At 66.4% G+C, this 51,894-nt stretch carries 49 protein-coding genes; 28 read left to right on the top strand and 21 right to left on the bottom strand.

Annotated elements, in window-relative coordinates; all coding sequences use genetic code 11:
- The coding region (locus ACR652_RS14740; protein ID WP_434507232.1) for a hypothetical protein at positions 1 to 257 on the bottom strand (257 nt) is incomplete at its 3' end.
- Between the two features lie 206 nt (positions 258 to 463).
- On the bottom strand, positions 464 to 949 hold the full coding sequence (locus ACR652_RS14745) for a hypothetical protein (RefSeq protein ID WP_434507233.1): 486 nt from the start codon (positions 947 to 949) through the stop codon (positions 464 to 466).
- A 138-nt stretch (positions 950 to 1,087) separates the two neighbouring features.
- On the opposite strand from ACR652_RS14745, the gene ACR652_RS14750 reads away from it, so the two are divergent.
- On the top strand, positions 1,088 to 1,384 hold the full coding sequence (locus tag ACR652_RS14750) for a SemiSWEET family sugar transporter (protein WP_434507234.1): 297 nt from the start codon (positions 1,088 to 1,090) through the stop codon (positions 1,382 to 1,384).
- Here ACR652_RS14750 and ACR652_RS14755 read toward each other — a convergent pair.
- The 6 genes from ACR652_RS14755 to ACR652_RS14780 all read right to left on the bottom strand — a co-directional run bounded on the left by ACR652_RS14755 (position 1,381) and on the right by ACR652_RS14780 (position 7,495).
- Positions 1,381 to 2,310: an NAD(P)/FAD-dependent oxidoreductase gene (locus tag ACR652_RS14755; protein ID WP_434507235.1), complete on the bottom strand. Its 930-nt coding sequence runs from the start codon at positions 2,308 to 2,310 to the stop codon at positions 1,381 to 1,383. The genes ACR652_RS14750 and ACR652_RS14755 overlap by 4 nt on opposite strands.
- Positions 2,311 to 2,406: 96 nt before the next feature.
- Positions 2,407 to 3,591 carry a hypothetical protein gene (locus ACR652_RS14760; protein ID WP_434507236.1) on the bottom strand — a complete coding sequence of 395 codons (1,185 nt, stop codon included), beginning with the start codon at positions 3,589 to 3,591 and terminating at the stop codon, positions 2,407 to 2,409.
- A gap of 71 nt (positions 3,592 to 3,662) precedes the next feature.
- Complete coding sequence (locus ACR652_RS14765; RefSeq protein ID WP_434507237.1) at positions 3,663 to 4,856, bottom strand: SGNH/GDSL hydrolase family protein; 1,194 nt, start codon at positions 4,854 to 4,856, stop codon at positions 3,663 to 3,665.
- Positions 4,857 to 5,096: 240 nt separating this feature from the next.
- Positions 5,097 to 5,741 (bottom strand): bifunctional nicotinamidase/pyrazinamidase, encoded by a 645-nt coding sequence (gene pncA, locus ACR652_RS14770; RefSeq protein ID WP_434507238.1) that lies wholly within the window; start codon positions 5,739 to 5,741, stop codon positions 5,097 to 5,099.
- Complete coding sequence (locus ACR652_RS14775; protein ID WP_434507239.1) at positions 5,741 to 7,084, bottom strand: nicotinate phosphoribosyltransferase; 1,344 nt, start codon at positions 7,082 to 7,084, stop codon at positions 5,741 to 5,743. Before ACR652_RS14775 ends, pncA begins: the two co-directional genes overlap by 1 nt.
- Positions 7,085 to 7,159: 75 nt before the next feature.
- Positions 7,160 to 7,495 carry an STAS domain-containing protein gene (locus ACR652_RS14780; protein ID WP_434507240.1) on the bottom strand — a complete coding sequence of 112 codons (336 nt, stop codon included), beginning with the start codon at positions 7,493 to 7,495 and terminating at the stop codon, positions 7,160 to 7,162.
- A gap of 118 nt (positions 7,496 to 7,613) precedes the next feature.
- Here ACR652_RS14780 and ACR652_RS14785 point away from each other — a divergent pair, with 118 nt between their 5' ends.
- From ACR652_RS14785 to ACR652_RS14795, 3 genes are read left to right on the top strand one after another with little or no spacing between them, the layout of a single operon-like run.
- The gene (locus ACR652_RS14785; RefSeq protein WP_434507241.1) at positions 7,614 to 9,533 is read left to right on the top strand and encodes an MFS transporter; all 1,920 of its coding nucleotides are present in this window, start codon (positions 7,614 to 7,616) and stop codon (positions 9,531 to 9,533) included.
- The gene (locus ACR652_RS14790; RefSeq protein WP_434507242.1) at positions 9,533 to 9,949 is read left to right on the top strand and encodes an ATP-binding protein; all 417 of its coding nucleotides are present in this window, start codon (positions 9,533 to 9,535) and stop codon (positions 9,947 to 9,949) included. Before ACR652_RS14785 ends, ACR652_RS14790 begins: the two co-directional genes overlap by 1 nt.
- An 11-nt stretch (positions 9,950 to 9,960) precedes the next feature.
- Entirely contained in the window at positions 9,961 to 11,271 is a 1,311-nt protein-coding gene (locus tag ACR652_RS14795; RefSeq protein ID WP_434507243.1) for a PP2C family protein-serine/threonine phosphatase, read from the top strand.
- Here ACR652_RS14795 and ACR652_RS14800 read toward each other — a convergent pair whose 3' ends face one another.
- Positions 11,272 to 12,360 (bottom strand): hypothetical protein, encoded by a 1,089-nt coding sequence (locus ACR652_RS14800; RefSeq protein ID WP_434507244.1) that lies wholly within the window; start codon positions 12,358 to 12,360, stop codon positions 11,272 to 11,274.
- Positions 12,361 to 12,537: 177 nt separating this feature from the next.
- On the opposite strand from ACR652_RS14800, the gene ACR652_RS14805 reads away from it, so the two are divergent.
- Both ACR652_RS14805 and ACR652_RS14810 read left to right on the top strand, forming a co-directional pair.
- A complete protein-coding gene (locus ACR652_RS14805; RefSeq protein WP_434507279.1) occupies positions 12,538 to 13,824 on the top strand; it encodes a cystathionine gamma-synthase family protein in 1,287 nt (428 codons plus the stop codon).
- Between the two features lie 57 nt (positions 13,825 to 13,881).
- Positions 13,882 to 15,213 carry an erythromycin esterase family protein gene (locus tag ACR652_RS14810; protein ID WP_434507245.1) on the top strand — a complete coding sequence of 444 codons (1,332 nt, stop codon included), beginning with the start codon at positions 13,882 to 13,884 and terminating at the stop codon, positions 15,211 to 15,213.
- 10 nt (positions 15,214 to 15,223) lie between these two features.
- Here the strand turns inward: ACR652_RS14810 and ACR652_RS14815 are convergent, their stop codons facing one another.
- From ACR652_RS14815 to ACR652_RS14825, 3 genes are all read right to left on the bottom strand, one after another.
- Positions 15,224 to 15,715, bottom strand: a complete 492-nt coding sequence (locus tag ACR652_RS14815; protein ID WP_434507246.1) for a hypothetical protein — start codon at positions 15,713 to 15,715, stop codon at positions 15,224 to 15,226.
- An 81-nt stretch (positions 15,716 to 15,796) separates the two neighbouring features.
- Positions 15,797 to 16,312, bottom strand: a complete 516-nt coding sequence (locus ACR652_RS14820) for an ABC transporter permease (protein WP_434507247.1) — start codon at positions 16,310 to 16,312, stop codon at positions 15,797 to 15,799.
- Between the two features lie 345 nt (positions 16,313 to 16,657).
- The gene (locus ACR652_RS14825) at positions 16,658 to 17,200 is read right to left on the bottom strand and encodes a hypothetical protein (RefSeq protein ID WP_434507248.1); all 543 of its coding nucleotides are present in this window, start codon (positions 17,198 to 17,200) and stop codon (positions 16,658 to 16,660) included.
- A 319-nt stretch (positions 17,201 to 17,519) separates the two neighbouring features.
- Here ACR652_RS14825 and ACR652_RS14830 point away from each other — a divergent pair, with 319 nt between their 5' ends.
- Positions 17,520 to 17,783, top strand: a complete 264-nt coding sequence (locus ACR652_RS14830) for a hypothetical protein (protein WP_434507249.1) — start codon at positions 17,520 to 17,522, stop codon at positions 17,781 to 17,783.
- 79 nt (positions 17,784 to 17,862) lie between these two features.
- Here the strand turns inward: ACR652_RS14830 and hrcA are convergent, their stop codons facing one another.
- The 4 genes from hrcA to ACR652_RS14850 form a co-directional block, all read right to left on the bottom strand.
- Complete coding sequence (hrcA, locus tag ACR652_RS14835; protein ID WP_434507250.1) at positions 17,863 to 18,942, bottom strand: heat-inducible transcriptional repressor HrcA; 1,080 nt, start codon at positions 18,940 to 18,942, stop codon at positions 17,863 to 17,865.
- A 108-nt stretch (positions 18,943 to 19,050) separates the two neighbouring features.
- Positions 19,051 to 19,860 (bottom strand): outer membrane protein, encoded by an 810-nt coding sequence (locus ACR652_RS14840; protein WP_434507251.1) that lies wholly within the window; start codon positions 19,858 to 19,860, stop codon positions 19,051 to 19,053.
- A gap of 168 nt (positions 19,861 to 20,028) precedes the next feature.
- The gene (locus ACR652_RS14845; RefSeq protein ID WP_434507252.1) at positions 20,029 to 21,270 is read right to left on the bottom strand and encodes a glycosyltransferase; all 1,242 of its coding nucleotides are present in this window, start codon (positions 21,268 to 21,270) and stop codon (positions 20,029 to 20,031) included.
- Positions 21,267 to 22,505, bottom strand: a complete 1,239-nt coding sequence (locus tag ACR652_RS14850; RefSeq protein ID WP_434507253.1) for a glycosyltransferase — start codon at positions 22,503 to 22,505, stop codon at positions 21,267 to 21,269. Before ACR652_RS14850 ends, ACR652_RS14845 begins: the two co-directional genes overlap by 4 nt.
- A 48-nt stretch (positions 22,506 to 22,553) precedes the next feature.
- On the opposite strand from ACR652_RS14850, the gene ACR652_RS14855 reads away from it, so the two are divergent.
- Positions 22,554 to 23,447, top strand: coding sequence for a hypothetical protein (locus ACR652_RS14855; RefSeq protein ID WP_434507254.1), 894 nt, complete (start codon positions 22,554 to 22,556; stop codon positions 23,445 to 23,447).
- A gap of 49 nt (positions 23,448 to 23,496) precedes the next feature.
- Positions 23,497 to 24,654 (top strand): LptF/LptG family permease, encoded by a 1,158-nt coding sequence (locus ACR652_RS14860; RefSeq protein WP_434507255.1) that lies wholly within the window; start codon positions 23,497 to 23,499, stop codon positions 24,652 to 24,654.
- Here ACR652_RS14860 and ACR652_RS14865 read toward each other — a convergent pair.
- From ACR652_RS14865 to glmU, 4 genes are all read right to left on the bottom strand, one after another.
- On the bottom strand, positions 24,633 to 25,397 hold the full coding sequence (locus ACR652_RS14865; protein ID WP_434507256.1) for an ABC transporter ATP-binding protein: 765 nt from the start codon (positions 25,395 to 25,397) through the stop codon (positions 24,633 to 24,635). The genes ACR652_RS14860 and ACR652_RS14865 overlap by 22 nt on opposite strands.
- Positions 25,387 to 26,211, bottom strand: coding sequence for an ABC transporter permease (locus ACR652_RS14870; protein WP_434507257.1), 825 nt, complete (start codon positions 26,209 to 26,211; stop codon positions 25,387 to 25,389). The genes ACR652_RS14865 and ACR652_RS14870 overlap by 11 nt, the downstream gene beginning before the upstream one ends.
- 196 nt (positions 26,212 to 26,407) lie before the next feature.
- Positions 26,408 to 28,237, bottom strand: a complete 1,830-nt coding sequence (glmS, locus tag ACR652_RS14875) for a glutamine--fructose-6-phosphate transaminase (isomerizing) (RefSeq protein ID WP_434507258.1) — start codon at positions 28,235 to 28,237, stop codon at positions 26,408 to 26,410.
- Positions 28,238 to 28,369: 132 nt separating this feature from the next.
- Positions 28,370 to 29,728: a bifunctional UDP-N-acetylglucosamine diphosphorylase/glucosamine-1-phosphate N-acetyltransferase GlmU gene (glmU, locus tag ACR652_RS14880; protein WP_434507259.1), complete on the bottom strand. Its 1,359-nt coding sequence runs from the start codon at positions 29,726 to 29,728 to the stop codon at positions 28,370 to 28,372.
- 205 nt (positions 29,729 to 29,933) lie between these two features.
- Between glmU and ACR652_RS14885 the strand changes: the two genes are divergently transcribed.
- The 5 genes from ACR652_RS14885 to fae all read left to right on the top strand — a co-directional run bounded on the left by ACR652_RS14885 (position 29,934) and on the right by fae (position 35,984).
- On the top strand, positions 29,934 to 31,472 hold the full coding sequence (locus ACR652_RS14885) for a glucan biosynthesis protein (RefSeq protein WP_434507260.1): 1,539 nt from the start codon (positions 29,934 to 29,936) through the stop codon (positions 31,470 to 31,472).
- A complete protein-coding gene (mdoH, locus tag ACR652_RS14890; protein WP_434507261.1) occupies positions 31,460 to 33,667 on the top strand; it encodes a glucans biosynthesis glucosyltransferase MdoH in 2,208 nt (735 codons plus the stop codon). The genes ACR652_RS14885 and mdoH overlap by 13 nt, the downstream gene beginning before the upstream one ends.
- Positions 33,668 to 33,821: 154 nt before the next feature.
- Positions 33,822 to 34,160 carry a DUF952 domain-containing protein gene (locus ACR652_RS14895; RefSeq protein ID WP_434507262.1) on the top strand — a complete coding sequence of 113 codons (339 nt, stop codon included), beginning with the start codon at positions 33,822 to 33,824 and terminating at the stop codon, positions 34,158 to 34,160.
- Positions 34,157 to 35,218: a quinone-dependent dihydroorotate dehydrogenase gene (locus ACR652_RS14900; RefSeq protein ID WP_434507263.1), complete on the top strand. Its 1,062-nt coding sequence runs from the start codon at positions 34,157 to 34,159 to the stop codon at positions 35,216 to 35,218. Before ACR652_RS14895 ends, ACR652_RS14900 begins: the two co-directional genes overlap by 4 nt.
- 223 nt (positions 35,219 to 35,441) lie before the next feature.
- Positions 35,442 to 35,984, top strand: a complete 543-nt coding sequence (gene fae, locus ACR652_RS14905; protein ID WP_434507264.1) for a formaldehyde-activating enzyme — start codon at positions 35,442 to 35,444, stop codon at positions 35,982 to 35,984.
- A gap of 40 nt (positions 35,985 to 36,024) precedes the next feature.
- Here fae and dinB read toward each other — a convergent pair whose 3' ends face one another.
- Positions 36,025 to 37,140, bottom strand: coding sequence for a DNA polymerase IV (gene dinB, locus ACR652_RS14910; RefSeq protein ID WP_434507265.1), 1,116 nt, complete (start codon positions 37,138 to 37,140; stop codon positions 36,025 to 36,027).
- A gap of 104 nt (positions 37,141 to 37,244) precedes the next feature.
- Between dinB and ACR652_RS14915 the strand changes: the two genes are divergently transcribed.
- The 14 genes from ACR652_RS14915 to ACR652_RS14980 form a co-directional block, all read left to right on the top strand.
- Positions 37,245 to 38,678: an MFS transporter gene (locus ACR652_RS14915; RefSeq protein WP_434507266.1), complete on the top strand. Its 1,434-nt coding sequence runs from the start codon at positions 37,245 to 37,247 to the stop codon at positions 38,676 to 38,678.
- Between the two features lie 4 nt (positions 38,679 to 38,682).
- Positions 38,683 to 39,783, top strand: a complete 1,101-nt coding sequence (locus tag ACR652_RS14920) for an AI-2E family transporter (protein ID WP_434507267.1) — start codon at positions 38,683 to 38,685, stop codon at positions 39,781 to 39,783.
- 72 nt (positions 39,784 to 39,855) lie between these two features.
- Complete coding sequence (locus ACR652_RS14925) at positions 39,856 to 40,158, top strand: hypothetical protein (RefSeq protein WP_434507268.1); 303 nt, start codon at positions 39,856 to 39,858, stop codon at positions 40,156 to 40,158.
- Between the two features lie 108 nt (positions 40,159 to 40,266).
- Positions 40,267 to 42,015 (top strand): c-type cytochrome, encoded by a 1,749-nt coding sequence (locus ACR652_RS14930; protein WP_434507269.1) that lies wholly within the window; start codon positions 40,267 to 40,269, stop codon positions 42,013 to 42,015.
- A gap of 241 nt (positions 42,016 to 42,256) precedes the next feature.
- Positions 42,257 to 43,066, top strand: coding sequence for a hypothetical protein (locus tag ACR652_RS14935; protein WP_434507270.1), 810 nt, complete (start codon positions 42,257 to 42,259; stop codon positions 43,064 to 43,066).
- A gap of 73 nt (positions 43,067 to 43,139) precedes the next feature.
- Positions 43,140 to 45,197, top strand: coding sequence for a M3 family metallopeptidase (locus ACR652_RS14940; RefSeq protein ID WP_434507271.1), 2,058 nt, complete (start codon positions 43,140 to 43,142; stop codon positions 45,195 to 45,197).
- A 90-nt stretch (positions 45,198 to 45,287) separates the two neighbouring features.
- Positions 45,288 to 46,163 carry an SDR family oxidoreductase gene (locus ACR652_RS14945; protein WP_434507272.1) on the top strand — a complete coding sequence of 292 codons (876 nt, stop codon included), beginning with the start codon at positions 45,288 to 45,290 and terminating at the stop codon, positions 46,161 to 46,163.
- Between the two features lie 78 nt (positions 46,164 to 46,241).
- Entirely contained in the window at positions 46,242 to 46,964 is a 723-nt protein-coding gene (gene flgF, locus ACR652_RS14950; RefSeq protein ID WP_434507273.1) for a flagellar basal-body rod protein FlgF, read from the top strand.
- A gap of 7 nt (positions 46,965 to 46,971) precedes the next feature.
- Positions 46,972 to 48,315 carry a FliI/YscN family ATPase gene (locus ACR652_RS14955; protein ID WP_434507280.1) on the top strand — a complete coding sequence of 448 codons (1,344 nt, stop codon included), beginning with the start codon at positions 46,972 to 46,974 and terminating at the stop codon, positions 48,313 to 48,315.
- Between the two features lie 24 nt (positions 48,316 to 48,339).
- Positions 48,340 to 48,867, top strand: a complete 528-nt coding sequence (locus ACR652_RS14960) for a MotE family protein (RefSeq protein WP_434507274.1) — start codon at positions 48,340 to 48,342, stop codon at positions 48,865 to 48,867.
- Positions 48,864 to 49,592, top strand: coding sequence for a flagellar basal body L-ring protein FlgH (locus tag ACR652_RS14965; RefSeq protein ID WP_434507275.1), 729 nt, complete (start codon positions 48,864 to 48,866; stop codon positions 49,590 to 49,592). Before ACR652_RS14960 ends, ACR652_RS14965 begins: the two co-directional genes overlap by 4 nt.
- Before the next feature lie 48 nt (positions 49,593 to 49,640).
- Positions 49,641 to 50,312, top strand: a complete 672-nt coding sequence (locus ACR652_RS14970; RefSeq protein WP_434507276.1) for a flagellar basal body-associated FliL family protein — start codon at positions 49,641 to 49,643, stop codon at positions 50,310 to 50,312.
- Complete coding sequence (gene fliP, locus ACR652_RS14975; RefSeq protein ID WP_434507277.1) at positions 50,309 to 51,064, top strand: flagellar type III secretion system pore protein FliP; 756 nt, start codon at positions 50,309 to 50,311, stop codon at positions 51,062 to 51,064. The genes ACR652_RS14970 and fliP overlap by 4 nt, the downstream gene beginning before the upstream one ends.
- Positions 51,065 to 51,620: 556 nt before the next feature.
- The coding region (locus tag ACR652_RS14980; RefSeq protein ID WP_434507278.1) for a hypothetical protein at positions 51,621 to 51,894 on the top strand (274 nt) is incomplete at its 3' end.

Raw genomic sequence — 51,894 nt, forward strand, 5'->3', positions numbered from 1 at the left:
TGATTATAATAGTCGCCGGTCGGCGAGACCCACTGCTTGGGGTCCTTCGACAGCGTCAGCAGCTCGTCGTTCGAAGCCGCCGCGACCGGCGCAGCCGCAGGGGCCGTCGCCGCGGGAGCCGACGGCGCAGCGGGAGCGGCGCCGGAGCCCCATTTCTGGGCCTGCTCAGGCGAGAGCTGCCACGTTTGGGCATTGGACGCACCCGAGGTCACCAGAGCAAGGATACCCACTGAAGCCGACAGCAACAGCTTTCGCATAAGCTTTCCCTCCCGAAGATGGGGTTTTTGTTTTGTGGCCGCTTGACGGAACCGCGGCTTTCTTAAGGTACTTTCCATCAAAAAACCAGAGCGTGCAGACACCCATCCGCTCGGGATGTCAACACGCAACCACCCCCCTCAACGAAAATAGCCTCCGGAGGCGACTCCGAAGGCTCTTCAACTGATGTTTATCAAGGACTGCGAAGCTAGGCCGAAGCGCGGAGATGGAGCCGCGTCGCCGCCGTGTCGACCCAGTCCTGGATGAGATGGCGCCACTCAGTCATGCAGCGCTTGGCTGCGAGCTTGCGCGCGCGCTGCGCGACCAGCCGCGACAGCGGCGTGCGAAACAGCGCGAGCCCGCCATAGCCGCAGTCGCACAGCAGGGAATGCGCCTCCCGCATCGACAGATTAAAGAAGGCCATCCCCTCCCCGACGCTGTCCCCGCGCAAGCCGTCACGGCGAAACTGGGCGTCGTGGTAGGCGTGGGCGAGCGGCGAGCGCTCGAGCCGAAGCGCGAGGCGTTCTTTCCTGGAGTAGCATTCCATCGTCGAAAACAGCCTGACCGGCTCGTCCCTCGACTCCAGAAGGTCCGCCAGCCGCTCCAGTCGACGCCGGCGCACCGCCCATTCTGCGTATTCGGGTCCATAAACGCGTGCCGTACGGGCAAGCTCCTGAATGGCTCGACGTTCCATATGCCACCTGCCTTCCCGAGGTCATCCCCTGACCAGAACTGACGTGACCCTTCGTGGTTCCGGGGTTGGCTCACAACGCGCTGCGGAACAGCGCGGCCACTTCGCCGTTCAGGTCGACGGACGCCGAGAGAAAGCGACATGACTGTGGCGGATTATATCGGCGCCGCGGCCGCGGCCTGCTCCACCGCAAGCTTTGCGCCGCAGGCCTGGAAGATCATCCGCACGCGCGACACCTCGGCGATTTCCGCGAAAATGTACGTGCTGACGGTCGCCGCCTTTCTGCTCTGGACGTCTTATGGCTGGCTGCGCCGCGACTGGGCCTTGATCCTGCCGAACGCGATCTGTCTGGTTCTGGCCGCCTTCATTCTGACCATGAAACATCTTCCCCAACAGAAGAAGGACGCCGTCGCCGACACGCTCGATCCGGAGCGCTAGTGTCCTTTCAGCGTCTGGCCATCCCTGTCGCGCAGCCAATTATGCGCGCGCGTCGCCGCGATGGCGCCATGGCCCATGGCGACGCTGATCTGGTCGAGCCCAGCGACGACGTCGCCCGCGGCGTAAAGTCCGGGAACCGCGGTTCCGAAGATCGCCTCCGCGGCTAGATTGCCGTCGCCGTCTGGAGACAGACCCAGATCCACGGCAAGTTTCGCGCGCGGGCGCAGCCCCAGCGCGGGATAGACGACATCGAAGCGCAAAGTCTCCGCGCAGCCCTTGAGGCGCAGCCGCACGCAGGCTCTGCCCTGAACGAGCTGCTCGACAGGCGCGTCGATCACAGTCACGCCCGCCTGCAAGAGCTGTTGCAGAGTGTCTGGGGAGAGGTCCGCGTAACGTCTCGGGATCAGCGTGACGCTCTCGGAATATTGGCGCAGGAACAGGGCCTCCCCCGCCCCCTGCGCGTCGCAGCCGATCACCGCGATGCGCTCGCCGATATGCTCGTATCCATCGCAAATCGGGCAGTAGCGCACGACGCCCTCGGCGATCGCGCAGTCATGATCGCCGGCGTCCAGCTCGATTTCGTTCATCTCGACGCCCGTCGCGAGGAGCAGCGTGCGGGACAGCCAGCGCCGCCCGTCATCCGCGACACTCGCGAAGCTGCGGTCGCAGATGGACGCGCTTTCGACATGCGCCTTCACCAGAGCGGCGCCATATGTGGCGGCGTGGCGAGTCATCGTCGCCAGCAGCCGTTCGCCTGAGACGCCCTCTGGATAGCCCGGCACATTGTGGGAGAGCGGTATGTGCGCGGCGCGACTGGCGCCATCGTGAAGAACGAGCGTCGATCGCTGGAAGCGCGCGAGATATAGCGCCGCGCTGAGCCCGGCGGGGCCTGCTCCGATGATGACTGCGTCCCATACCTCGGCCACTGGCGTCGCTCGCCTCCGGGACGCGTCCAACGACGGTCCCCGCCGCCACAACGGCCCGACGCAGCCGGATGTTTCTCCCTGGCCCGAAAATCCCCCTCACCGCCAGGAGGCGGCGCCGAACTCCGTCATCACAATATCCCTGATCTGCTCGGCCCAGATGCGGTCCATCAGCCCCGTGGGATGGCCGTCGCCGGGGATGAACAGCGGCCGTCCGGGGTAAGCGGCGGGATCGACGAGCCTCGCCTCCGCCACATGCAGCCCCGCGTTGCGCAGCTTCTGCATGATCTGCTCATTGCCATAGGCGGGACCGAGGCGATAACGGTCGGTGGAGACATTGTCCGGCAGATACATGATCAGCGTCGGGACGCCATATTTCTGACGCGCCACCTCGCCGGCCCTGCCCAGCACCGCGACATAGAGATCCACATCCGCCTCGTCGATCGGCGGCTCGCGCGATTCGAAGAAATAGTGGAACATCTCTGTCGAGCGCAGCAGGGCGCGGGCGGCGCCGAAGAGGCCGGACGCCGCCTCGGAACAGGCGCCGCGATAGACCAGGGCGCCGTCCTGCATCACATAGCGCGGCGCATACCACTGATTGCGCTCCTTGCAGGCGCTGCGGCCCGCGTGCCAGGGCGCGCTCAGCATGATGAACAGGCGCGGGTCCTTTTTCAGCAGCGCGTCATGTTCGCCGATCTCGAGCGCGCGCAGGAACTGCTGCGGTCCATAGGCTGTGACCGCGAGATTGAGCACCCGGAATTGGCGGTCCGTGAGGTCGGCGAAGGCCTGCGGCAAGGTCTCATTGTCATTGAGACCCGCGCCGAATGTGATGGAGTCGCCGAAGAACGCCACCATCGGCCCATCGGACGCCGAGTCGACCTTGCGCGTGAGATGCTCGTCGATGGTGTTGACGACGTCATAAACAACTTCGCCATTGGCCGCGATCTTCTTCTCGTGAATGGGGCCGGGACGCGCCGGCCGCCAGCCGAGCTCGCCGACCCGCGCCCAGCTTCCACGGTCCTTGTAGGTCGTCGCAAAGCCGCCGAGATGCAGCGAGACAACCTCGATGATCCCGAAACCGAAGGTGAGCGTGGCGCAGAGCAGCGCGATGTCCCGCCAGCGGCCGCGAAAGATCGCGATGAAGTAGACCCAGGTCGCGAAGATGATCGCCACAATGAGCAGCACCACGTAGCGGGACGGCTGCACGAAATTGAGGACGCCATAGATGGCGAGGCCGGCAAGGAGGATGGCCGCCGCTGTTTTGAGAAGGAGTGCCCGTGTCATGCTCGAACCTGCTGTGAAAAGCGGCGCAAGGATAAAAATGCCGCGAGACGTCCGGCGGCGTCAGAGATCGCTCATCTTGTCTCGGCGGCCGCGTTGGACGCGCCGAACTTTGCGGCCACGAAATCGCGCAGGCGTTCGCCCCAGATGCGGTTGAGAAGCCCGGTCGGATGGCCGTCGCCGGGAATGATGAGCTGTTTGCCGGCGTAGGCGTTGAGATCGATGGTGAGATCCATCACCTCGAGCCCGTTGTCCCGCAGGCGGCTCATCATGCTGGTGTTGGTCACGCCCGGTCCGAGCTGGTAGCGCGGAGTCGACAGATCGTCCGGGAGATACAGAACGAGGGTCGAAACGCCGTATTTCTGGCGGGCGAGTTCCGCCGATTTGGCGAGGATCGCAATATAGAGATCCATGTCCGTCGGTTCGACGGGCTTTTCCCGGCGGCCGATGAAATGGTCATAGGCCTCGGTCCAGCGCAGAAGCGTCGTCAAGCCCTGACGGAAGGTGGACTGCCGCGACGCGCAGGAGCCCTTGTAAACCGGAACGCCATTCTCCAGCGCATAGCTCGGACCAAACCAGGCGTTGTCGGCCTTGCAGGACGTGCGGAAAGCGTGCCAGGGCGCCGACAGGATGACGAACAACCGCGGATTTTGCGACAGAACCGGATAGAGATCGGTTTCCAGCGCCCGCAACATCTGCTGCGGTCCATAGCCGGACACGCCGAGATTCACGATGTGATAGACGCCCTTCGTGAAATCCGCGAAGATCTGCGGCAGCGTGTCGGAATCATTGACGCCGGCGCCATAGGTGAAGGAATCGCCGAAAAAGGCGATCAGCGGCGCCGTCTGCGGCGAAACGACCTTGCGCGAGAGATCCGGCTCGATCGTATAGGCGACGTCGAAGATGACGTCGCCGTTGGCCGCGACCTTCTTTTCATGGATGACGCCCGGGCGAATGGGGCTCAGACCGAGTTCGCCCTTGATTCCCCACATCCCCTTTTCGCGAAACGTCGTCGGCGAGTTATTGAGACGCCACAGCACAATCTCGACGCCGACGAGGCCGAAGGCCAGAGAGGCGCCAACAAGCGCGACATCGCGCCAGGCGCCGCGCAGCACGACGACGAAATAAGACAGCAAGAGAAAGACAAGCGTGATTTCGTATAAAACGAGATGACGGTTCGCCTGAATGAACTCTGCACCCAACCATGCAAGAACAGCGGCGACGAAGACCGCGCCTGTTACTTTGAGGTGGCGTTTAAAATCGAGCATGGAGCGTCAAACCCGGATCGCGGCCTGCCCCCACCGGGCCTCGCCGCCTGCGTAAACCAGCCGCGACTGCTAATTCATTGGCGCCCAAATTGCAATTCTACTGAGTTCAAGACCCCTGCGCGAGCCGGGCCGTCGGGGCCGCGCCCGCAAGCGGCGGGCGGCGCCCGCGCCCTCCACAGAGGCTCCCTGAAAGTGAAACGATGGGTCCACGGCATGGGCCCACATGGCCAGGGCGCGTCCCTAGCAGCCAGGAATGGCGTCGCTGGCGATCCAGGCGACCTGACGGGCGCCGAGGCTTGCGCGCGTCTCGGCCAGAGAATTGTCGCGGTCGATCGCGCGGCAGGCGTCTTCAACGACGACCGCCTCGAAGCCGAGCCGAACGGCGTCCTCGGCCGAGAAGCGCACGCAGAAATCCAGCGCCAGCCCGGCCAGGAACAGACGGCTCAGGCCGCGATCGCGCAGATAGCCTGCAAGACCCGTGGGCGTCTCGCGATCATTCTCGAAAAACGCCGAGTAGGAGTCGATCTCCCGCCGGAACCCCTTGCGCAGGATGAGCTCCGCGTTCGGAGCGGACAGGCGCGGATGAAAATCGGCGCCGTCGCTCCCCTGAACGCAATGATCCGGCCAGAGCGTCTGCCGGCCATAGGCGACGTCGATCGTCTCGAACGGCCTGCTCCCGGCATGCGACGACGCAAAGGAAACATGCCCCTGCGGGTGCCAGTCCTGAGTGAGGATGACATGACGGAACGCCCGCGCGAGCCTGTTGATGGCCGGGATCACCGCATCCCCGCCCGCAACGGCAAGGGCGCCGCCGGGGCAAAAATCATTCTGCACGTCGACGATGAGGAGCGCGTCACGCTCATATGTCTGGGCCTGCGCGCCCATCAACCCGCTCCCATGCGCCGGTCCGCCTCCGCGGCCAGAGCGCGCAGAGCGTCTGAAATCTCGACGCCATAGCTCGCCCCCGGATCGAGCCTTCGCAGAGGCTCGGGAAGCCGCGCGAGGGTTTCCCGGGCGCGCGCGCGGCACTCCTGCATCGTGGGCGGCGGGCTCACTCTTTTTCCCGCGCGCATGACAGGCTGCAACAGCGGCTCGCCCGCGATGGTCTCATGCGCGAGCGCAATGAGGTCGCCGCTCATGCGGCCGTCGGGGCCATAGCGGCGCCAGACCTGTTTGCGCCCCGGCAGCGTCTCTTTGCCGGGGGAGCGCTTTCGGCGTGGGGCGCCCTGATAGTCCTGGAGCTTGTAGGCGCAATCGAGCGCGGGCGCGTCGAAGGAGGTCGTCAGACTCGTGCCGACGCCGAAGCCGTCCACCGGCGCGCCGGAACGCACGATCGCGCTCATGTCGTCGTCGTCGAGGCCGCCGCTCACAAGGATGCGAACGTCCCGCATGCCGCCCGCGTCGAAAATCGCGCGCACCGCCCGCGACAGGGCGATGAGATCGCCGCTGTCGAGCCGCACAGCCTTTATCCTGACGCCGCGCGCCAGCAGGCGGGGCGCCAGCGTCACGAGCTTCCGCGCGGCCGCCTCCGTGTCATAGGTGTCGAGAAGCAGGACGAGATTCTCGGGATTGGCGTCGGCGAAAGCCTCGAAGGCCCGTGTTTCGTCGTCGAACGCCTGGATGAAGGAATGCGCCATCGTTCCAAACAGCGGCGCGCCGAACAGCTTCCCCGCCAGCACGGTCGCCGTGCCGTCATAGCCGGCGAGATAACTTGCCCGCGCCGCCAGCAGACCTGCTCCGGCGCCATGGGCGCGGCGCAGACCGAAATCGACAAGCTGCCTGCCCTGCGCCAGCAGCACGTGCCGCGCCGCCTTGGAGGCGATCAGAGTCTGAAAGTGTAAAAGATTGATCAGCCGCGTCTCGACGAGTTGCGCTTCGATGATGGGCGCCGTCACCCGCAAGATCGGCTCGTCGGGAAAAAACGCCGTGCCTTCGGGCATGGCGTGCGCGTCGCCCGTAAACCGCAGCGACGCGAGCCGTTCGAGAAGCGCCGGGCTGCATTCGCCCGCGCTCTCCAGCCAGTCGAGATCACCCTGCGAGAAGGCGAAGGATTCCAGAAAAGCGAGCGCCTGCTCGAGACCCGCCGCCAACAGAAAGCCGCGCGTGGGCGGAAGGCGGCGCACGAAGAATTCGAAGACCGCCGTTCCGGCCATCCCCTGCGCCAGATAAGCTTCGGCCATCTTGAGCTGATAGAGATCCGTCAGCAGCGGGCTGTCGGGGCGGTCCATCCTGGTCTCCTCCGATCCTTCCGGGACGATAACGCGTCACCGGCGCCGGCGGGCCGAATTTGCAGGGACCGTTGCTTACCCGAGCGCGGCGGCCGCGTCCGGAACGCTCGCATGCGCGCCGAGGATCGTATCGAAGCCGCTCACCGCCATCACCTCCCGAACGCTGCCGGACAGACCGCAAAGGGTCAGCGCGCCGCCCAGCGACTTGGCTTTCTTCGCGGCGATCAGCAAGGCGCGCAGACCTGCGGAGCTGATGTAATCGACATTCGAGAAATCAACGATCACCTTCGCGGGCCCCTCGCTGATGAGCGCCGTACAGCGCGTCTCGAAGGCGCCGGCCGTGCCGCTGTCGATCCGGCTCCCCGGCCTGATGACCAGCAAGCCGTTCGAAACTTCATGCGTCAGGTCCATTGTCTCATTTCCTCAGTGACGGTTGCCTGGCCGCCTTTTATGATCGCACAGCCACGCAAGCTTTAGCCCCAGTCCCCGCCAGCCGTCCAGCGGGGATGCATATCTTCGAGGAACAGGCATGAGCCTAGCTTTAGACCGCTCCAGGAGCGGCGAGACCCTGCCGCAGATCAGCCTGATCGAGGAGTTTCTGCTCCTGACGCTCGAGGACAGCGGCGGCGAGTTCGACAGCGTGCCGGAGATCTATCTCAGTTGCGGGATTGCCGGCGCGGCGCTGATGGACCTGGCGCTCAGGAACCGCATCGACTCCGATCTCGACGGCGTGTTCGCTGTGGATGCGACGCCCACGGGCGACGCGTCGCTGGATCGCGCCCTGGCCGAGATCGCCGCCGAACCGCGGCGCCTGAGCGCGCAGGACTGGATTTCGCGCCTGTCGCGGCTGGCGCCCGCCATGCGGAAAGCGGCGCTCTCCACGCTCTGTGCGCGCGGCGTTTTGCGTCAGAGCGATCATGCGTTTCTCTGGGTGCTCAAGGAGCGGCGCTACCCGGTCATCGAAGGGCAGGAACGGCCGGAGGCGAAGAAGCGCATCCTCGCGCTGCTCTACAATGACGACATCCCCTCCCCCGTCGATGTCGCGCTGACCTCGCTCGCGGACGCCTCCTTCGTCTTCGAACGCATTCTTGCGCCGAAGGAGCTGCGACGCGTCAAGCCGCGCATCGAGCAGATCGCGCGCATGGATCTCATCGGCGGAGAGATCGCGCGCACCGCCCATCGCGTGAACGTCGAAACGCGCGCCGCGGAGAGGCGCACCGTGATCGCGGGCCTCGCGGGCAATGTGATGGAATGGTACGATTTCGGGGTCTATGGCTTCTTCGCCGCGGCTATCGGCTCGCAGTTCTTCCCGGCGCATGATCCCTCCACCTCGCTGCTCGCGTCCTTCGGCGTCTTCGCGGTGGGTTTCATCGCGCGTCCGCTCGGCGGTCTGCTCTTCGGTCATATCGGCGATCGCCTCGGCCGGCGCGCGGCCGTCGTCGCCTCGGTCGTGTTGATGATCATTCCGACGCTGCTGATGGCGATCCTGCCCACCTATCAGCAGATCGGCGTCGCCGCGCCCATTCTGCTCGTGCTTCTGCGTCTCGCTCAGGGCCTCGCCGTTGGCGGCGAGTATACGACCTCCATGGTTCTGCTCGTGGAGGAGGCCCAGCCGAGCCGGCGCGGCTTCGTCGGCAGCTTCGCGCCATTTGGCGCGCTTGGCGGCCTGCTGCTGGGGTCCGCCGTGGGCGCGACGCTGCTTGCGTTCCTGCCTGAACAGGCGGCGTCGACATGGGGCTGGCGCCTCGCGTTTTTCAGCGGCCTCATGATCGGCCTCGTCGTCTTCCTGATCCGTCGCCGTTTGCCGCCCGACGAGAAGATCGTGCAAACCGAGGACGCGCGCAAATCGCCGTTGGGGGAAGCCTTCCGCACGCAATGGCGCACGATCCTCAAGGTCGTCGGCTTCACCCTCGGCAATGGCGTCGGCTTCTATCTCTGCTTCGTCTATATTTCGACATGGCTGAAGGAGCAGCAGCATGTGTCTTCCTCGGCTGCGCTCACCGTCAACAGCCTCGCCATCTTCTGCATGCTGATTCTGACGCCTCTCGCCGGCGCGCTGTCCGACCGCATCGGCCGCAAGCCCGTCCTGATCATCGGCGCGGCGGGCCTGGCGCTCTCGGCCTGGCCGCTGTTCTGGTTCATCAATACGCCGCATCTGCCCGCGGTGCTCGCCGGCCAGTGCGTCTTTGCGCTGTTCATGTCCTGCTATGGCGCGAGCCCCGCGTTTCTCGTCGAGGCCTTTCCCAAACATGTCAGATGTTCGGGTCTGTCCGTCGGCTATAATCTTGCGCAATCTGTGTTTGGCGGCACGGTGCCGATGGTCGCCGTGTTTCTCATCAAGATCACCGGAAACCCGCTCGCGCCCTCGTACTATCTGATGGTCGCGGGCGCCGTCTCCCTGCTGATGGCGCTGCTCATCGGCGACGACGCCGAGGCCGGAGACGCCTGATGATCGAGGCGCAGACGATCAGGCGCCCCGCATTCGCGCTGACCCGCGCGACCGTGCAGGAGGCGGTCGCCTGGATCGCCGCGCAAATGACGGAGATTGGCGCGACCGAGCGCCAGTCATTCCGCGCGCAACTCTGCGCGGAGGAATTGCTTCTCAACGCCCTCACCCATGGCGGGCGCGAGCCGCTCGCGGCCGTCGTGGCGCTCGAAGCCCTCCCGGAACGCCTTCGCCTGAAGATCAGCGACGACGGCGCCGCCTTCAACGTGGTGGACGCGCCGCACCGGACCCTCGATGAAACGGTCGACTCCGCGGCGCCGGGCGGCTGGGGGCTCGAACTCGTGCGGCGCTTCGCCGAGGCCGCCAGCTATCAGCGCGTCGACGACCGCAATGTCGTCACGCTCGATTTCACACCGTGACGACGACTTCCATGACAGACGAACAAAGCCACGCGGCGCCTGCCGCCCAAGTCGAAACCGGACTCGACGAGGCCATCCGCGCGCTCCTGCCCTCGGCCCGAATGATCGAGCTCGCGCCCGACGCGCTGCTCGTTCGGCAGGGCGAAACAGCCGATAGCGCCTTTTTTCTCGACGAGGGCTCCGTGCAGGTTTACGCCGAGACCGCCTATGGCGCGACGCCGCTCGCGACCTTGCAGGCGCCCCGTCTGATCGGCGAGATCGGCGCGTTCGCGGGGCTTCCCCGCACGGCCAGCATCAGGGCGGCGACCCCCGCGCGGCTCTTCGAGATTCGCCGCGCGCAGCTTCTGGAGCTTGGCGTCGCGTCGCCGAAGATTCTTCTGGCGGCGCTCGAGCAGCTCGGTCGTCAGATCGCTTCCGTGAATGAAGCGCTCGCCCTGTATTCGGACGCCCTCGCCGCTCTCGAAAAGCGCGAATTCGACAGCCGCATCCTCGCGGATCTCGACAATCCGCCGCCCGCGCTGGCGGCCTTCGCGAGCGCCTTCCGCCGTTTCGCCAATGAGATCGTCGTCAAGCGCCGCCAGCAGGATGAAATGGCGAGCGCCGCCCTTATTCAGCAATCCTTCCTTCCGAAAGAAACCGCCCTCAACAAGACGCGACGCGACATCGAAATCGCCGGCAAAATTCGCCCGACGCGGGAGGTCGGCGGGGATTTCTATGATTTCTTCAGAATCGACGACAACCGTCTGGCGCTCGCCATTGGCGACGTCTGCGGAAAGGGGCCACCCGCGAGTCTCTTCGCCGCGATTGTCGTCACCTTGCTGCGCACGATCGGGCGCGATCAGCAGGATGTGGGGGACGCGGTCAACCGCGCCAACCGGCTGCTGTGCGAGGACAATGACGCCGCCATGTTCGCCACTGTCTTTTTCGGCGTGCTGGATTTGCGCAGCGGCGAGCTGCGCTACGTCAATTGCGGCCATGTCGCGCCCGTGCATCTGTCGGCGCAGGGCGCGCCGCGCCGCCTCGCGTCAACGGGCCTGCCGCTCGGGATCGACGCCGACTGCGTCTCGCGCGCGGCCGCCTGCCGGCTCGATCCCGGCGACAAGCTCATTCTCATCACCGACGGCGTGACCGAAGCGATGAACGCCGCCATGGAGGAATTTGGCGACGCCCGTTTCGTCGAAGCCGTGGAAAGGGCTGCGCACATGCCGCCGTCTCAACTGCTCACGGCGCTGGTGGCGACCGTGGACGACTTCGTCGGGGGCGTCGAGCAGGCGGATGACATCGGCTGTCTCGTCATGGAGCGAAAGCCAAGCGATTCATGATCACGGGAGAAGGCCGAGCGCCTTGACCTGCTCTGCGAGAATGCCGCCCATGAGTTCATTGCCCGTGTCCGAGAGATGCGCCCCATCCGTGGCGAACAGGTCGAACTCTTGGCGGTTCTTCGCCTCGAGGAGCGCGTCCGAGGGCGCGGTGATCGGAATGAAGCCAGCGTCTTTCGCGACATCGACCCAGATCCTGTTGAGGGACGACGGTTCGATGGGACAGTCGAAGAGAACGGCGGGAACGGAAGGGAATGTGTTTCTGATCTTCCCCAGCAGGAAGCGGGTCAGATCGATGGCGTCAGGGTCATAGGTCACCGCCCGCACGGTCTTCAGATAGGTGTCCATATCGTTTTTCGGAATCATCAGGAAGCCGCCGTAAGAGTTGGACAGCGAGACCTGAAGCGCCCGGTCGAACACGCCGAAAAGCGCCGACCGATACAGCATCGCGCGATATAGCCGCGCCAGCGCGCCCTCGCGCCAGACAATCGTTTCGCGATCCTTGGCGAGATAGGGCCGCAGCATCCACTGGTTCAGGACCACGGATTTCTGCTCCATCTCGAAACTGTTGTTGCCGAAGTCATTGTCGCAGAACTGATGAACGAGCAGGGTCGGCGTGTAGGCCTCCTTTACCTCCTGCGACAGAAGCAGGCTCTGCAAGGTGCCGTACCCGCCCGACGCCGCCGCAACCACGTAGATGTCGTCAAGAGGCCGGCCGGTCAGCGCGGCGAGCCGCCTGGCGAAGGCGGCGAACCACATCTGATCATTCGAGGCATAGGGCTCGCCCGTATAGGAATCGCCGAGAACGAGGATTCGCACCGGCGCATTGCGGTTCGTCCCGAAGGTCCGCGTTCCATATTCGTCCGTGGTCAGGGTGACGTCGAACTTGCGGCCCGAGAAGGTCGTCTTGCCGCGATGGTAGGTCACGTTCCGTTTCAGTCGCCAGCCGAGCTTCGGATCGGTTTCGTTGACGCCCGTCGGCGCGAGCGCCGAAATCGCCATGTCGAGCCCGACGAGCGCCGCGCCAAACAGCGCCGCGCTGAAAGCAAATGCCGCGATTTTCACGCGGCGCGATGCGTTGGTCTTCTGCATTCAGACTCTCTTGAAAGGCGGCGTTCCCCGAAACCCGCCGATTCCGGCGGGAAACTGCCCCAATTCCGCTCCGTGGACAAGTCTACGCCTACAAGGCCCCGCGCCGGCGAATGGTCCCGGCGGATGCGGCGCTATTTATCCCAGAAAAGGCGGCATCGAGCCTGAAAGGATTGGATGATGACGACCATCCGCTACCACAAGTCGAAAATCGGCGCGCGCGAGCTTGCGCCCGAGACGCTGATGTTGAGCTACGGCTATGATCCGTCCCTTTCCGAGGGCTCGGTCAAGCCGCCGGTTTTCCTGACCTCGACCTTCGTCTTCAAGACGGCGGAACAGGGGCGCGACTTTTTCGATTACATGGCGGGTCGTCAACCGACCCCGGCCGACGCGCCGCCGGGTCTTGTCTATTCGCGCTTCAATCACCCAAATCTCGAAATCGTCGAGGACCGGCTCGCCATTCACGAGAAGGCTGAGGCGGGTCTGGTGTTCGCCTCGGGCATGGCGGCCATCGCGACGACGATGCTGACATCTGTCCGTCCCGGCGAGACGGTTCTCCACAGCAGGCCGCTTTACGGCGGCACCGAGGTTCTCATCGCGCGCACGCTGGCGCCGCTCGGCGTCAAGGGCGTGGGTTTCACCGACGGTCTCGACGGGGCCAACATCCGCGCTGCGGCGGCGCGCGCGCAGGAGGCGGGACGCGTCGCGATGATCTTCATCGAGACGCCCTCCAATCCGATGAACAGTCTCGTGGACATCGCCCTTGTGCGAAAGATCGCGGAAGAGATTGGCGCGCGGCAGGGCGAGCGTCCGCTCGTCTGCTGCGACAACACGCTGCTTGGCCCCGTCTTTCAGTCGCCGCTCGCGCATGGCGCGGACCTGTCGCTCTACTCGCTCACCAAATATGTCGGCGGCCACAGCGATCTCATCGGCGGCGCCGTCGTCGGCTCGGCGGCGCGCCTCAAGCCCATACGCGCCATGCGCAGCGCCATCGGCACGCAGCTCGATCCGCATTCCTGCTGGATGCTCACCCGCTCTCTCGAAACCCTGTCGCTGCGCATGGCGCGCGCGGCGAGCAACGCCGATGTCGTCGCGCGCTTCCTCTCGCAGCATCCGAACGTCAGCCGCGTGCATTACCCGCCCCTGCTTCCGCAGGATCATCCCGCGCGTGCGCTCATGGCGCGGCAGTCCATGTCGGCGGGCTCGACGTTCTCTTTCGAGGTCAAGGGCGGCGAGGCGGAAGCCTTCGCCTTTCTCAACCGTCTCCAGATCTTCAAGCTGGCGGTCAGTCTCGGCGGCACCGAGTCTCTCATCTGCCATCCCGCCACGACGGTGCATTCCGGATTGACCGAGGACGCGCGCCGGGAAATCGGCATCACGCCAGCTCTCATCCGCATGTCGATCGGAATCGAGCACCCGGATGATCTCATCGCCGATATTGGGCAGGCGTTCGAACCATCCCCGTGAGGCTTCGCTGTCGCGGCCGCCCTAAATGATCCGTGCACGTCGCAACAGGAGCCGTCCATGGTCGTCGCACTGGATCGTGAGCATGTCCGCGCCGCCATCACTCATGCGCTCGGCGCGGAGAGCGAGTCCCTGCCGCCGCCCGAGCAGGCCGAGGCGTTCGGACGCTTCTTCGAGCGCTTCGCGAATGCGCGCGTCGTCCTGCTCGGCGAGGCGACGCATGGCACGTCCGAATTCTATCGGGCGCGCGCCGCCATCACGCAGACGCTGATCGCCAGGCATGGCTTCACCATCGTCGCGGTGGAGGCGGATTGGCCGGACGCCGCGCGCATAGATGGTTACGTCCGCCATCACGCGGCCAGCCCGCGCGGCGGCGACGCGTTCTCGCGCTTTCCCACCTGGATGTGGCGCAATGTCGAAGTGATGGACTGTCTCGATTGGCTGCGCGGCCACAACGCCAAACTGCCCGCCGAGCGCCGCGCCTCCTTTCACGGACTCGACGTCTACAGCCTCGGCGCGTCCATCGCCGCCGTCGTCGGCTATCTCGAGCGCGTCGATCCGCAGATGGCGCATGTCGCGCGCTCACGCTACGCCTGCCTCACGCCATGGCAGGAGGAGCCTGCGGAGTATGGGCGCGCCGTGCTTCGCGGACGCCAGGACTCCTGCGAGGAGAAAGCCATCGAGCAACTCGTCGGGCTGCTTGCGAAGCGGCTCGAATACATGCGTGACGATGGCGAGGCGTTTTTCGACGCAGCCCAGAACGCGCGCGTCGTTCAGGCCGCCGAGCAGTATTATCGCCTGATGTATCGCGGCGCGCGCGAGTCCTGGAACCTGCGCGACCGTCACATGTTCGCGACGCTCAAGGCGGTGATGGCGCATCGCGGCCCGGACGCGAAGGCGGTCGTCTGGGCGCATAATTCGCATATTGGCGACGCCGCCGCGACGGCGATGGGCTGGTCGGGCGAATTCAATATCGGCGAACTCTGCCGAACGGCCTTCGGCCATGATGCTGTTGCGATCGGCTTCGGCACGGACCGCGGCGCTGTCGCGGCGGCGTCCGACTGGGGCGGTCCGATGGAGGTCAAGACGGTCACGCCAGCGCGGGAGGACAGCTACGAATACGCTTTCCGTAAAACCGGAGTGGCGCGCTCGCTGACCGACTGGCGCGACCGGCGTAGCCGCGCCCTGGTCGAGGCGCTGAGCGAGCCGATGCTGGAGCGCGCCATTGGCGTGGTCTACCGGCCGGAGACCGAACTGCTCAGCCATTATTTCGAGGCCGTCCTGGCGGAACAGTTCGACGCTTATGTCTGGTTTGAGGAAACGAAGCCGGTCACGCCACTGCCGGTGGGTCGCCCGCATGGCGCCCCCGACACTTACCCCTTCGGATTATGACCGGGCGCCATCAGAGGATGAGGCGCCCGCTCCGCGCGAGCAGCACCCAGAGGAGAATGAACAGCGCGAGAAGCGTGAACGTGACTTCGGTGATGCGCAGCGCCAGGCGGTAATTGTCGCGGCGGCGCGAAATCTCGGTCAGCATCTCGTTTTCAAAGTCCGCGGACGACGGCGCCTGCGAGGCGCGGGACGGCCCGAGCGAGCGCAGGCATCGCAGATCGATCCAGGCGGCGACGCCGAAGACGCTCATGAAGCAGAAAATACCGGCGCGAACGAGATGCGCGAAGGGCGCCTGCTCATCGACGAGGCCAAGGGCGAAGGTCAGCGCGGCGAGAACCACCGAGATGAATTGCAGCAAGGCCGCGCTCTTGGAATCGAGCACGGCCATGTCATGCAGGACGCTGTCGACGATGGTCTGAACGCTCTGGCTTGCGGCGATCCGGACCTGATGGAAGGCGCGTTCATGCTCCCGGCTGTCGCGAAAGAACCCGTGGAGAGACATGCGCTACCCTGTCTGGCCATCACGGCGACGCGCGGGAGCCGTCATGGCCCGCGCGCGTCGCTGCAAGGAAGGCGGACCGGCCTATTCCGCCGCCATATCGCCCGAGACGGGGAGCTGCGTGCGAATGGCGCCGACGATCCGCTGAATGGCGGCGTTCGATTCCTCGGAGCGCTTTTCCGCGGCCATCGCGCGCTGCTCCATCGCAGCCAGATCGGTTTCGCGGGCGGCCAGGACGGACCTCAGCATTTCGAGATCCTTGTGCGCCTGCATGGCGTTCGCGGTGAGCTCGTTGATCTCGGCCTCGGCCGCGCGCAAAGCCGACTCGGCGCGCTCCGCGCGCTCAACGGTACGCTCCAGCTTCTCCATCACGGCGTTCGCGGCGTTGTGCGCGCGGGCGACGGCCTGGGCGGATTGTTCTTCAAGCTTACGAATTGCTTCAGCAGCCTCCGAGACAAGCGCGAGCGCGGCATTGGCGTCATCCGCTCCGTTTCCAAGGGTGGGACGCAGGGCGAGGTCTACAGGCCGCAGCGCTTTTGAATTCTGTTCTCCCCTCGGAATGATCTCATCGACGACTTGATCGAGATCGAGCGAGTCCATTTTTGCCTCCCGCAATCACATCAACCGGGCTGGTCGAGCGTCTGTCAACGAAACCTTATTGGGGACGATTGCGGCAAAATCTCAACAGGGATAACGGTTTAGGTTACGCTATCTACGCGCCCGGGCGAGCGTGTTCACGCCTGCTTTCAACACGTTGCGAAAAGGTGTGGATCGTCACAGCCTCGCCGGATGGCGCGCGATTTTGTGGCTGATTCTCGTGTCGGGAGCGCGTCAGCCGCCCCTGGCGGCCGGAATCGGGTCAAAAGCACAGGCAAAGACGCTTTCCGGCAGACGTAAAAAAGCCCGCGCGGGAACCGCGCGGGCCTGTCCATGGCGTGCGGCGAATTACCACCAGACGCCGCCCCACAACGGAGCGGTCGCGGCTCCGGCGAGCGACCCGGCGGCCCAAAGCGGGGCGGCGGCCAGCCCGAGCGCGCCGCCAACCGGGTTGTAGCCCCAGGTCGAGGCGCCGTAGCCGCAATAAGGCGCGGCGGCGGCGCTATAGCCCCAAGCCGGCGCTGCATAGCCCCAGCGGGAGGCATAGCCCCAGCGCGGCGCATAGCCCCAACGCGAATAGCCCCAGCGCGGCGCATAGCCCCAGTGGCGCGCGTAGCCCCAGCGAGGCGCATAGCCCCAGTGGCGCGCGTAGCCCCAGCGTGAATATCTCCAGCGCGGCGCGTAACCCCACCGGGGGGCCGCGTAGCCCCAGCGCCATCCGTGATGCCAGTGGCGATAGGGAAGCCAGTGCACCTGATCGGTCTGGGACGCAAGCGAGATCGACTCCTTGCCGGTGATGCTCATGACGCCGGCGGCGCCAACAGAGGGCGTGGCCAAGACGGCCAGCGCGCCCAGAGAGGCCGCAAGCGTTGCGAATGCAATTTGCCGCATCGAGACACTCCTTTTCGGATCCAGCGGAGGCGCCGGCGGCGAGGCCGTCGCCTCTCTGCAAAGGATTAAGAAAGGCCAAATAGACGACTCGCCCGGCCTGTCGACGTCGCCCCCCTGATTGCGCCGCATATTTTTCAAGCGCCGGCCGAGGCGGCGGCTCCCGGCGCGCGCGCATCACCCGAAGCGCCGCGCCAGAAGCAGGCGGCGACTGACCGCTTGAAGCCAGTCGTCGCGTTGAAAGCCGAAGAGGCGACGACAGATAGGGGGGACCGCGAAGCGCGAATGCGCTTCGCTTTCAACATCGGAAGGACGAGAGCCGATGAAACCACTCTTTATCGCCCTGATGTTCTCGACCGCTCTTGGCGCGAGCGCGTCATTGGCGGCGGCGTCGCCCGCTTCGTCGCAGGCGGCCCCCGTCCTCGGCGCGCAACAGGCGCATGCGGTGCGCATCTGCGAAAACGGCGCCTGCTGGTGGTCGAGAGATCACTGGGGCTACGGAGAAGGCTGGCGGCGTCACGATCACTTCTATCGCGATCGCGACTGGCGCCGCGACCGGGACGATTACGACGACTGGGATCGCTGATCGAACCGCATGAAACGAGGCCCGCAGCCACCGCTGCGGGCCTTTTGCCTTTCGCGCCCCGCGCGCATGCACGAGGTCATCAGGCGCCGAGGACGCGCGCGACGATTTTGGCCGTGTAATCCACCATCGGCACGATGCGCGCGTAATTGATGCGTGTCGGGCCGATGACGCCGAGCGCGCCAATTATGCGGCGCTCGCTGTCGCGCAGGGGCGCGGCGATCAGCGAGGAGCCCGACAGGGAGAACAGCTTGTTCTCCGAGCCGATGAAGATGCGCACGCCTTCGCCCTGCTCGGCCCGTTCGAGAAGATCGATGACGCCGGTCTTGGTTTCGAGATCGGCGAAAAGCAGACGCACGCGCTCGAGATCCGCCGTGGCGGTCAGATCCTCCAGCAGATGCGCCTGACCGCGCACGATCAGTTGACGGTCGCTCGGCGCGCCGGCCCAGCTTGCGAAGCCCGCCTCGACCAGCCGCGCCGTCAGTTCGTCAAGCTCCATCTGCGCGGCGCGGCGTGAGGCCTCTATGCCCTCTCGCGCCTCCGCCAGCGTGCGGCCCGTGATGCGGGCGTTGAGATAGTTCGCCGCTTCGATCAGCGCCGAGGCCGGCAGATCACGTGACACCGGGATCACCCGGTTTTCCACCGTTCCGTCGTCCGCCACGAGGATGGCGAGGGCGCGCTCCGGCTCCAGCCGAACGAAATCGATCTGCTTGAGACGCACATTCTCTTTCGTCGCGACAACGACGCCGGCGACCCGCGTCAGGCCGGAGAGCAGGCTCGTCGCCTCCGCCAGCACGCCTTCGAAATCATGCGCATGGGACGCCGCCTCGACCCCGGCCGCGATCCGGGCGCGCTCCGTGTCCGCGATGTCGCCAATCTGAAGCATGGAATCGACGAAGAAGCGCAGGCCAAGCTCCGTGGGCAGGCGCCCCGCGCTGGTGTGCGGGGAATAGATCAGCCCAAGCTCCTCCAGATCCTGCATCACATTGCGCACGGAGGCCGGGGAGAGCGTCATGGGCAGCAGGCGCGACAATTGCCGCGAGCCCACAGGCTCGCCCGTGGCCAGATAGCTGTCGACAAGCTGCCGGAAGATTTCCCGCGAGCGCTCGGAGAGCAGCGAGAGATTGGCTTGAGGCGGAACAATCGGGGGCGTGCGGATCATGAGCAGAAGAATAACGCATCGGCGCGCGGCGTCGAGACCGGGGGCCCGCAGTAAAAAGGCCCGGCTGCGGGAGCCGGGCCTCGTGTCGCTGGCGATTTGCGCGAACCGTTACAGGCCGAGCTGGGGCATGCCGATCAGGGCGCCGAGGCTCTTGATCTGATAATTGACGCCGACGCGCGCGATATGCGTGTCGAAACCGTTGCCGATGTAGGTGCGGTAGGCCACCGGCGCGCCGGGGGCGAAGGCGTTCATGCCAGCGCTCGAGCCATAAACGCCCTGGAGGCTGGTGTAGAGATATTCGGCCTTGACCGAGAAGTTGTTGAACAGGGCGTATTCCACGCCGGCGCCCACGGTCCAGCCGGCCTGCCAATGCGAGTCGGAGGTCGGGAACAGCAGACCGGCGGCGTTAGACACGCCGTTGGTGTGGAGCTGGGCATAGGCCAGACCACCGGTGACATAGGGCAGGAGACGGCCGAAGGCGTAGCCGAAGCGCAGACGCTCGGCGCCGAACCAGCGCATGTCGCTGTTGAGCGCGAAGCCGCCCCAGTTGCCGCTGTTGTTGGAGTTCACGCCCGTGTAGTTGAACTCGGATTCATAGCCGACGACGATATTGTTCGACAGCTGCCAGTTCACGCCGCTCTGCATGCCGACGATGTAGCCGCTCGTGCCATAGGACGAGCCGACATTGTTGAGCGCAAGCGCGCCGGCGCCAAAGCCGAGACCGTAAATGTTGGAGAGGTAGCTCGCGGAGCCGCCCGCGTAGCCGCCGCTGACGCCGATGTGATAGCCGGACCAGTCGAACATCGCCGGCGGGGGCGGCGGCGGGGGAGCCTTGTAGCTCGGCAGATCGGCGGCGAGGGCTGTTCCAAACGCCAGTAGCGACGCGGCCGCGCCGAGCACCGTAGCCTTGAAAGTCATCTGATAGCTCCAAAAGCAAGGCCGCCCGTACATCGGCGCAGCATTACAAAGACAAGATGCGTCAAAGTAACATCTCGACATGCATGGCGAAATTGCCGGGGCGTCGCCCGCCGCGAATTTAGCGGGCGCGTTGCGCTTCGGTCACAGTCCCCGCTAAGAGGCTCTTTATCAAAGAGAACCGCCGGGCGCGCCGTCGAGCAGCGGCGCCGCGAGAGCCGCGACGCCCTGACGATAGGCGGCGAGCGAAAAGCGCTTTTCGTAATAGGCGCGGGTCGGACTCGTCGCGCGGCCCGAATCTTCCCGCTTGCCGGCGGCGGCGGCGCGCAAGGCCGCGGCGAAAGCCTCCGCCGTGTCGGCGAGAGTCACATTCGACAATTCGAAGGCTTCCGCGTCCAGCCCACGCAGCGCCTGCGGCGTCGCGATCAGCGGAAGCCCGCTCGACATGGCTTCCACCGTCTTGATCGACAGGCCGGTCCCGCTGATCGTCGGCAGCAGCGCCAGCCGCGCCTTTGCGTAGATGACGCCGGGATCGTCCACGCGGCCGAGGAACCAGTTGCGATAAGCGGCGTATTCCGCGCTCGCGCGCGACCTCACGCCAGCATCGACATTCCCCACGATCTTCACCTCGATCCCCGGGGCCTTCGGGGCGACCTCCCGCAGAAACCAGATCAGGCTTTCGACATTGGCGGTGTTGTTGCTGGAGACGATGACGATATCGTCACCGCCGGGTCCGGTCGGGGCGGGCGGCGTCGGCGGATAGAGCAGCGCATGCCGCTTCTCGGGCAGAAGGCGGCGGAATTCCTCGGCCTCCTGCGCATTGAGATGCAGCAGCAGATCGGCGCCCCTCATGGCCTCCAGCTCCTGCGCGAGCATGGAGTCGTAGGTCGCGCGCGGCCGCAGCCAGGGCATCCCCTCGTTCATCATGTCGAACTGCCGGGTCTGGAGGTCATGCGTGTCCAGCAGAATCGGCGCGCGGCCATGGGCCAGGCGGCGGGCCACCGGCATCAGGAAGAAATGGTTGCAATGAACGAGATCGTAGTCCCGCTCTTCGACGCCGGGCGACAGCCGCGCGCGTTCGGTCAGACCAAGCCGGATCACCGCCTGATCCCCATGCAGATAGGGCCACAGGACTCGCCCCAGAAAGTCGGGGCTGAACACGACATGCAGCGGCGCGCCGCCGAAGTGGCGAGGGCCGGCGTCGAGCTCCGGCGTCGCCTCCCGGAAGGATTTCCAGATCCAGTCGCGCTCGGGAACGTAGCCGGGATCAAGGCTGACGGCGACCGGCGAAACCTCCGCGCCGAGCGCGCGATAGGCCTCGATCTGTCCGACGACGACGCGATAGGTTCCGCAGGAGTGCCAGGCCGGATGCAGCAGGGCCACGCGACGGCCTGCGAGCGACGGCCCGCTCATGCCGGCACGGTTTCCAGGGCCTGGGCGAGCGCCCGCGCATAGGCCTGCGGGCTGAAAGCGTCTTCATAGAGCCGGCGCGTCGCGCTGTCGGCGCGCGGCGCCTCGCCACGTTCCGCCCGCTGCTGGGCGGCCCGCCAGAAGGCGGCGAACTCGGCCGCGTCCTGGGCCAGCGCCACATTGGCGAGCGCCGACGGATCGACGCGCATGCCCCGGAAGGCGAGCGGCGTCGCGACCAGCGGCGCGCCGCAGGACAGCGCCTCGACCGCCTTGATCGACAGGCCATGCCCCTCCACCGTCGGCAGCAGGACGCAGCCGGCGCCGGCGTAGACCGCGCCAATATCCTCGACCCGCCCCCTGAACAGGGCGCGATGCGCCTCGAAGAGTTCGGGGTCGCGCTTCCTCACGCCGCCGTCAATATTTCCGTAGATCGCCACCTGCGCCCCCTGCGCGAGCGGGACGACCTCGGTGAGAAACCAGCGCAGGCTCAGATAATTGGCGTAATTGTCGCTGGCGACGATGATGATCTCCCGCCCCCTTGCGCGCGGGGTCTCCGGAACGGCCGGGTAAATGAGCGCATGGCGGCCCTCCGGCAGGAGCTGCTGGAAGTCGCGATGCTCCTCCTCGTTGAGGTGGACGCAGAGATCGGCGCGGCGCATCCAGTCCAGTTCCGTCTTGAGCATGGCAGTATAGGTCGCATGCGGCGGGATGAAAAAGCCACCCTTGTTGCGCAGGACATATTGCCGCGCCTGAATGTCCTGGGTCTCCAGCAGCACGGGAACGCGGCGCCCGCGTTTCAGCGTCTCCACGAAGGGCAGCGTGAAATAATGGTTGGCGTGGATGAGGTCGATCGACCCGTCCGCGATCCCCTCCGGCGCCGGCGCGCGTTTGGCGAGTTCGATCAGCCAGCTCGCCTGGTCGCCATGGATCAGCCGCCACCAGCCGTCGACGAGCAGCCGGCCCGCGATGGCGGCGAGGGGGGGCGCGGAATAGAAGCGCCGATCCGCGCCAATGCCCTTCGTCGCCTCGACATAGGCGGGCCAACGTCCGGCGTTGACCGGACCGCCGACCAGGTCGTCCATCATGGCGACGGAGAGCACCCTTGCGCCGAGCGCACGATAGGCGGCGATCTGGCTGACATTGACCTGATAACTGCCGCAACTGTGCCAGGCGGCGTGCACGACGGCGACCGTTTTTCCCGCCAGTGGCTGGCCGGGAGCACCGGGAATCTCGTCCAACCGACCGCCCCCTTGCTTTTGCCTGAATTTTACAAGTACACCCCCTATATGAGCCTTCGTCTCCCGAATCCACCCCTGCGGGCCCCCGACGCCGAGACCGGCTCGGCCGCGCCCGCCAAGCGCTATGGCGTCGCCATCGTCGGCAACGACAAGATCATCGACTGGCTGCTGCCGTTCCTGGAGAGCTACCGCGACACCAACCCGTCGCTGCCCCTCTATCTCATTCCCTACGACGACAATGTCGAGATGACCCGCCGGGCGGCGGACCTCTACGGGGCGACCTTCGTCGCCGAGGAGCCGGTGGAGATCGACCGGCTCTCCCATGAGCTCTATCCCGGATTCTTCAACAACAACCGGCGGCGGCTGCGCAAGCTTCAGGCCCTCGCCCTGCCGCTCGACGAAGTCGTCTATGTCGATGTGGACGTCATCCTGTTCAGGGACTTCACGCCCCTGTTCGGCCGGCTGGAGGCGGGCAAGCGCGAGTTCATCGTCGCCTCGCCGAGCTTCGAATATGTCTACAACGACCGGCGCGGCGCCTATCCCTTCCTGAAGGACGTGCTGCTCTTCAACGATGGCTTCTGGGTCACGTCCAACACATATCTGAAGCTCTCCGACTTCATCGAGACGATGAAGACCGACGCGGAGATCTTCCACGACGTCCGCAAGCGCGGGCAGCTCTTTGCGCAGCCGCTCGTCAATTTCGTCACGCACCGCCGGGGCGTGAAAATCGCGCTGCTGCCCAATGTCGTGCCGGACTCCTCGCACGAGAGCTTCTACAAGGCGGCGGGCGTGACCTTCCGCGACGGCAAGCCCCTCGATGTGGATGGGAAGGAAATCTACTTCTGCCACTGGGCGGGCGCGACCGCCCTGCCCGCGCGCGGCGTCTTCGACGCCGCCTGGACGGAGTATTCGAAGGCAGCCTGGGCGCGGTTCAGAAAGTGATCTAACGTCCCGTCGTCCCGCAAGGACGAAGAGGAGCGAGCGAGAGGCCATGCCGCGTCTGCTGTTCTCATTTCTTCTCAAGCGCGTGGGCCTGACGGTCCTCGTCGTGCAGCTTGCGCTGTCGGTCCCGGTCGTTCTCTCCTATCTGCTCTACCAGTTGCCGCCGGCGGCGGTGCGCGGCGGGCTCGTCATCCCCGCGCTCGTCGGCGTGACGCCCACCGTGGCCTTCGTCACCTTGCCCATGGCCGTCGGCGTCGCCACGGCCCTGGAATTCTCGCGCATGGCGAGCGAGGGCATGATCGCCGTTCTCTACGCGCTGCGGCTGTCGGCCTGGTCGATCTGCCGGCCCGCGCTGAGCCTTGCCGCCGGCATCGTCCTGCTTGGCTACCTTCTGTCCAATTTCCTCGCGCCGCATTATTCCAGCAACATGCAGGACGTGCTGAACATCGTGCGCAATTCCCTGAATCACCGCATGCTCGACGCGGCGCATTTCTACACCTTCTCGGCGGGTGGGAAGACGCTCTACATCGAACGCTGGATCACGCCCGACATCGCCGCCAATCTCTTCCTGCGCCAATTGTCGGTCGAGAAGATGCAGGAGGAGACGATCACCGCCGCGCGCGCCGAGTTCCGGCGCAACGACGCCGGCGTCATCGTCGCCCTGTCGAACGGCAGCATCCAGACCCGGTCAATCACCAGCAACGAAGTGCGCATCGCCAATTTCGACGAATATGCCATGGCGTTGCCCTTGCAGGGCAGCAGCTCCATGCCCGAACGCGGCTGGCGCGGCGTCTATGAGCTGTCGGCGGCCGACTTCGTCGCCAATCTGTCGACGGCCCGGGGCGATCCGCGCCAATATGGAGAGTGGATGGCCGAGGCCGCCAAGCGGTTCGGCGTCCCGGCGCTGGCGGTCGCGCACACGCTGCTCGCCATGGCTTTGACGCTCACCTTCGGCAACATCACCGGCCGGCGCGGCGCCTCGGGAAGCCTGCCCATCATCGCCATTCCCGTGGCGCATATCGTCTATCTGGTCGCGCTGGAGTCGCTCCTGCGCATCAGCGCCTGGTTCGCGCTGCTGCTCGCCGGCTTTCTGTTCCTGGAGATCGGCCTGTCAGTCTGGATAATCGCGCGGCTGAACTACAGCCCGCGGCCGACGCGCTATGGGCCCGTCGCGACGACGCCGGGCTACGCCGCGCCCGCCGCCTGACTCTGCTGCTCGTCGCGGACCGCCGACTTGTAGGCGTCGATGACGCGGCGCGGTTCGCCGATTTCCCGCACGACGCCCTTGTCCAGCCACAGGACGCGGTCGCAGATGTCGGCCACGAAGCCCAGATCATGGGACACCATCAGGATCGTGCCCTTGCGGCTGAAATCCTTGATGTATGTCTCGCATTTGGCCTGGAAGATGGCGTCGCCGACCGACAGCGCCTCGTCGACGATGAGCACATCGGCGTCCGCATGGGCGCAGATCGCGAAGGCGACGCGCGAGATCATGCCCATGGAATAGGTGCGCATGGGCTGCTCGAAGAACGACCCGATGTCCGCGAAGGCGGCGATGCTCTCGATCCGGGCGTCGACCTCCTTGCGGGAAAGCCCCAGGATGGCGGCGCCGATGCGCGCGTTCTCACGGCCCGTCAACAGCCCGTCGAAGGCGGAGCCCAGCGCGAGAATGGGCGCCACCCGTCCCTTGACCTCGAAAGACCCCTTGGTCGGCATGGTGATGCCGCACAGGATTTGCAGCAGGGTCGTCTTGCCGGCGCCGTTGCGGCCGATGATGCCGACGTGCTCCCCCTGCGCCACGGTGAAATTCACATCGTGGAGAACCCATTTCTCCGTGTAGAATTTCTTCCACAGACCAAAGAGCACCTGCTTCAACTGGTCGTTCTGATGCGCGTAGAGCTGGAAGGCTTTCCCGATGCCCGCGCAGCGGATGGAGGGCTCAGATGACATCGACGATGACCGACTTGTAGCGCATGAAGAACTGGTAGCCCGCCACGAAGACCGCGACGGAGACCGCGACGATGACGAGATAGGCGAAGACGTTCGGAAGCCGCCCATCAAGCGCGAGGGCGCGCATCATCTCGATATAGTCGCCGACGATATTGAGGCGCAACCAGATGGCGGTGGAGGGGGAGATCTGGTCGATCTGCTCCAGCCGATAGAAGATCGGCGTCGCGAACATCAGCACCGGCACGATCGACGCCATGATATGCGCGACGTCGCGGGTGAAGGCGCCCAGCGCCATCAGGAACCAGACCACGCCCAGAAGGAAGAGCGCGAATGGCGCGATGAGCAGCGGCGTCAGCAGAATGGTGAGAGGCAGCGTTCCCGCCGTCACCAGCCGGAAGCCGATATAGACGCCGAAGGCGACGGCGGCGTAGATGAAGGCGCGGATGGTCGCCGTCCAGGCGATGGTCTCGCTGGGAAAGATCGAGCGCTTCACGAAGTTCACATGCTCGTGCAGCAGCATGGGCGCCCGGTAGGCGAGCTCGCTGAAGAGGTTGAAGACGATCAGCCCGATGAAGATTCCGCTCGAATAATCGGTCAGGCTCATGCCCGTCGACAGTTGCGGCACGGTGATCGAGAACAGCACCGTATAGGTGAGCAGCATGATCAGCGGCGACAGGACCGCCCAGGCGGGGCCGAGCAGCGAGCCGCGGAAGCGCGAGATGAATTCGCGCCGCACCACGGCGCGGATCAGCTCCCGGTTACGCCAGGCCCGCTCGAAGGGGGCGACATAGGCGGGCGGGATGGATGCGAGCAACGGCAGAAATTCCCTGGCTAAAGCGAGGCGGCGCGAGGCGCTCTGGTCCCGCATAGACCAGTTCGGGCCGCCTGCTGTCAATGCCGCCGCGCGAGGAAGGCGACCTGCGACAAATCCTCGTTACTGGAAAACAAGATGCGCAAGAGACGCCTTGCCCTCGCCCGTCATGGGCCCCGTCGATCCCCGGCCTCGGCCGCTACTCCACCGTGACGCTTTTCGCCAGATTGCGCGGCTGATCCACGTCTTTGCCCATGAAGGTCGCGACGTGATAGGCGAGAAGCTGGACCGGAACCGCATAGACCAGCGCCGCGAAGGCCCCCGCCACGCTTTCCGGCATCTCGACGAAGCCCGCCAGTTCGGCGGCCGCCTCCCGCCTGGCGCGCGGCGAGCCGATCAGGATCAGATGGCCGCCGCGGGCCGCGACTTCCTGAAGATTGGACACGGTCTTTTCCAGACTGGCGTCGGGCGGCGCCAGCACGATCACCGGCATGGCGTAGTCGATGAGCGCGATCGGCCCGTGCTTCAGCTCTCCGGCGGCGTAGCCCTCGGCGTGGATATAGGAGAGCTCCTTGAGCTTCAGCGCGCCTTCCAGCGATAGCGGGAAGGAGGGGCCGCGGCCGAGATAGAGCACGCTGGAGGCGCGGGCGACGTCGCGGGCGACGGGCTCGATCTGCGCCTCGCGGTTCAGCGCCTCGGCCATCTGGCCCGGCGCCGCGACCAGTTCGGCGACGAGCTCGCGTTCGCGCTCCCTGCTCAGGACGCCCCGCGCGCGTCCGAGCGCCAGCGCGAGGCAGGCGAACACCGCGAGCTGGCAGGTGAAGGCCTTGGTCGAGGCGACGCCGATCTCCGGACCGGCCAATGTCTTCGCCACCGTGTCGCTCTCGCGGGCGATGGTCGAGGTGTCGACATTGACGATGGAGAGAATGTGCTGGCCATGCTCGCGCGCGTAACGCAGCGCCGCCAGCGTGTCGGCGGTTTCGCCGGACTGGGAGACGAGGATCATCAGCCCCCCGCCGGGAAGCGGCGGGTCGCGGTAGCGGAACTCGGACGCGATGTCGATCTCGACCGAGAGCCGTGCGAAGCGCTCCAGCCAGTAGCGGGCCAGAAGCCCGGCGTAATAGGCGGTGCCGCAAGCCGAAATGGTCACGCGCGTCAGCGCGTTCGGGTCGAAGGTCAGCTCGAAGGGCAGCCGGACGACGCCTTCCGCGAGATCGAGATAATGGGCGAGCGTGCGCCCCACGACCTCCGGCTGCTCGTGAATCTCCTTGGCCATGAAGTGCCGGTAATTGCCCTTGTCGACCAGAAAGGAGCCCGGCGTCAGCGGCAGGCGGCGGCGCTCCACGGGCTTGTCCGACGCGTCGAAGAAGCGGGCGCCGTCCCGGCGCAGGACCACCCAGTCGCCTTCATCGAGATAGGCGATCGAGGTGGCGAAGGGCGCGAGCGCCAATGCGTCGGAGCCCAGATAGACGCCCTCCTCGCTCCAGCCCACGGCGAGCGGCGAGCCGCGCCGGGCGCCGATGAGCAGATCGGGCTGGTCGTCGAACAGGAACGCCAGAGCGAACGCCCCCTTCAGCCGCTTCAGCGCGGCCGCGACGGCGGCCTCGGGGCTGGCGCCTGCCTTCAGGCCCTCGGCGACGAGATGGGCGACCACTTCCGAGTCCGTCTGGGAGGCGAAGACATGGCCGCGCGCCATCAGTTCTTCCCGCAGTTCCCGGAAATTCTCGATGATGCCGTTGTGAACCACCGCGACCCGTTCGGCGGCGTGGGGATGCGCATTGTCCTCGGTCGGCTTGCCATGCGTCGCCCAGCGGGTGTGGCCGATGCCGATTTCACCCGCGAGCGGCGAGGCGGCCAGCTTCTCCTCGAGATTCTTGAGCTTGCCGCTCGCCCGCACTCGGGTCAGGCGACCCCGCTCCAGCGTCGCCACGCCGGCGGAATCATAGCCGCGGTATTCGAGGCGCTTGAGCGCCTCGACGAGTTGTCCCGCAACCGGGCCCTTGCCCAGAATGCCCACGATCCCGCACATGCTGCCTCCAGTAAACGGTTACAGAGCAAAAGCGTCGCCAGTCGCGGCGCGCAGCCGCAAAAGGGTGGGCGAACCGGCTCCCCCCTTTTTCAGAAAAAGGCGTGTTCCTGCGGCAAAAATGCAGCCGCTTCCTTACTTCTTTGTTTTCTTGGCCGCCTGCGCGGCGCGGAAGGCCGCGGCCCAGCCGGCTTTCTCCATCTGGCGCCCGCGCGCCACGGCGAGCGAATCGGAGGCCACGTCCCTGGTCACCACCGAGCCGGAGCCGACATAGGCCCCGGCGCCGATCTTCACCGGCGCGACGAGCGCCGAATTCGAGCCGATGAAGGCGTTCTCGCCGATCTCGGTGCGATATTTGAAGAAACCGTCGTAATTGCAGGTGATCGTCCCGGCGCCGATGTTGGCGTTCGCGCCGATGTCGGCGTCTCCGATATAGGTCAGATGATTGACCTTGGCGCCCGCCGCGACGCTGGCGTTCTTGATCTCCACGAAATTGCCGACCTTCGCCTTTTCGGCGAGTTGGGCGCCCGGCCGCAACCTCGCGAAGGGGCCGATCGTCGCGCCCGCGCCGACGCGCGCGCCCTCCAGATGCGAGAAGGCGTGAATCACGGCCTTGTCCCCGATGGAGACGCCGGGGCCGATCACGACATGGGGCTCGATGAGGACGTCACGTCCGAAAAGCGTGTCGGCGCACAGGAACACCGTCTCGGGCGCGATCATGGTGACGCCGGCGGCCATGGCGGCGCGGCGCAGGCGGTCCTGCGCGACGGCCTCCGCCCGGGCGAGCTGGATGCGGTCGTTGACGCCGAGAACCTCGGTCTCCGCCGCCAGCGCCACTTGCGCGTCCCGCCCGTCCGTCCGGGCGAGTTCGATGACGTCGGTGAGATAATATTCGCCCTTGGCGTTGGCGTTGCCGATGCGGGTGAGCCAATCGAGGGCGCGGGCGCCGTCAAGGGCCATCAGCCCGGCGTTGCTGAGGCGGATGGCGCGCTCGGCCTCGCTCGCGTCCTTCTCCTCGCGGATGGCCACGAGCCGGCCGGCGGCGTCCTGAATCAGCCGCCCGTAGCCGAAGGGGTCGGCGGCGACGAAGCCCAGCGCCACGACGCCCGCCCCCTCGGCCAGCCCCGCGCGCAGGGCGCGGATGGTCGCGCCGGTCACGAGCGGCGTGTCGGCGAACAGCACCAGAAGATCGTCGCAGCCGGCGGCGATGGCCTCGCGGGCCGCAAGGACGGCGTGCGCGGTGCCGAGCCGCTCGGCCTGCACGAAGGTCATGGCGCCCGGCGCCAGCCGCAGGGCCTCGGCGCGCACGTCGTCGCGCCCCGGCCCCAGGACGACGGCGACCGACTCGACCCCCGCCTCGGCGACCGCCGTCAGCACATGGGCGAGCATGGAGCGCCCGGCCACCTGATGCAGCACCTTCGGCGCATCCGATTTCATGCGCGTGCCCTCCCCTGCGGCGAGGACGATCGCGAGAGCTTTGCGGGAGCTCGGCATATGGGCCTTTGGTTTCAGAGTTGCGCGCCGGAAAGCGGCGGGCTGCACGTCGTTTCTTGCAGATTCGCCGCGCCGAGGGCAAGGGCGGCCGCGACGCCGGGACGCGGCCGGGCTGCTTCAATTAAACGCTTTTTGTTCGCCGAAATTCTTCTATAGAGAAGCGAAGCGACACATAGACAGCCTTCAGCTCCTGCCCGGTTCCTCGATGTTTGAACGAAGAGACGTTTTGAAAGCGGCCCTCGGCGCCCTTGCCTCGGGCCTCGCGCCTTCAGTCGCACAGGCGCAAGGGCCGCAACCGACGACGCCAAACCCTCCCGCCCCGTTCAGCCGCGAGATGATCGTCGAACTCGCGCGCGCGCTGGCGGCCAAACCCTATGCGGCGCCGCCGACCGATTTGCGGGAGCCCTTCGCCAGCCTGTCCTATGAGCAATTCGTCGGCATCAAGACGAAACCCGGCGCCGCGCTCTGGTCGGGCGAGAACCGCGGTTTCTCCATAGAGCCGCTGCACCGGGGCAATATTTTCACCGCCGCGGTGGACCTGTTCGTCATTGAAAATGGCGCGGCGACGAAAATCGCCTATGATTCCGGGCGCTTCGACTATGGCGCCCTGAAAATCCCCGAGAAGCTGCCCGATCTGGGCTATTCGGGCTTCCGCGTGCTGCACGCCCAGCCCGGCGGCGGCGAGGCGGAGCTCGCCATCTTCCAGGGCGCGAGCTTCTATCGCGCGGTGGCCGCCGGCCAGAATCTCGGCGTCACGGCGCGCGGCCTGTCGATCCGCACAGCGGACCCGCGCGGAGAGGAATTCCCGGCCTTCCGCAGCTTCTGGATCGAGAAGCCGGTGCTGGGCGACAATGCGCTCGTCATTCACGCCCTGCTCGATTCGCCGAGCGTCGCGGGCGTCTACCGCTTCACCGTGCGGCCCGGCGAGGCGACGCTCATCGACACGGAACTGACGCTCTTTCCCCGCACCAACGTCGATCATTATGGCCTCGCGGGCTTCGCCGCCGCCTCGCTCCACACGCCGCTCGATTCGCGCCGGCGCAACGACGACCTGCGGCCCATGGCCGCGGCGATCAACGGCATCCAGATGCTCACCGGCGCGGGCGAATGGCTGTGGCGCCCGGTCTCCAACCGCGAGGAGCTCCAGTTCTCCTCCTTCGTCGACGTGAACCCGAAAGGCTTCGGCGCGCTGGTCAGAAACCGCGACATCGCCGACTATCAGGACGACGATCAGCACTGGGAGCGCCGTCCGTCGCTCTGGATCGAGCCGCTGGGCGACTGGGGCGAGGGCGCCCTGCAACTCGTCGAAATTCCCTCGGAGTCCGAAAACAACGAGAATATCGTCACTTACTGGCGGCCGAAGGCGCCTCTCCCCGGCGGCGGGCAGGCGACGTTCGCCTACCGGCAGTTCTGGTGCTGGGAGCCTCCGAGCCGGCCGCCGCTGGCGACGGCCGTGCACGCCCGGGCGGGCCATGTTCCCGGAACCAAGCGTCGCCGTTTTGTTGTCGTTTTTTCGGGCGACGGTCTCGCCGACCAGCAAAAAACAGCGCGTCTTTCCGCCGCCTTGACCACATCCCCGGGATCAGCCACCAACGTCCGCACGTTTCTCAATCCGCAGGCGAAGACGTGCCGCGTCGTGTTCGACGTCGATCCCGCCGGCGAGACCTACTGCGAAATTCGCCTCGTCCTGCGCGCGGATGAGGAGCCGCTCAGCGAAACCTGGCTTTATCGATGGACTCCCTGACAATCGCGCCTGTCGACTCCACCCTGTCGGCGCCGGCCCCCAAAGACCCCGCGGCCACCGCGCCGACCCCGAACGAGCACCGGCTCTCCATGCCGGCGCAGAATCTGTTCAAATTCGACCGCCGGCAGCAGTTCCGCAAGCCGCTCGCGCCGCAATTGTGGCAGACGCCCTGGCTGGCCCGGCTCGTCACCTTCGGCGGCGGCCTCGCGCTCACCGTCTATGGCGGCTGGCAGATGTACAAGGTCATCGACGTCGGCGGCGTCACGACCCTGAAATGGGCGCTGCTTGCGCTGTTCGTGCTCAATTTCTCGTGGATCGCGCTGAGTTTCGCGAGCGCGGTCGTCGGCTTCGGCGCGCTGCTCTCGAAGCGGCCGGCTCCCGCCCTGCCGGAGACGCTGCGCGAGAAGACCGCCGTCGTCATGCCGATCTACAATGAGGCGCCGAGCCGCGTTTTCGCGGCCTTGCAGACCATCTACGAGGATGTGCAGGCGACCGGCCTCGGCGAGCATTTCGACTGGTTCTTCCTCTCCGACACGACCAATCCCGACGTCTGGATCGCGGAGGAGCGCGCCTTCATCGCGATCCGCCGGCGCCTTGGCCCCAAGGCGCGCATCTTCTATCGCCGCCGCGAGAAGAATATCGGCCGCAAGGCGGGCAATATCGAGGATTTCGTGACGCGCTGGGGCGGCGCCTACGCGCATATGGTCGTGCTCGACGCCGACAGCCTGATGACCGGCCCGACGATCGTGCGGCTCGCCGCCGCGATGGAGGCGGACCCGGACTCCGGGATCATCCAGACGCTGCCGCTGATCATCAACCGCAACACGCTGTTCGCCCGCGTGCAGCAGTTCGCCGCGCGCATCTATGGGCCGGTGATCGCGGTGGGCCTCTCCTGCTGGATGGGTCGCGACGGCAATTACTGGGGCCACAACGCCATCATCCGGACGGAGGCCTTCGCCCGCCACTGCGGCCTGCCGGACCTGCGCGGCAAGCCGCCGTTCGGCGGCCATATCCTGTCGCATGACTTCGTCGAGGCGGCGCTCATCCGCCGCGCGGGCTATGCGGTCTACATGATGCCGACGCTCGGCGGCTCCTATGAGGAAAGCCCGCCCTCGCTCATCGACCTGTCGATCCGCGACCGGCGCTGGTGCCAGGGCAACCTCCAGCACTCGCGCGTTCTCTTCTCGCGCGGTCTGAGCTGGGCCTCGCGCCAGCACTTCCTGACCGGCATCTTCGGCTATCTGACGTCGCCACTGTGGCTGCTGCAACTGCTCGTCGGCATCGTGATCGTCTTCCAGGCGAGCTACTTCAAGCCGGAGTATTTCACCAGCGAATTCGCGCTGTTCCCGACCTTCCCGCGCTTCGACGCCGAACGGTCGCTGGAGCTCTTCGCGCTCACCATGGGCATTCTGCTCGCGCCCAAGTTCTTCGGCCTGCTCGTCGCGATCTATGAGCCCGACACCCGCCGGGGCTCGGGCGGCGTGATCATGCTGCTGATCTCCACGCTGTTCGAGATCGTCCTGTCGGCGCTGCTGGCGCCGATCATGATGCTGATCCAGACCGGCCATGTCGTGCATATCGTCTTCGGCTTCGACACGGGCTGGGACCCGCAGCGGCGCGACGATGGTTCTGTGCCCTTCATCGACATTGTGCGCCGCCACCGCGCCCATGTGGCGCTGGGCGCGCTGAGCCTCGTCGCGGGCCTGCTGATCTCGCCGTCGCTGGTGGCCTGGATGTCCCCGACGATCGCGGGCCTCATTCTCGCCATTCCGATCTCCTGGCTCACCAGCCAGCGCTGGCTGGGGCTCGTGTTCCGCCGCGCCGGCGTGCTGGTGACGCCCGAGGAAACGACGACTCCGCCGATCGCCAAGCGCGGCAAGGCGCTCTCCAGGGCGCTCGCCCGCTCGGAGGAGGACGAGGTCAATGGCGTCGCCGCCATCCACGCCGATCCCGAGCTGCGCGAACTGCACGAAGCCTGGCTGCCGACCCGCAAGCCGCGCCAGCGCGGCGCGATCACCTCCGACCGCGCGGTCGCCGAGGCCAAGATCGCCGACGCGGAAACCATCGAGGAGGCTGTGAGCTGGCTCAACCGCGGCGAGCGCCTCGTGGCGCTCTCCGACCGCGCGCTGATCGCCATGATCGCGCGTTTGCCGAGAAAGGGCGAGAAACAGTCCGAGGCGCGGGCGGCGGAATAGAAACCCTCCAGCGCCGTGGCCCCGCCGGAAGGCGGGGTCGGGTGGGGTCAAGCGCCATCATGCACGGAGCTGAAAGAACCCCACCCGCCGGCCTTCGGCCGTCGACCTCCCCGTAAGGGAGAGGTTGGGCGCCTCATCGGCTCAAAGAGATACAATGACTCTCATCTACAAGATCATCTCCGCGCCCGAATGGCGCGCGGCCGAAGCGGCGGGCGTCTTCCACGGCGCGGCGATCGACCTTGCCGACGGCTACATCCATTTCTCCACCGCCGACCAAGCCTCCGAGACGGCCGCGAAACATTTCTCCGGCCAGAGCGACCTGCTGCTCGTCGCCGTCGACGCCGGCAAGCTCGGCGACGCGCTGAAATGGGAGCCGTCGCGCGGCGGCGCGCTGTTCCCGCATCTCTACGCGCCGCTCTCTCTCGACGCCGTCGCCCGCGTCGCGCCGCTGCCGCTGCGCGACTGGGGCCATGATTTCAGGGATCTTCTGTGATGGACGCCTTCGGCCTCGCCCTGCCCGTCCTGCGCCTGCTCGACCCAGAGGACGCGCATCGCGCGACCATCGCCGGGCTGAAACTGCTGCCGGGCCGCGCCCCCGCGCAAGACGATCCGCGCCTGGCGGTCTCCGCCTTCGGCCTCGACTTTCCGAATCCGATCGGTCTCGCCGCCGGCTTCGACAAGGACGCCGAGGCGCCCGACGCCATGCTCGGTTTCGGCTTCGGCTTCGTGGAGGTCGGCACGCTGACCCCGCGCGCCCAGCCCGGCAACCCGCGACCGCGCGCCTTCAGGCTTCCCGAGGACCGCGGCGTCATCAACCGTTACGGCTTCAACAATGAGGGTCATGCGCCGGCGCTGGCGCGTCTGTCGCGGCGCGCCCGCCGGGGCGTCGTCGGCGTCAATGTCGGCGCCAACAAGGACGCCGCCGACCGCGTCGCGGACTATGTCGCGGGCGTGAAAGCCTTCGCGGATGTGGCCAGCTATTTCACCATCAACGTCAGCTCGCCGAACACTCCGGGCCTGCGGGACCTTCAGGAGCCCGAGGCGCTCTCCGATCTTCTCGCCCGCGTCATCGAGACCCGGGACGCCGCCGCCGCGCGCCGCCCGGTGCTGCTGAAGATCGCCCCCGACCTCACGCTGGAACAGCTCGACGGCGTCGTGCGCGTCGCCCGCGCGCGGGGCGTGGACGGCATGATCGTCTCCAACACCACCATCTCGCGCCCGGGAACGCTGCGCTCGCCGCTCGCGGCGCAGGGCGGCGGCCTGTCCGGCGCGCCGCTCTTCCCGCTGTCCACTTACATGCTGGCGCAAACCTTCCTGCGCGTCGAGGGACAGTTCCCGCTCATCGGAGCCGGCGGCGTCGGCGACCCCCAGACCGCGCTGCGCAAGATCGAAGCCGGCGCGACGCTGGTGCAGCTCTATTCGGCGCTGATCTATGAAGGGCCGGGCCTCGCCGGGCGCATCAAGCGCGGCCTCATCGCCGCGCTGGAGAGAGAAAACACGACGCTCGCCGCGCTGACAGGCCGCAAGGCGGCGGAGATCGCGCGCGGGTGACAGGCGCCTGCGCGCGATGTTAGAGCGAGCCACGCTGATCGTGAGCCCAATCCCTCCCCCTTGCGGGGAGGGTGGCCCCGCGAAGCGGGGTCGGGTGGGGTCAGCCCCATCACGGCTGCAGCGGCTTGAACCCCACCCGGCGATCTTCGACCGCCGACGCCTCTCATCGCCAGACCGGCGACTCGCGCCTTGGCGCGCATATCGACTTCAGTGAGGAGACATCATGAGCGAACAGATCTGGCTGGCGACGGGCGAGGCGACGGTCCTCGCGGCGGACGGGCAATATACCGATGCGATGCCGGAAGTGCTGATCGGCAATGTGAAGGGCCCGGTCGGCCACGCCTTCGCCTCCATGACCGGACAGGTCGCCGGCCATCCGCGCATGTTCGTCATCCGCGACCTCAACCAGCAGGTCCGCCCCGCCACGATGATGACCACCAAGATGACGGTGAAGTCGGAAGCCTATGTCGAGCTGCTCGGCGGCGTGCTTCAGGCGGCGACCGCCGACGCCATCGTCGACTGCGTCGCGGAAGGACTCATTCCGAAGGCTCAGGCCAACGAGCTGTGCATGATCATCATGGTCTGGCTCGATCCGCGCTGCGCCACCGACGAGAACCTCGACAAGAAGGATCTCTATCGCACCAATTACGAGGCGACGAAGCTCGCGATCTCCCGCGCCCTGAAGGGCGAGCCGACGGTCGACCAGCTCATCGCCAATCGCAAGACCATCTCCCATTACGCGCTGGAAGGCGTGTTCGAGGACTGACGATCCCGGCGCGGCGGCGCTCCCGGCGTCGCCGCGCCAGTCACGACGAAAGGTCGAAGCGAAGCTGCCGCGGCGCCGCGCCGGCGCTCTCCAGCGACGACAGGCTGACGCCGAGCAGGCGCACGCCCTCGGCGGCCGGAAACACCGGCGCCAGCAGCTCCAGCGCGATCCGTTCGAAATCCTCCCGCGATGCAACCGGCGCCTCGATCGTGCGCGCGCGGGTGATTTGGTGAAAGTCGGCGTATTTCACCTTGAGAGTCACGGTTCGCCCGCGAACGCCATTCTTCTCGCAGGCGCGCCAGACCTTGTCGACGATCGGCGCCAGCGCCTCGCGCGCCGCCGGCAGGGTGAAGACATCTTGAATGAATGTGTTTTCGGCGCCGATGGACTTGCGCAGACGATTGGCGCGCACCGGCCGCTCGTCCACGCCGCGCGCGATCCAGTAATAATATGCGCCCGCCTTGCCGAAATGCTGCTGGAGGAACGCCAGCGACTGCGCCTTGAGGTCGAGGCCGGTTTCAATGCCGAGCCGGTTCATCTTCGCGCGCGTCGCCGGGCCGACGCCATGAAAGCGGCCGACCTCCAGCGTTTCCACAAAGCCCGGTCCCTGTCTTGGGGTGATCACGAACAGCCCGTCCGGCTTGCGGTAATCCGACGCGATCTTGGCCAAAAACTTGTTGTAGGAAACGCCGGCGGACGCGGTGAGGCCAGTCGCCTCCCGGATGCGGGCGCGGATCTCTTCCGCGATTTGGGTGGCTGAGGACACGCCTTTCAGAGTGTCGGTGACGTCGAGATAGGCCTCATCCAGCGCGAGTGGTTCGATGATCGGCGTGTAATCCGCGAAAATGTCGCGAATTTGCATGGAGACCGCGCGATAGACGTCGAAACGCGGCCGCACGAAGACCAGCTCCGGACATTTGCGGCGCGCCGTTACCGAGGGCATGGCCGAGCGCACGCCATATTTGCGCGCCTCGTAGCTCGCCGCCGCCACCACGCCCCGCTCCCGGGCGCCGCCGACGGCGACCGGCTTGCCGCGCAGCTCCGGATGGTCGCGCTGCTCGACCGAGGCGTAGAACGCGTCCATGTCGATGTGAATGATCTTGCGCGGCCGGGGGGCTTCGGCCGTCTCCGCCGCTCTCGGATCACGCGCGTTCATGGCCGCCAAATGTAGCGGAGCGCAACGCAATTTGCACCGGCTCCGCTGCGGCGGGCCGAACGACGTCGCCGCCCGCGCGTTCGAACCCGCGAAGGGAGACGGCCATGGACGAGGAGACTGTGAAGCGCTCCCTCCCCTGGGTGGTGGCGGCCGCGCTGTTCATGGAGCAACTCGACGCCACCATCGTCAACACCGCCGTTCCGGCCATGGCCGCCAGCCTGCATGTCACGCCGCTGAGCCTCAAGGCCGTCGCCGCGAGCTATATCCTCAGCCTCGCCGTGGGGTTTCCGGTGAGCGGCTGGGTCGCCGACCGCTATGGCTCGCGACGCGTGTTCGCCCTGGCGATCGCGGTCTTCACTTTGTCGTCGATCGGCTGCGGTCTGGCGCAGAACGCGCATCAGATGGTCGCGGCGCGCATTCTTCAGGGCGCGGGCGCCGCGCTCATGACGCCCGTGGGCCGCATGACCATCGTGCGCACCTTCGAGAAGTCGGAGCTCTTGCGCGCCATGAACTTCGTCATCATCCCGGCCCTGATCGGGCCGCTGCTCGGCCCCACCGTGGGCGGGCTGATCGTCAATTGGGTGTCCTGGCGCGTGATCTTCTTCGTCAATGTCCCGGTCGGGCTCGTGGCGCAATGGCTCGTCCACCGCTACATGCCCGATTATCGCGAAGAGACGCGCCATCCGCTGGACTGGACCGGGCTGCTTCTCTTCGGCGCCGGCACGGCGCTGTTGTCCTGGCTGCTGGAAATTTTCGGCGAGCACCAGATCGAGGCGGAAGCCGGCGCGGGGCTTTTCGCCGTTGCCCTTGCGCTGCTCGGCGCCTATTGGCTTCACGCCCGCCGCATCCCCTTCCCCCTCCTGAGGCTCTCGCTTTTCAGGGCGCGCACCTTTCGCGTCTCCGTCATCGGCGGCTTCATCACCCGGCTCGGCGTCGGCGGCCTGCCGTTTCTGACGCCATTGCTGTTTCAGGTCGGGCTCGGGATGCCGGCGTGGCAGTCCGGCCTGCTGATGATGCCCACCGCCGCCGCGGCCATGGGCATGAAAGTCATCTCGGCGCGGATCCTCGCCCGCTTCGGCTACAAGCGCGTGCTGATCGCCAACACGGTCATGATCGGCGCCGCCATCTGTCTTTATTCCCTCATCACCAGCGCGACCCCTTATGTCTTTCTCATCGGGACGGGGCTGGCGCTGGGCTTTTTCAACTCCCTGCAATTCACCAGCGTCAACAGCATGGCCTATGCCGACATTGAGCCGGCCGACTCCAGCATGGCGGCGACCATCGCAAGCTCCTTCCAGCAAATCTCGATGAGCTTCGGGCTCGCCGTCGGTTCGCTGGTCGCGGCGTGGTTTCTCGACGGCGCGCCGCAAACGGACCGGACGGCAGTGATCCATGCGCTGCATGACGCCTATCTGACGCTTGGCGGTTTGACTATTCTGTCCTCCCTGTCCTTCTGGACCTTGCAGTCCGGCGACGGCGCCACTGTCAGCGGGACGGGAGCGGAACCAACCTATGAGCGAAGCTTGCACGAGGGATAGCGGAATGGACGAGACGCAAGGCGCGCCGCGCGAAACGGCGACGGGATTCTCCAGCGACGCGAGTTCCTGGCTCCAGCTCGCGGCCGCCGTCGGCGTCTGCGCCCTGCTGATCGGCGCGGGCGTCTATATCCTGTCGGGCTATCTGCACGCCCTCGCCTGGGCCGTCGTGTTCGCCGTGGCGCTGTGGCCGCTCTACACGCGCGTTCGCCGCCGCCGTGTCTCGGGCGAGTTCGCGTCCCTTCTGTTCACGGCGCTCGTCGGCTTCAGCGTGATGGCGCCTGTCGCGCTGCTCGCGGCGGGCGCGCTGGTCGAGTTGCGCCAGCTTGTGGATTATGCGCGCATGGCGGGAGACTCGGGCCTGCCGGCGCCGGAGGCGATCCAGCGCCTGCCCTATGTCGGCGCCTGGATCACGCAATGGTGGGCGGAAAATCTCGCGCATGCGGGCTGGGCGAAAGACCTTCTGAAGCAGCTCAACACCTCTTCGACGCGCGAGCTCGGCGCGATGCTGGGCGCCGGCGCCGTGCGCCGCGCGATGCTGTTCATCGTGTGTCTGCTCGCCCTGTTCTTCCTGTTCCTCTATGGCGACAGCGTGGTGTCGCAGTCGCGCGTCGTCTCGCGCCGGCTGTTCGGCGCGCGCGGCGAGGTCGTGGCGGGGCAGATGATCGCCTCGGTGCGCGGCACGCTGAACGGACTGGTGCTGGTCGCCATCGGCGAAGGATTCATCCTGACCGCCGCCTATGTCGTCACGCACACGCCGCACCCGATCCTGCTCGGCGCGCTCACGACCTTCGCGGCCATGATTCCCTTCGCGGCCGCCATCGCGATTGGCGTCGCCGCCCTCGTCGCCGCCGTGAGCGTCGGCGCGCCGGCCGCGACCATCATCGTGGCCGTGGGCGCGGTCACGGTGTTCGTGGCGGACCATTTCGTGCGGCCGCAACTGATCGGCGCCACGACCAAGATGCCCTTCGTCTGGGTGCTGCTGGGCATTCTCGGCGGCGTCGAATGCTTCGAGCTTCTCGGCCTGTTCCTTGGGCCTGCGATCATGGCGGCGCTCATCTCGCTGTGGCGCGACCTCTCGGCCCCGCCCGAGGCCCCTTTGGGATAATTTCGCCAAAGCCCCCATGCGCGCGCGCCAGAACGCCCCAAGTGTGACCTGATGAACGGAAGGAGCGCGCCGATGGGTTCTCTCACGCCAGAGCTGTCCAGCCTCATCGACGCGCATCGCGCGGCGTTCGAGACATTCGAAGCGACCCATGAGGACGACGACAACTTCCTCAGCGCCAGCCGCGCCGAGGACATCGCCCGCTATGACGTGGCCGTGCGGCCCTGCGCCAGCGCGGCCGAATTCATCGAAAAACTGCGCTATTTGATGGAAATCGAGCGAAGCCTGTGGGGCGAGCCCGAGTTTCTCACCCAATTCGGCTCCATCGCCGTGGCGGTGCGCGACTATTTCGAGCAGCAGCAGGCAAGCCGGCAGTAGAGGCTCGCGGAGAACGCCCTCCGGGCGGGGAAGGCGGCAGGGGCCGCTTTTCCAGACGGCCCGGAGCGCTATGTCCTCCCGCACGGCCGGGCGGAAAGGGTTGCGACAATGCGACAGACACTCCTGCGCGCGGCTTCGTTTGCCGTCCTGGCGCTGGCGAGCGCCCCCGCGAACGCGCAAGACGCCCCCGCCGGCTGCGCCTCAGACAACGCCGGCCTCAGCCTGCCGCGCGGATTCTGCGCCACCATCTTCGCCGATCACATCGGCCACGCCCGACACATGGCCGTCGCGCCGAATGGCGTCGTCTATGTCAATACGTGGAGCGGGCGCTATTACGGAACCGCCCGGCCGCCGGCCGGCGGCTTCATCGTCGCCTTGCAGGACGCCAATGGCGACGGCCGCGCCGAAATTATCAGACGCTTCGGCGAGACGCCGGTCGGCGGCGGCGCGGGCGGCACGGGCGTCGCCCTTTACGATGGCGCTCTCTATGCCGAGGAAGGCGACCGCATCCTGCGCTACAGCCTGCCGAAAGACGACATCGTTCCGAACGGAAAGCCACAAATTGTCGTTTCCGGCCTGCCGCTCACGGGCGACCACCCGATGCATCCCTTTGCGATCGACGCGGCGGGCAATCTTTTCGTCGACTCCGCGTCCGCCACGAATTCCTGCCAGGCGCAAAACCGCATGCGCGAGTCGCCCGGCCTCGACCCCTGCCGCGAGCTGGAGACGCGCGCCGGCGTCTGGCGCTATGACGCCAGGGCCACCGGCCAGACATTCTCTCCCGCCGAGCGCTTCGCGACCGGCATTCGCAATGGCGAGGGAATCGCGATCGACGGCGATCGGATCTACGTCACCCAGCATGGGCGCGACCAGCTCTCGGAGAATTGGCCGAAGATCTTCACGCGCGAACAGGGCCCGGAGCTGCCCGCCGAGGAGCTCGTGGAGCTGAAGCAGGGCGCCGATTACGGTTGGCCCTATTGCTATTACGACGGCTTCCTCGGCGCGCTGGTTCTCGCGCCGGAATATGGCGGCGACGGCGGCAAGACCTTCGGCGTCTGCGCGCAAAAGCAGGGTCCGCTGGCGTCCTTCCCCGCTCATTGGGCGCCAAACGATCTCGCGATCTACCATGGCGGCCTGTTTCCGACATCCTATGACGGCGGCTTCTTCATCGCCTTCCACGGCTCCTGGAATCGCGCGCCCTTCCCGCAGGGCGGCTACAACATCGTTTTCCAGCCCATGGCGGCGGGCAAGCCCAACCGCGATTTCATTGTCTTCGCCGACGGCTTCGCCGGCAGGAGCAAGGACCCTGGCGCGGCCCGCCACCGACCCTCGGGCGTCGCCGTCGGCCCTGATGGCGCGCTCTATGTTTCAGACGACGTCGGCGGACGTATCTGGCGCATCGTTTTCCATGGCGACGTCGCCAGCACGGGCGTCGAGCCGGCGCCAACGACGCCGCAGACCTATGCGCGCGCCGCCGAAGCGTCGCCGCCGGAGGGCGTGAATCCCGACGCTGGCAAGATGGAAGGCCGCAAGCTGCCGACACCGCCCGGCGTCACCGACGCAGAGGTCGCGAAAGGCGAGCGCATCTTCAACGGACATGCAGCGAGCGGGAACTGTTCGGGCTGCCATGGCGAGAATGGCAAGGGCTCCCCGCTCGGGCCGGATCTCACCAGCGGCAAATGGCTGTGGGGCGACGGCAGTCTCGACGCCATTCGCAAGACGATCGCCGATGGCGTGCCGGCGCCGAAAGACTACAGAAGCCCCATGCCGCCCAAGGGCGGAGCGCCGCTCACCGATGCGGACGTCACCGCCGTCGCCGCCTATGTCTGGGCCATCGGCCATCCTGCTGGAAAGTAAAGGAACGCCATGATTTTGCTTCAATGGCTGCCTAGCCTTTAATCAAGTCGACGGAGACGCCGGCACGAGAACGCTCCGACCGTGGATGTAACGGCGGGGCGTTTTTCGTTTGGCGCCGTCCTTGCTCCGCGCGCGTGGCGCCGCGCGAAACGTCTCCGGATAGATTTTTCGCGCCGATGGCGTAGCATGTTGCGCGCGCCGGCCCGTCGCCGCGCCAGGACTGATGTTGCTGGAGCCGCCGATGTCGACCGACAAGAGCATCCTGGTCTGTGGGATTGGCGAGACAGCCTCCGCCGTGGCGCGGCGTCTTCATGTGGATGGTTACGCCGTCGGCCTGTACCGCGCCACCGCGCCCTTGCTGCTGCGCCGTCGGATGAGCTTCGCCGACGCCTGGCACGACGGCTATGCGCTTCTCGAAGGAGTCGAGGCGCGCCGCGCCGACGTGAACGCCGAATTCCAGCTCGGGCTGCGCACGCGCGCCTTCATTCCGCTGCTGCGCGGACGGTATGCGGACGCGCTCGAACGCTGGCCCTGGGACGTGATCGTCGCGGCGCAGGAAGACCGCGAGCCCGCGCCGCTCACGACGCCCGACGACGCGGAACTCACTATCGGACTGGGACCGTCGTTTTGTCCCGGCGTCGATTGTCACCTCGTCATCGAGACGGACGGCCCCGATCCCGGCGCCGTTCATCGCAAGGCGGCCGCGCCGCAAAGGCGCGCGCGTGAGGCGGAGTGCGCGCATGTCTTCGCCCCGGTCTCGGGGCTGTTCCGTGCGGAGGTCTCCATCGGCGCCTCTGTCGAGGCCGGCGGCACGCTCGGCTATGTCGGCGACGCGCCCGTGCTCGCGCCCATCAGCGGGCGCGTTGGCGGGATCGCGCGGCGCGAGCAGGCGGTCGTCGAAGGCGCGCCCGTCGCGGAGATCGCCCATGCGCGCTCCACCCAGGTCTCGGGGATCAGCTTCGCCAATCAACTCGTCTCCCGCGGCGTTTCCTTCGCGATTGAAATGGAGCTTGAGGGATTCGAGCCTTTTTCTTTCCAGGACTGGTTTTAAATTAAACGCCACGCCGTCTCGCGCGCCCCCGGCCGCCCCGCCGCCGGGACGACGCGCGCCTTTAGAGGACCCTATGCCGAACACCGCCAATCCCCTGCTGACGACCTGGACCACCCCCTTCGCGCTGCCGCCCTTCGGCGCCATTCGCAGCGAGCACTTCCGTCCGGCCTTCGAGACGGCGCTCGCCAGCCATGAGGCGGAGATTGCGGAGATCGCCGGGAATCCGGACGCGCCGACATTCGAGAACACCATAGAGGCGCTGGAGCGCGCGGGGAAAGCGCTGACCGACGTCGGCTCGGTGTTCTGGAACCTCGCCGCGACCGACACCAATCCCCAATTGCAGGAGATCGAGCGCGACATGGCGAGCGCCCTCTCCCGGCACGCGAGCGACATCTCCATGAACCCCGAGCTGTTTCGTCGCGTCGAAACGCTTTACGAAACGCGCGACAGCCTCGGCCTGACGCCCGAGCAACGCCGCGTGCTGGAACTCACGCACAAGAATTTCGTGCGCGCCGGCGCGCGGCTGAAGACGGAGGAAAAGGACCGCCTCAAATCCATCATGGAGCGGCTCGCGGCGCTCGCGACGCAATTCTCACAAAACGTTCTCGCGGACGAATCCTCCTGGCTGCTGCTCCTCGAGGAAAGCGACCTCGACGGCCTCTCCGACGATTTCCGCGCGGCGGCGGCGCGGCTCGCGGCCGAACGCGGCGCTCCCGGCAAATATGCGGTGAGCCTGTCCCGGTCGAGCGCGGAGACATTTCTGCAAAGCTCCGCGCGACGTGACCTGCGCGAGACCGTGTTTCGCGCCTGGGCGCGGCGCGGACAGAACGCCGGCGAAACCGATAATCTGGAGATCATCCGCGAGATCCTCGCGTTGCGCGACGCGCGCGCGAAGCTTCTCGGTTTCGAGAGTTTCGCCGCATACAAGCTCGACGACACCATGGCGAAGACGCCGGCCGCCGTGCGCGATCTGCTCGATCGCGTCTGGTCGCCCGCGCTCTCCCGCGCCGCCGAGGAGCGCGCGCATATTCAAAAGCTCGTCGACGCCGGGGGCGCCAATTTCGCCGTCGCCGCCCATGACTGGCGCTTCTACGCCGAGCGCGTGCGCAAGGACCTCTACGATCTCGATCAGGCGACGCTGCGCCCCTATTTCCAGCTCGATCGCATGATCGCGGCGGCGTTCCATGTCGCGGAACGACTCTTCGGTCTTCGCTTCGTCGAGCGCGAGGGCCTCGATGTCTATCACCCCGATGTGCGCGCCTTCGAGGTTCTGGATCGCGACGGAACGCATGTCGCGCTCTTCCTCGCCGACTATTTCGCCAGGCCCTCGAAACGCAGCGGCGCCTGGATGTCGGACTTCCGCTCGCAGCACAAGCTCGATGGCGAGGTTCGCCCCATCATCGTCAATGTGATGAACTTCACCAAGGGCGCCGAAGGCGAGCCGACCCTGCTCAGTCTCGACGACGCGCGCACGCTGTTCCACGAATTCGGCCACGCCCTGCATGGCATGCTGTCGGATGTGACCTATCCGCTCGTCTCCGGCACCAATGTGGCGCGCGACTTCGTGGAGTTGCCGTCGCAGCTCTACGAGCACTGGCTGCTGGAGCCCGCTGTCCTGAAACAGTTCGCGCGGCATGCGGAGACCGGCGCGCCCATGCCCGACGATCTTCTCGAACGCATCCTCGCCTCGCGCCATTTCAACCAGGGTTTCGGCACGGTGGAGTTCTGCGCCTCGGCCTATGTCGATATGGACGTGCACGAACGAGCCCTGCCCGCGGATGTCGACGTCGCCGACCTCGAACGACAGAGCCTCGAAAAGATTTCCATGCCGGAGGAGATCATCATGCGGCACCGGCTGCCGCACTTCGGGCATATCTTCTCGGGCGACGGCTATTCCGCCGGTTATTACAGCTATCTGTGGGCGGAAGTGCTCGACGCCGACGCCTTCGAAGCCTTCAAGGAAACCGGCGACCCCTTCCACCGGGACGTCGCGGACAGGCTGAAGGCCTTCGTTTACGCGGCGGGCGGGCGGCAGGACGCCGCCGAGGCCTATCTCGCCTTTCGGGGCCGGATGCCGACGGTCGAGCCGCTCTTGCGCCAGCGGGGCTTCCTGAACGCGGCGCGTTCCTGAAGCGTGCGCTTGCGTCATGCGCGCCGCCGCGCTTGTCCGGCGGCGCAAGATGATTAAGTGTCAAGCGCAAGCTTTTGAGAGGGGCTTTCGATGTCACGGTCGCTTCAGGGCAAGACGCTTTTCATCACCGGCGCGAGCCGCGGCATCGGCCTCGCCATTGCGAAGCGCGCCGCGCGGGACGGCGCCAATATCGCCATCGCCGCCAAGAGCGTGACGGAAAACCCGAAGCTCCCCGGCACGATCTTCACCGCGGCGCAGGAGATTGAGGCCGCCGGCGGCCGGGCGCTCGCCATTTCCTGCGACATCCGCTTCGACGATCAGGTCGAGGCTGCGATGCAGAAGACCGTCGACATCTTCGGGGGCGTCGACATTCTCGTCAACAACGCCAGCGCCATCGACCTGCGCGGCGTCGATCAGCTCGACATGAAGCGATTCGATCTGATGCACCAGATCAATGCGCGCGGGAGCTACCTTTGCGCCAGGCTGGCTCTGCCGCATCTGCGCAAGGCCGAAAATCCGCATATTCTCACCATGTCGCCGCCGCTCGACATGAATCCCAAATGGTTTGCGCCGAACCTTGCCTACACCATGGCGAAATACGGCATGAGCCTGGTGACTCTGGGCCTGTCGAAGGACCTCGCGCGGGAGGGGATCGCGGTGAATTCGCTCTGGCCGGAAACCGCGATCGCGACCGCCGCCGTGGGCAATCTGCTCGGCGGCGAGGAGGTGATCAAGCGCTCGCGCAAACCGGAGATTGTCGCCGACGCCGCCCACGCCATCCTGACGCGCGCCTCGCGCGACTGCACCGGCCGTTTCTTCATCGACGTGCTGGCGCTGGCGGAAGAAGGGATCACCGATCTGTCCGCCTATTCCGTCGACCCCAATCAGGCGGCCATCCTGGATTTCTTCCTCGAAGAGCCGATCAGTCCGAATGTCGTCAAATCGGCGTTCCACGCCGGCCGATGACGGAAAGGATCGCGCGCCGCCCGCCTCGGGCAAGCTTTCGGCTGGAAACTGCCGCCGGGACAAACACCGGCGGGCGCCATGCAATCGGCTTTTTACGTCACGCTCTCCTCTCAGGTTGCGCTTGAAAAGCGTCTGACGACGATCGCGGAAAACGTCGCCAACGCGGGCACGGTCGGCTATCGGGCGACCGGCGTGAGCTTCGATACGGTGCTCTCGAAGGCCTCGCCGACGACGACCGCCTATGCCTCGGCCGGGACGGACTTCATTTCCCGCGCGTCCGGCGGTCTGGTGAAGACCGACAATCCGTTCGATGTGGCCGTCGTCGGCGACGCATGGTTCGCCATCCAGACTCCGCAGGGGGTCGCCTATACGCGCGACGGCCGTTTTCGGATGCAGGAAACCGGCGACGTGCGCACCCTGCTCGGCTTTCCGGTGCTCGACGCGGGCAACGCGCCCATCGTTCTCGATCCGACCGCCGGGCCGCCGATGATTTTCCGCGACGGGACGATTCAGCAGGGCGACCGCCAGATTGGCGCCGTTGGGCTGTTCGAGATCGACGAGGCGGCGACGCTGAAGCGCGGCGAAAACTCCAGCGTGATTCCGTCGACTCCGGCGACGCCGGTCATCAATTTCATTCGCAACGGCGTGGCCCAGGGCCATCTGGAAAACGCCAATGTCAGCCCCGTGAGCGAAATCACCAAACTCATCATGACGCATCGCAGTTTCGAAAGCGCCACGGCGGCCTACGACATGCTGGATACGTCCCAGCGCGCCGCGGTGCGCACGCTTGGCGGCGGCTGAGCGCATGATGGACGCGCTGTCCCGCCTCGGCGAGGCGGTGGATTGCTTTATCCACGCGGGCGAGCGCATCGCCATCAGCGGCGTGGTCACGGAAGTCTCGCCCTCGCATTTTCGCGTGGAAGGCCTGTCGCAATTTCTGCGGCTCGATGATTGCGTCCTGCTGGAGGGCGGCGGTCGCGCCTGTCACGGGCAGGCGATCCGCATCGACCGGCGCGGCGTGCTGGTCAAATCCTTCGAAAGCAATGCGGGCGTCGGGCTCGGGGCGCGCGTCACGCTGCTGGGGCCGATCCGCATCGCGCCCGATCCGGGCTGGAAGGGTCGCGTCATCGACGCCCTCGGACGCCCCATCGACGGGCGCGGACCGCTGCCGCGCGGCGCGCCGCGCCCGCTCGACGCCGCTCCCCCAAATCCCATGCTGCGCGCCCGGGTCCATGCGCCGGCGCCGACGGGCGTCGCCGCCATCGACGCCTTCACGCCGCTGTGCCGGGGGCAGCGCGTGGGCGTCTTTGCCGGCTCCGGCGTCGGCAAGTCGACGCTGCTCTCAATGATGACCCGTTCCGCCGCTTTCGACGCCGCCGTCATCTGCCTCGTCGGCGAACGCGGCCGGGAGGTGCGCGACTTCCTCACCGAGGCGCTGGGCATGAGCGCGGCGAACGCCGTCGTCGTCGTCGCGACCGGCGACGAAAGCCCCATGATGCGCCGCCTCGCGCCGCTCGCCGCGACCACCATCGCGGAAAGCTATCGCGACAGCGGCCTGTCCGTGCTGCTGATCATGGATTCCGTCACCCGCTACGCCCATGCGCTGCGTGAGATCGCGCTCGCCGCGGGCGAGCCGCCCGCCGCCAATGGGTTCGCGCCGAGCGTCTTTGCGGATATTCCGCGCCTGCTCGAACGCGCCGGTCCCGGCGTCGACGACGGCGGCTCGATCACGGCGATCTTTTCGGTGCTGGTGGACGGCGACAATCACAATGATCCGATCGCCGATTGCGTGCGCGGCACGCTCGACGGCCATATCGTGCTCGAACGCGAGATCGCCGAACAGGGCCGCTATCCCGCCATCAACATTCTGAAATCCATCTCCCGCCTCGCCGACCGGGTCTGGAGCCACGAGGAGCGCGACATTGTCGCAAAGGCGCGCGCGCTCGTCGCGCGCTACGAGGACACGCGCGATCTGCGCCTTCTCGGCGGCTATCAGCCGGGCGGCGACGCAACGCTCGATCGCGCTGTCGCGCTGACTCCGGCGATCTACCAGGCCTTGCAGCAGGCGCCCGACGCGCCCTCGAAAGCCGGCGCCATTCAGGAGCTCGCGGCCATTCTCTCCACCGCCGCCCCGGCCGCCAGTCACAGGTAAGCTTGCGGGTTCAAAGCTTCCTTGATGACCATGCGAGTCGGAACAGGGCGGACGCAGCGCGTGCGGGCGGCGAGACATCGGGCGGCGGCCGGCGTCGTCAGCCTGCTCCTCTGCGCCTGTGACGCCGCTCTCGCGCAATCGCGCGGCGCGACCAGGGAGCAGCAGCAATATTGCGCCAACATCGCCGCCTCGGCCGAAACGCTGCGGCTGGAACGCCGGCGCAAGGAGCTCGCCGAACTCGAGACGGAGGTCGGCGGCCGGCTGCAGGCTCTGGAGACCCGGCAGAATGAATTGCGTGCGCTTGTCGACCGGCTCGACGCCTTCGAACGCAACGCGAGCGAGGCGCTTGTCGGGCTCTATTCGCGCATGAAGCCGGACGCCGCCGCCGCACAACTCGCCGAGCTCGACGAAGATGTCGCGGCATCGCTGGTCCTGCAACTCAAAACCAAGATTTCCAGCGCGATCCTGGGCGAGATGGACGCCGCCCGTGCGGCCGCGCTCGCCAAAAAAATCTCCGATTTCCGAAAATCCAGCGCGGCGCGAAAGCCATGATCAGACCCTTCCACGCCTGCGCCCTCTCCCTCGCGCTCGCCGCCTGCGCGACGGACCCGCGCGATTTCGCGCGCGAACCGCATCTGTCGCCGATCGGCAGCGGGCTCAATTTCTACGACGATCAGCTTCCCACCGGAATCACCCGCGCCGCCTCGCTCGGGCCGGGCATGCGGCTCGACGAAAACCGCGTCAATCTGTTCCGGGACGTGAAGGCGATGAGCGTCGGAGACGTCGTCACCGTCATGATTTCCATGGACGACCGCGCCAATCTCGGCAATTCGACCGACCGCTCGCGCGAAGGCAAGATCAATTCGAAATGGTCCTTCCTGCTCGATCTTCTCCCCCAGATCGGCGGGCTCGCGGGCTCCCAGACCAAGCAGACCGGCGCCTGGCAAAACGACATCGACTCGAAGACCGAGACGCAGGGTCGGGGATCGATCAATCGTTCGGAGCAGGTCAGGTTCACCCTGGCGGCGGCGGTGACGGCGGTGCTGCCCAACGGCAATCTGGTTCTGCACGGGTCGCAGGAAATTCGCGTCAACAACGAACTGCGCGTTCTGACCGTCGGCGGCGTCGCGCGGCCGCGCGACATCAACAAGGACAATTCCATCTCCTACGACAAGATCGCCGAGGCGCGCGTCTCCTATGGCGGACGCGGCCGGTTGAGCGAGATGCAGCAGCCCGCCTGGGGCCAGCAGCTCTACGACACTTTCGTTCCGTTCTGAGGGGCTTTCGACGTGGCGGACGCTGGCGGAAAATCAAAAGGCGGCTTGATGGCGTTGCTGATCCCGCTCGTCGCGGTGACGCTCATCGGCGGCGGCGGGGGAGCCTTTCTGGGGTCCTCCATGCTGGCGCCCAAGGAGCCGGAGAAGGGCAAGGCCGCCGGCGAGGGCGTTCAGAGCGCCGACAAGACCGGCGAGGACGGCGGGGCGAAGGGCCACGCAAAGGCCGAGGAGAAGTCCGACGCCCATGGCGGAGCCAAGTCCGAGTCGCATGGCGGCGGGTCCGGGGGCGGGCATGGGGGTGGAGATGGGGGCGGACATGGCGACAAGCCAGACGACAAGCACGGCGGCGGCGACGCCCATGGCAAGGGTGACAGCCACGGCGATCCGCATGGCAAGGCTGCGGAGAAAAAGGAACAGCTCCCGCCGGAGCTGCATGTGAAGGAGCTTCCGCCGCTCGTCACCAATCTTGGCGGCGACAAGAGAGGTTGGGTGCGTCTGCAATCGGCCATCGTTTACGATGCGCATGAAACGCAGCACCCGGAATCGCTGATCCCGGCCCTCATGTCCGACATCACCGCCTTCATGAGCACCATCGACGTGGCCGCGATCGAGGGACCGGATGGCCTGCGGCGCCTGCAAGAGGAGCTCGGCGAGCGCGCCGCGACGCGTTCAGAGCGTCAAGTGAAGGAATTCATCATCGAATCGCTGGTCGTGCAATGACCTCGAAAGCCGTTCGCGCCGCGCTCGCATCGGGCCTCCTGCTGGCGGCGGCCTTCTCGCCCGTCGCGGGCGTCGCGGCGGAGGGGCTGGATCTCGGCGCGCTTCTGCCCGGTGGCGGCGGCGCGATGAGCGGGCGCATGATTCAGCTTCTCGGGGCCCTGACGATCCTTTCGATCGCGCCGGGCCTGCTCGTCATGGCGACGAGCTTCACCCGCTTCGCAATCGCGCTGTCTTTCCTGCGCGCGGGTCTTGGTCTGCAAAGCACGCCCGCCAATCTGGTCCTGATCAGCCTCGCGCTATTCATGACCTTCTATGTCATGGCGCCGAGCGCGGAGAAGGCTTGGGAGACGGGCGGACGGCCGCTTGTCGAAGGCAAGATCGGCGAGGCCGAGGCCTTCACCCGCATGTCGGCGCCGTTCCGCGAGTTCATGCTCGCCAATGTTCGCGAGAAGGATCTGCGCCTCTTCGCGGACCTCAGAAAAGTGGAGTCGTCGGCCGCGAAGGACGGACCGCGCCTGGACGTTCTTGTTCCCGCCTTCATGACCTCGGAACTGCGGCGCGGATTCGAGATTGGCTTTCTGATCGTGGTTCCCTTCCTCGCCATCGACATCATCGTCGCCGTGATCACAATGTCGATGGGCATGATGATGCTGCCGCCGACGACGATCGCGCTGCCGGCCAAAGTGCTCTTCTTCATCTTGATGGACGGATGGAACCTGCTGGTCGGCAGTTTGATCCGCTCCTACGGCTGAAGCGGAGGATCAACGCCGGTTGACGCCCTCTGGCCGAAGGCTCGCATCTTCCGCGAAAAGCCGACGAGGGCTCCACATGACCGAGGCGGCGGCGGCAGGGGCCGGGCGAACGGGAGACGACGGCGGCGGTCGATCGGATGACCGCGAGTTGGCGACGCAGGGCGAGCGGGGGCGAGGCAGGGACGCCAGCCGCGAACGCCCTGGCTGTGAGCTTTCCATAGCTAGCCGTTCACACCGGACCTCGCTGAGGGAGCTGCAAAGCTTCGCCGTTCCTCCCAAGCCCTTATGAGCAAACGAGAATATGCGATTTACGCCGCGTGGCCCGGTGAAATTCGCCGCCGGCGCTCAAGGAAGGTTGATCGATCGCGCAGGTCGCGCACGCCAGCCGCCGCGCTCCGGGCCTCCGCGTCTGGCTGCAAGGATCGAACCCGCGTCGCTGTCACCTGCCCCGCCGGCGCCGGCGACAGGCTGTTGAAGCTCCATACCTCTCGCAGGATTCGCCTTTCGATTTCTCCTTTGCGTCGGACTCCAGATCGCAACTGTTTGCCGCCCGGGAGTGAGGCCGTCGCTCGACGAAACCTTCGGTTTTGACGCTAGGGCTCTCCAGGAACTCGGCGCCCGCTTCCTCGACATGAGGGAATTTGCAGACCGATTCCGTCGCTCACTCCGTTTTTCCCCTTTTCAAAAAGAAACCGGCCGGATCTTTCGATCCGGCCGGCGTTTATGTCAGCGATCGTTGTTCGATCAGGGCATGTCGCCCGCGACGAACTTCGGAATCACCGGGCCGCCGATTTCAGCCGCGAAGCGCTTGCCGTCCGGCGTGAAGAAGA

Source organism: Methylocystis sp. (assembly GCF_051061225.1).
Taxonomy (GTDB): Bacteria; Pseudomonadota; Alphaproteobacteria; order Rhizobiales; family Beijerinckiaceae; genus Methylocystis.

Excerpts from the sequence above, each read along its gene's own strand:
- ACR652_RS14745 (WP_434507233.1), bottom strand. The coding sequence starts at position 949 with ATGGAACGTCGAGCCATTCAGGAGCTTGCCCGTACGGCACGCGTTTAT.
- ACR652_RS14750 (WP_434507234.1), top strand. The coding sequence starts at position 1,088 with ATGACTGTGGCGGATTATATCGGCGCCGCGGCCGCGGCCTGCTCCACC.
- ACR652_RS14760 (WP_434507236.1), bottom strand. The coding sequence starts at position 3,591 with ATGACACGGGCACTCCTTCTCAAAACAGCGGCGGCCATCCTCCTTGCC.
- ACR652_RS14765 (WP_434507237.1), bottom strand. The coding sequence starts at position 4,856 with ATGCTCGATTTTAAACGCCACCTCAAAGTAACAGGCGCGGTCTTCGTC.
- pncA (WP_434507238.1), bottom strand. The coding sequence starts at position 5,741 with ATGGGCGCGCAGGCCCAGACATATGAGCGTGACGCGCTCCTCATCGTC.
- ACR652_RS14775 (WP_434507239.1), bottom strand. The coding sequence starts at position 7,084 with ATGGACCGCCCCGACAGCCCGCTGCTGACGGATCTCTATCAGCTCAAG.
- ACR652_RS14780 (WP_434507240.1), bottom strand. The coding sequence starts at position 7,495 with ATGGACCTGACGCATGAAGTTTCGAACGGCTTGCTGGTCATCAGGCCG.
- ACR652_RS14785 (WP_434507241.1), top strand. The coding sequence starts at position 7,614 with ATGAGCCTAGCTTTAGACCGCTCCAGGAGCGGCGAGACCCTGCCGCAG.
- ACR652_RS14790 (WP_434507242.1), top strand. The coding sequence starts at position 9,533 with ATGATCGAGGCGCAGACGATCAGGCGCCCCGCATTCGCGCTGACCCGC.
- ACR652_RS14795 (WP_434507243.1), top strand. The coding sequence starts at position 9,961 with ATGACAGACGAACAAAGCCACGCGGCGCCTGCCGCCCAAGTCGAAACC.
- ACR652_RS14800 (WP_434507244.1), bottom strand. The coding sequence starts at position 12,360 with ATGCAGAAGACCAACGCATCGCGCCGCGTGAAAATCGCGGCATTTGCT.
- ACR652_RS14805 (WP_434507279.1), top strand. The coding sequence starts at position 12,538 with ATGACGACCATCCGCTACCACAAGTCGAAAATCGGCGCGCGCGAGCTT.
- ACR652_RS14810 (WP_434507245.1), top strand. The coding sequence starts at position 13,882 with ATGGTCGTCGCACTGGATCGTGAGCATGTCCGCGCCGCCATCACTCAT.
- ACR652_RS14815 (WP_434507246.1), bottom strand. The coding sequence starts at position 15,715 with ATGTCTCTCCACGGGTTCTTTCGCGACAGCCGGGAGCATGAACGCGCC.
- ACR652_RS14820 (WP_434507247.1), bottom strand. The coding sequence starts at position 16,312 with ATGGACTCGCTCGATCTCGATCAAGTCGTCGATGAGATCATTCCGAGG.
- ACR652_RS14825 (WP_434507248.1), bottom strand. The coding sequence starts at position 17,200 with ATGCGGCAAATTGCATTCGCAACGCTTGCGGCCTCTCTGGGCGCGCTG.
- ACR652_RS14830 (WP_434507249.1), top strand. The coding sequence starts at position 17,520 with ATGAAACCACTCTTTATCGCCCTGATGTTCTCGACCGCTCTTGGCGCG.
- hrcA (WP_434507250.1), bottom strand. The coding sequence starts at position 18,942 with ATGATCCGCACGCCCCCGATTGTTCCGCCTCAAGCCAATCTCTCGCTG.
- ACR652_RS14840 (WP_434507251.1), bottom strand. The coding sequence starts at position 19,860 with ATGACTTTCAAGGCTACGGTGCTCGGCGCGGCCGCGTCGCTACTGGCG.
- ACR652_RS14845 (WP_434507252.1), bottom strand. The coding sequence starts at position 21,270 with ATGAGCGGGCCGTCGCTCGCAGGCCGTCGCGTGGCCCTGCTGCATCCG.
- ACR652_RS14855 (WP_434507254.1), top strand. The coding sequence starts at position 22,554 with ATGAGCCTTCGTCTCCCGAATCCACCCCTGCGGGCCCCCGACGCCGAG.
- ACR652_RS14860 (WP_434507255.1), top strand. The coding sequence starts at position 23,497 with ATGCCGCGTCTGCTGTTCTCATTTCTTCTCAAGCGCGTGGGCCTGACG.
- ACR652_RS14865 (WP_434507256.1), bottom strand. The coding sequence starts at position 25,397 with ATGTCATCTGAGCCCTCCATCCGCTGCGCGGGCATCGGGAAAGCCTTC.
- glmS (WP_434507258.1), bottom strand. The coding sequence starts at position 28,237 with ATGTGCGGGATCGTGGGCATTCTGGGCAAGGGCCCGGTTGCGGGACAA.
- glmU (WP_434507259.1), bottom strand. The coding sequence starts at position 29,728 with ATGCCGAGCTCCCGCAAAGCTCTCGCGATCGTCCTCGCCGCAGGGGAG.
- ACR652_RS14885 (WP_434507260.1), top strand. The coding sequence starts at position 29,934 with ATGTTTGAACGAAGAGACGTTTTGAAAGCGGCCCTCGGCGCCCTTGCC.
- mdoH (WP_434507261.1), top strand. The coding sequence starts at position 31,460 with ATGGACTCCCTGACAATCGCGCCTGTCGACTCCACCCTGTCGGCGCCG.
- ACR652_RS14895 (WP_434507262.1), top strand. The coding sequence starts at position 33,822 with ATGACTCTCATCTACAAGATCATCTCCGCGCCCGAATGGCGCGCGGCC.
- fae (WP_434507264.1), top strand. The coding sequence starts at position 35,442 with ATGAGCGAACAGATCTGGCTGGCGACGGGCGAGGCGACGGTCCTCGCG.
- dinB (WP_434507265.1), bottom strand. The coding sequence starts at position 37,140 with ATGAACGCGCGTGATCCGAGAGCGGCGGAGACGGCCGAAGCCCCCCGG.
- ACR652_RS14915 (WP_434507266.1), top strand. The coding sequence starts at position 37,245 with ATGGACGAGGAGACTGTGAAGCGCTCCCTCCCCTGGGTGGTGGCGGCC.
- ACR652_RS14920 (WP_434507267.1), top strand. The coding sequence starts at position 38,683 with ATGGACGAGACGCAAGGCGCGCCGCGCGAAACGGCGACGGGATTCTCC.
- ACR652_RS14925 (WP_434507268.1), top strand. The coding sequence starts at position 39,856 with ATGGGTTCTCTCACGCCAGAGCTGTCCAGCCTCATCGACGCGCATCGC.
- ACR652_RS14930 (WP_434507269.1), top strand. The coding sequence starts at position 40,267 with ATGCGACAGACACTCCTGCGCGCGGCTTCGTTTGCCGTCCTGGCGCTG.
- ACR652_RS14935 (WP_434507270.1), top strand. The coding sequence starts at position 42,257 with ATGTCGACCGACAAGAGCATCCTGGTCTGTGGGATTGGCGAGACAGCC.
- ACR652_RS14940 (WP_434507271.1), top strand. The coding sequence starts at position 43,140 with ATGCCGAACACCGCCAATCCCCTGCTGACGACCTGGACCACCCCCTTC.
- ACR652_RS14945 (WP_434507272.1), top strand. The coding sequence starts at position 45,288 with ATGTCACGGTCGCTTCAGGGCAAGACGCTTTTCATCACCGGCGCGAGC.
- flgF (WP_434507273.1), top strand. The coding sequence starts at position 46,242 with ATGCAATCGGCTTTTTACGTCACGCTCTCCTCTCAGGTTGCGCTTGAA.
- ACR652_RS14955 (WP_434507280.1), top strand. The coding sequence starts at position 46,972 with ATGGACGCGCTGTCCCGCCTCGGCGAGGCGGTGGATTGCTTTATCCAC.
- ACR652_RS14960 (WP_434507274.1), top strand. The coding sequence starts at position 48,340 with ATGACCATGCGAGTCGGAACAGGGCGGACGCAGCGCGTGCGGGCGGCG.
- ACR652_RS14965 (WP_434507275.1), top strand. The coding sequence starts at position 48,864 with ATGATCAGACCCTTCCACGCCTGCGCCCTCTCCCTCGCGCTCGCCGCC.
- ACR652_RS14970 (WP_434507276.1), top strand. The coding sequence starts at position 49,641 with ATGGCGTTGCTGATCCCGCTCGTCGCGGTGACGCTCATCGGCGGCGGC.
- fliP (WP_434507277.1), top strand. The coding sequence starts at position 50,309 with ATGACCTCGAAAGCCGTTCGCGCCGCGCTCGCATCGGGCCTCCTGCTG.